This is a genomic window from Microbacterium jepli (genome assembly GCF_047237905.1).
GTDB lineage: Bacteria > Actinomycetota > Actinomycetes > Actinomycetales > Microbacteriaceae > Microbacterium.
The window spans coordinates 112,572-167,755 of the sequence record NZ_JBDFLW010000003.1; the positions used below are offsets into that span (position 1 = coordinate 112,572).

Sequence of the window (55,184 nt, forward strand, 5' to 3'; positions counted from 1 at the left end):
CCGGCCCCGACGGACGGTGGCGACTGCTCGGCGGAGTTGCGGCCTCGGCCCTGACGATGGACGGCGACACCGGCGCGGAGCTCGCGCGCTCGCACGACGGTCAGTTCCTGTACGCCGGCATCCGCGGATCCGACACCATCGCGACGCTGCGGGTGCGCGGCGAGGGCGACCGGCTCGAGGCCGTCGCTCTCGTCGACGCGGGCGTCACGTGGCCGCGTCATCACCTCGTGTCGCGCGACATCCTGCTCGTGGCCGGAGAGCGATCCGACGACGTGGTGTCGCTCACCCTCGACATCCGCACGGGCGTGCCCGGCCGGGTGCGCTCGCGCACCGAGGCCCCGTCGCCCACGCGCATCCTGCCCGCGCGGCGCTGAGCCGCGGCATCCGGGTCAGATCTTGGCGTCCTGCCGCGGCAGGAACACCTGCTTGATGATCAGCAGGATCGACGCCGTCACGGGGACGGCGATGAGGGCGCCGAGGAGTCCGAGCAGGGTGCCGCCGATGAGCGCGCCGATCACGACGAGCGAGCCGGGGATGGAGATCGCCTTCGACATCACCCTCGGCGTGAGGACGTAGGCCTCGACCTGGATGTAGACGAGGTACGCGATGCCGAAGATGAGCGCCGCGAGAGGGCTCGTGAACAGGGCGAGCCCGGTGCCGAGGATCCAGTAGAGCACCGGACCGACCAGCGGGATGATCGTGATCGCGAAGGCGATGACCCCCATCAGGAGCGGGAACGGCAGCCCCAGGAAGAGGTGCAGGAGGAAGGCCACCACGGAGTTGAAGAAGGCCAGGATGACCATGCCCATGAGGTAGCTGCCCACGGAGTCGGTGATCTGGGTGGTGAGGTCGCGCACCCGCGAACGGTTGCGGGCCGGGGCGAAGCGGGTGAGCGACTCCTTGATGCCGGGCAGGGAGGCCACGAAGTACAGGGTCAGCACGACCACGATGAGGGCGCCGGAGACGGCCTCGGCGATGTTCGCGCCCACCTTGAGGATGCCGCCGGAGATGGCGGCGATGTTCGCCGGGTTCGTGGCGAAGGTCTGCAGGTCGTTGACCAGCGATCCGAGGCCGTCGCCGAAGATGCCCTCGAGCCAGTGGAAGATGTCGGAGTCGCGGAAGTCGTTGATGGTGGCGGGGATGCTCTGGATGAAGCCGGTGACCTGAGCGATGAAGGTCGGCACGACCAGCCACAGCAGGCCGGCGATGAGACCGCCGAACACGGCGAAGACGATCGTGATGCCCCACGGACGGGCGATGCCGCGGCGGGCGAGGAACTTCACGATCGGATCGAGGCCCAGCGCGGCGAACATGGCCAGGGCGATGTAGATCAGCACCGTGGAGATGCTGCTGACCGCGAAGCCCAGGACGAGCGCGAGCAGGCCGCCGAGGGTGAGCAGGAATCCGGCGGCGAAAGGGCTGTCCAGGTGCGCCCAGAACGGCCGGCCGCCCCGGTCGGTCGCCGCCGTGGCGGCCGCCATGACCACCCCGGTGTCGGTGCTCACGCCGGACGAGTCGGCTCCGGGCGAGGGGGCGGGGGTGGCGTCGCTCATGGACACACTCTAGGTGCGCACCTCGGCGCGCTATCGTCGGGAGTCCGAGGAGGATGCCATGACCGACACCGCCGATCCGATGATCACCCTGCAGCGACTGCGCGCGAGCATCGACAACATCGACGCCGCCCTCATCTTCATGCTCGCCGAGCGCTTCCGCTGCACGCAGCAGGTCGGCGTGCTCAAGGCCGAGCACGGCATGCCCGCCTCCGACCCCGACCGCGAGCAGACCCAGATCGCGCGGCTGCGCAGTCTGGCCGAGGACGCCGACCTCGACCCCGAGTTCGCCCACAAGTGGTTCACGTTCGTCGTGTCGGAGGTCATCCGCCACCACCGGAGCGCGGCCGAAGGGGCGTGAGCCTGCGGACGGCGCGGACCAGTCAGAGCGTGATGATGCCGGTGTCCGCCCGCCGGTCCTCGGATTCGGTCACGCGCTGCGTGACGCCTTCGCGGGCCAGTGCGGCGCGGCGTCGGGTGATGCCGATCATCCACTCCGCGGGGGTGTGCCGCCGGGGACGCCCCGCGGCGGTCTCCCAGATCTCCACGAACACGTCGGCGAGCACAGCTGCCGCTACCCGCTCGTCCGGGATGAGGGCCAGGAGCAGCCCGTAGACCTTCGGCGACAGCGCGTCGTACAGGCGGGCGAGGCACTGCGCATCTGCGGCGGCGACGCCGTCCAGCAGCGCCCCCAGGCCGCCGTCTGCGGCGGAGTCGGTGGCGGCGAGGGGGTCCATTGAAGGATCGTGACATGTCGAGCTCGGGAAAGATGCCGCTTGCTTCACGACCCCCGCTCGGCTAGGCGCTCGTGTGAGAACGCAGCGGTCGTGCGCGGGTTCAGGGCACGGCGCGACGGAGGGTGAGGAACGAAGAGGCCGCGAGCGCCGCGTTCAGCACCAGGCCCCAGACGGCCAGCCCCAGCGCGCCCAGCGCGACGAATCCCTCGGCGACCGTCGCCCACGATCCGGTGGCGGTGATCAGCCAGGCCAGCGCCACCAGCACCGCGGCGGTTCCGATCAGCGTGGCCGTGGTGGCCAGCGGGCCGAAGCGCTTGTAGATGGTCGCCGCCCAGAAGCCGACGACGAAGAACAGCATCGCGATGGCGAAGAAGACGACGCCCGCACCGAGCGGTCCCGCCTCCCACACCCAGGGCAGGTAGAAGAAGTAGCCCTCGATGCCCCAGCCGCGGGTGGCCTGCTCCACGAGCCCGCCGAGCACGAAGATCACCGACAGGAGCACGGAGGTGATGCCGGCCGTCACGAGCGTGCCGACGTAGAACTCCCGGCGGGTGACGCTCATCGCCTGCGAGAACGGGAAGGTGAGGGTCAGCGCCTGCACGCCGACCACGCCGAAGTACCACAGCGGCGCCTGCGCCCCACCGCCGTACTTCGGGGTGGTCACGCCGACCGAGAAGAGCAGCGCGTACACGGCGAACGCGATGGCGAACGAGCCGAGCAGCACGATCACGGGCACCCAGATGTAGGTCTGGCGGTTGATCAGCTGCATGCGGACGACGTTGAGCGTGCGGGTCATCGTCCCGCTCCTTCCTGCGCGGAGGCGCGTGCGGGCGCCTCGTGGTCGGACGGGTCGGCGGAGTCGCCGGACGCGGAGTGCTGGGTGGTGCGGACGATCAGCTGCTGCAGCGACACCGGCGCGACGTCGAGCCCGGCCTCCGCCAGCCCGCGACGGTCCTCGGCGGTGAGGGCTCCGAGCACCGTGACCGACACGGTGCGGCCGAGGCTCTCGCGGTGCACGACCTCGCGCCCGGCGGTGAAGGCGTCGACGGCGGCCGCGTCGCCGACGATGTTCGCGGCGCGCTCGCGCACCGATTCGGTGTCGTCGTCCATGAGGATGCGGCCGCGGTCGATCACGAGCACGCGCTCCAGCAGGTTCGACACCTCGTCGATCAGGTGGCTGGAGAGGATCACCGTGCGCGGGTGCTCGGCGTAGTCCTCCAGGAGACGGTCGTAGAAGATCTGCCGGGCGACGGCGTCGAGTCCCAGGTAGGGCTCGTCGAAGAAGGTGATGTCGGCCCGCGCCGCCAAGCCGATCACGACGCCGACCGCCGAGAGCTGCCCGCGGGACAGCTTCTTGATGCGCGTCTTCGCCGGCAGCTGGAAGTCGTCCACCAGTCGGTCGGCGAGATCCTGGTCCCAGTGCGGGAAGAACAGCCGCGCCGTGTCGAAGGCGTGCTTCGGCAGGGCGTCGTCGGGGTAGCGCTGGCTCTCGCGCACGAAGCAGATCCGTCCGAGCACGTCGCTGTTCTCGTAGGGGTCCTGTCCGAAGACGCGGACCCGGCCCGACGTGGCGAAGTTCTGGGCCGTCAGGATGGACATCAGGGTGGTCTTGCCGGCCCCGTTGCGGCCGAGGAGCCCGGTGATGCTGTCCTTCTCGATCGAGAACGAGACCTCGTCCAGGGCGAGCGTGTCGCGATAGCGCTTGGTGAGGCCCTCGACCTCGATGACGGCGCTCATGAGGCGCTCCTTCCGGTGATGGCGGATGCTGCGGCGGCGCGATCGCGGATGAGTGCCGCGAGGTCGTCCGGGCCGAGCCCGAGCTTGCGCGCCTCGACCAGCAGCGGATCGACGAAGCGGTCGCCGAACGACGTGCGTCGCTCGGCCAGCAGCAATTCGCGCGCACCGGGTGCGACGAACATGCCGACGCCGCGTCGCTTGTAGAGCACGCCTTTGTCGACGAGCATGTTGACTCCCTTCCCGGCGGTCGCCGGATTGATGCGGTGGAACGCGGCGAGCTCGTTCGTCGACGGGGCCTGACCCTCCTCGGGCAGGCTGCCCTCGATGATCGCGTCTTCGACGCTCTCGCTGATCTGCAGGAAGAGCGGTCGGCCCTCGTCGATCACGTGCACCTCGTTCAGTGGTTCATTACTTGACTGACTAACCATGCAACGGGGATCGTGCCGCTGTCAAGGGCAGTCCTGCGGCAGCGGCCCTGAGCCCGTCCGTCGCCGAGAGAATGGGTCTATGGGTCGAGACCGCAGCACCACGGCGGCGCCGCCGTCGAAGGTCTGCGCCTCGTGCGGGCGCGAGATGCAGTGGCGCAAGAAGTGGGCGTCGAACTGGGACGAGGTGCGCTACTGCTCCGACGCCTGCCGCCGCCGCGGCGTGAGCAGCGTCGACGAACGCCTGACCGCGTCGATCCGCGAGCTTCTGGCGAAGCGCGCCCAGGATGCCACGATCTGCCCGTCGGAGGCGGCCCGCGCCGTCGGCGGCGAGGAGTGGCGCGACCTGATGGAACCCGCCCGTCGCGCCGCGCGCCGGCTGGTCGCGGAGGGTGAGGTCGAGATCACGCAGCGCGGCACGGTGGTCGACCCGTCGACCGCGAAGGGTCCGATACGCATCCGCCGCGCGCGCTGACGCGACTCGCGCCGGCGCTCAGCGAGAAGTCCGGCGCTCAGCGCGAGCCGGCGCTCCACGCGAGTCCGGCCGGCGCTCAGCGCCAGGTACGGCCATTCAGTGCGAGGGCTTGGGGTGGACGACGCGGCCGGGAGCCGTCACCGGCGCCGCAGACGGGCGGACGGATGCCGGTGGCACCGGCCGACGCTCGGTGTCGGCTGCCGTCGCTCCGGCGGCGGGGGTGGCCGCGGCATCCGTCGATGATGCGGCCTGCCGTGGGGGCGCGGCGTCCGTCGTCCCGGTGGTGAGCTCGAGCGCCACCTTCTTCTCCAGGACGTCGATCGCCTCGTCGGACACGGAGATCAGTCCGTCGAGCTCCTCGCGCACGCGCCGGTAGGCGAGCTGACGCTCGGCGGGCGTGGCCGCCTGGTCGATGGCGACGGTGAGCAGCTGCTTCGCGGTGTCGAGACGCTTGCGCTCGGCGTCGCTGAACGAGGAGTCGCGGATGCGCCGCGCGTCGCGCTCGGCGACGTCGAAGGCGACCTCGTAGTCGGTGACGGCGGCGCGGTACTCGGCCAGCTGGTCCTTCGCGATGCGGACGTCGACGGAGTCGGGCCGCAGGCCGTCGGCGATCTTCTTGGCGCGGAGGAAGGCCGCCGTCAGCGGCTGGCGGCCGTCGCTCATCGCGGGGAACGCGATGAGCTTCGCGACGTCGAGCTCGTAGTCGAGCCAGCGGTGCGTGACGTCATCGTGCGCAGCGAAGAGCTTCTGCAGCTGCTGGCGGTGCGGCGCCTCAGCCTCCGGCGCCGCGGCGGGTGCCGTCGCGATGGCGCCCGTGCGTGCGACGCGCAGCTCGGCCTTCGCCCGCATGACCTCGAGCCGGCGCTCGTGACGTGCGCGCGCTCCGCGCTCCCACGCCTTGGCGGCACCACCGGCGACCCCCATCAGGGGGAAGATGATCCACCAGAAATTCCACCACTCCACGGGGCCATGCTAGACCGCGCCGGAATGGGGGAGTCCGGATCAGGGACGCTTGTCAGGTCGCCGTCCGCCCCACGCGGCGGCGGCCCGTGCGACGGCCTCGGCGGTGCGTGACGCCCCGTCCCAGATGTCCTTGGCGACGTCGCCCCAGGCCTCGCCCCGGCCGTCCGCGCCGCCGCTGCCGGGGCCGGCCGGGCGCGTGCGGCCGCGGGCCTCCTGCTCGGCGGTGTCGAACGTCTGCCGCAGGCGACGGACCGCGTCGCGGTAGGCGGCATAGGCGGACGGCGTCGTGCGGGCGTCGGATGCCGACGGACGCAGCCACTGCGCCTGCGACTGGGCCTGCAGGAACGCCGACAGTGCGGGATTGCGCACGTCGCTCATCGACGGGTAGGCGATCGCCAGGGCGGGATCGGTCTCGTAGGCCATCCACCGCACGAGAACGGCGTCGTGCTCGCGCATGAGGCGGGTCAGGGGGTGGAACTCGCGGGCGGATCCCACCGGAGGCATGGTCGAGCGGGCAGCCTTGACGGCGGCCCGGCGCGCGCGGACGTCGGCCGCCGACGCCTTCACCTCGCGCTGCGCCACCTGCAGCCGGCGCTTGGCTCCGGCCAGCGCGGCGGGCACGACGGACTGCGCGCGGGTCTGGTCGGCCTGCAGCCGCAGGAGGTCGGCCTGCGCGGCCTGCACCTCCGCGCGGCCGCGGACCGCGGCATCCCGAGCCTCCTGGAGGTCGTGCAGCGCGGCATCCAGCTCCAGGCGACGTGCGGCGCCGCGGGGCATGGCGCGGTGCGGCTTCAGGCGGCGGTTCACACGCAGACCCACCAGGGTCGCGGCTCCACCGGCGACGGCGGTGGGGGCGACCCACCACCACTGAGCCAGAAGGAGCAGCGGTTCCATCTCCTCATGCTAACCGCCGCCCTTCGGGGCGGGGAGGGACGTCAGCCGAAGGGGAGGGCCGTCAGCCGAGGGGGAGGGACGTCAGCCGAAGAGGAGGGCGATGACGGTCGCGCCGCCGCCGACCAGGATGAGGGCGACGATCACCACCCACGCCACGATCTTGACGCGGCGCTGGCGTACGGCGTCGAAGCCGGCGTACTCGTCGTCATCGGACACGGGCGTCCCCTTCCACAGGCTCGGTCACCGTCGGGCCGAAGGCGGCCGGCAGCGTCGCGGTCGACAAGGCACGCAGCTCCGGCGTGGTGAGCGTGAAGACGTCCTGCACCTCGAGGGCCGAGGAGCCGTCCTCCGCCACGTCTGTCACGCCGATGCGCAGCACGGGGTAGCCGCGGCCGTCGCACAGCCCGCGGAACTTGACGTCGTCCTCTCGCGGCACCGACACGATGACGCGACCGGTGGACTCCGCGAAGAGGGCGGCTGCAGCATCCACCCCGTCGCGCTCCATGATCTCGCGCAGCCAGACGCGCGCTCCGACGCCGAAGCGCAGCACGGCCTCGGCGAGGGCCTGGGCGAGACCGCCCGACGACAGGTCGTGGGCGCTGGAGATCAGCGACTGCTGGGAGGCCGCGTGCAGCAGCTGCGCGAGGCGCTTCTCCTGCGCGAGGTCGACCGCGGGCGGCCGACCGCCGAGGTGGCCGTGGATGGTGCCGGCCCACTGCGATCCGCTGAGCTCGGTGGCGGTGACGCCGAGGAGGTAGATGTTCTCGCCGGCGTCCTGCCAGCCGCTCGGAACGCGGCGGGCGACGTCGTCGATGATGCCCAGCACGCCGACGACGGGGGTCGGGTGGATCGGCACGTCGCCGGTCTGGTTGTAGAAGGAGACGTTGCCGCCCGTGACGGGGATGCCGAGCTCGAGGCAGCCGTCGGAGAGTCCCTCGACGGCCTGGCTGAACTGCCACATGACCTCGGGGTTCTCCGGGCTGCCGAAGTTCAGGCAGTCGGTGACGGCCGTGGGGATCGCGCCGGTGACGGCGACGTTGCGGTACGCCTCGGCGAGGGCGAGCTTGGCGCCCTGGTAGGGGTCGAGCTGACAGTACCGGCCGTTGCAGTCGGTCGCGATCGCGAAGCCCAGGCCCGACTCCTCGTCGACGCGCACCATGCCGGCGTCGTCGGGGAAGCTCAGGGCGGTGTTGCCGAGCACGTAGTAGTCGTACTGGTTGGTGACCCACGAGGTGTCGGCGAGGTTGGGGCTGGTCAGCAGCTTCACGAACTCGTCGCGGAGCGTCTCGGGGTCGCTCGAGCGGGGGAGGGCGGCGGCGGAGTCCTCGCGCAGCGCGTCGATCCAGGTCGGGTAGGCGACGGGGCGCTCGTAGACCGGCCCGTCGACGGCGACGGTGGAGGGGTCGACGTCGACGATGCGCACGCCGTGCCAGTCGATGACGAGACGTCCGTCGCCGGTGACCTCGCCCAGCACGCTCGTCTCGACGTCCCACTTGCCGACGACGGCCAGGAACGCGTCGAGCTTCTCGGGCGCGACGATCGCCATCATGCGCTCCTGCGACTCCGACATGAGGATCTCCTCCGCCGTCAGCGAGGGATCGCGCAGCAGCACGTCGTCGAGCGAGACATGCATGCCGCTGTTGCCGTTGGCGGCCAGCTCGCTGGTCGCGCACGAGATGCCGGCGGCGCCGAGATCCTGAATCGCCTCGACGAGGTCGTCGCGGTAGAGCTCGAGGCAGCACTCGATGAGCACCTTCTCGGCGAACGGGTCGCCGACCTGCACCGCGGGGCGCTTGGTGGGGCCGCCCTCCGAGAAGGTGTCGGAGGCGAGGATGGATGCTCCGCCGATGCCGTCGCCGCCGGTGCGGGCGCCGAACAGCACGACCTTGTTGCCGGCGCCGGAGGCGTTGGCGAGCTTGATGTCCTCGTGGCGCATGACGCCCACGGCGAGGGCGTTGACGAGCGGGTTGGCCTGGTAGACCGAGTCGAAGACCGTCTCGCCGCCGATGTTCGGCAGTCCGAGGCAGTTGCCGTAGAACGAGATGCCCGACACGACGCCGTGCACGACGCGCGCGGTGTCGGGGTCGTCGATGGCGCCGAAGCGCAGCTGGTCCATGATCGCGACCGGGCGCGCACCCATCGAGATGATGTCGCGGACGATGCCGCCGACGCCCGTGGCCGCGCCCTGGAAGGGTTCGATGTAGCTCGGGTGGTTGTGCGACTCGACCTTGAAGGTGACCGCCCAGCCCTCGCCGACGTCGACGACGCCGGCGTTCTGGCCCATGCCCACCATGAGGCGGGTCTTCATCTCGTCCGAGACCTTCTGGCCGAACTGGCGGAGGTAGATCTTGCTCGACTTGTAGGAGCAGTGCTCCGACCACATGACGGAGTACATCGCCAGCTCGCCGCTGGTGGGGCGGCGGCCCAGGATCTCGCGGATCTTCGCGTACTCGTCGGGCTTGAGGCCCAGGGCCGCGTACGGCTGCTCCTTCTCCGGAGTGGCTGCGGCGTTGTCGACGGAGTCGATGACGGGAACGGATGCCGCGGCCGCGGCGGGTGCTGAGGGGCTGGTCACGCGGCTGAACTCCCGGATCGAAGGTTGCGCCCCCAGTCTAGGCGCGCGGCCCGGACTCGCATGCGAGCCGCGGCGGCCGCGGCATCCGGGTGTTGACGAAGCCTCCGTGCCGCGCTAACGTACAACCAAATGGTTGTAGAACACGAACTCAGCGACGCCGACGTGGACCGGATCTTCCGGGCCCTCGCCGACGCGACGCGGCGCGACATCCTGCGCCGCACCATCGACGGCGAGCAGTCGGTCTCCGCGCTCGCCGCCGACTACGAGATGAGCTTCGCCGCCGTGCAGAAGCACGTGGCGGTGCTCGAAGCCGCCCACCTCATCGTGAAGCGGGCCGAAGGAAGGGAGCGCCTCGTGCGCGCCGATCCGGACACCATCGCCCGAGCCCGATCGCTCCTGGCCGAGTACGAGCGTCTCTGGCGCTCGCGCATCGACCGCCTCGACTCCCTGCTCGCCGAAGAAGACTGACGACCGGATGCCGCGGCATCCACCACGCTCGAAGGAGAACGCCATGCCCGTCACATCCGTCACGACCGACCCCGAGGCCCTCACCCTCACCCTCGTCGCCGACTTCACCGCACCCCGCGAACGTCTCTGGAAGGCGTTCACCGACCCGCGCCAGCTCGAGCGCTTCTGGGGCCCTCCGGGATGGCCGGCCACGTTCACCGCGTTCGACCTCACACCCGGCGGCATCGCCCTCTACGCGATGACCGGACCGCACGGCGAAAGGGCGGGCGGGCGCTGGGAGTTCACGCGCATCGACGAACCGGCCGGTTTCGAGGTGATCGACACGTTCGCCGACGAGAACGGCGAGTCCAACCCCGACCTGCCCGCCTCGCGCGCGACCTTCTCGTTCGAGAGCACCGAGGCAGGGTCGCGGCTGCGCGCCGTCACGCACTTCCCGTCGGTCGAGGCTCTCGAGCAGCTGAAGGCGATGGGCATGATCGAGGGCACGACCCTCGCGCTCAATCAGCTCGACACCGTCCTGCAGGACCTCCGCGACTACGCGCAGGGCAAGGGCACCCGCACCGAGATCCTCAGCGATCAGCACGTGCGCATCACGCGGCTGATCGACGGCCCGCGCGAGCTCGTGTGGCGCGCGCACCACGACGCCGAGCTGATGAAGCAGTGGCTGCTGGGTCCCGACGGGTGGACCATGCCCGTCGCCGAAGTCGCGACCGAGGTCGGCGACTCGTACCGCTACGTGTGGGAGCCGGTCGGCGGCGGCGAGGGCTTCGGCTTCGAGGGCGAGCTCGTCCTCGTCGAACCCGGACGCCGCGCCGTGACCACCGAGCGGATGATCGGCATGGACGGCCCCGGCACCCTCAACGACCTGAGCCTCTACGAGGAGGACGGCGCGACGCTGCTGACGCTGCTGATCGAGTACCCGGATGCCGCGACCCGCGACATGGTCCTCGCGACCGGCATGACGGAGGGCATGGAGACGTCCTACGCGCGGCTGGAGTCGCTGGTCCTGGCGTGACCTTCGGCGCCGCGCGCATCAATGCAGCTTGGGGATGGGCCTGCGCTTGGCGGAGGGAATCAGAGCTGTCGGTGTCCGGATGGATCCGATATCTTGATCGCGCGGAGGGGGACGCCCGGGGGCGGATGTCTGCAGCTGCACGGCGAGGTGCTCGACCTCGCCGATGTCCGAGACCTGGGGGAATCCGATGATGTTCACACGTGCGCGCCGAGGGCTGATGCGTCTGGCGATGGCCTGTGCTGTGCTCGTGTGCGCGGTGGGAATAGCGGTGCCGACGGCGGCCCAGGCGTACTCGAACGTCGACGCGTCGATCGAGTTCCGTTGCGCACAGGGCGGGCTGGCTCCCTCCGCAGACGTCGCGCTGGACCTCTCTGCCGGCGAGGCGCAGCCTGCGATCTCCGGACGGCTCGACGCCTACGTCAACGACATCCACGTGGACCGGAAGGGCTTCTACGAGGACGGCGCGTGGCATGACTCCACCTTCGGAGCCTTCCCGCCGGACCTGTACTCCTACGTGGTCTCCATCAACGGCACCCCCGTCGCCGAGAAGCAGTTCCGGTTCCCCGAGGACTGCTCCGACTCGGGCGATGAGGAGCTGACAGCGACGGCGACCTGCGTCGGGCAGAGCGCGCGACTCACGGCGACTCTGGCATACAGTGCGCTCCCGGCAGGGACGACTCTGACCCTGGACCCGAGCGCGTCGAACATGTCGACGTACGACGAGGTCTCGATCGGTGACGCTGTGACGATGACCGGGCCGAAACCGAGCGGAGTGAGAACCTTCACGGGCACGGCCGGGCCGGGCGTGTACACCGTCAGTGTCGCTTACGGCGTTTCCCGCAGCAGCGGGGGCTACGGCGGTGCTTATGACCGGGTGATCCACATCCCGAACTGTGCCGCTGTCATTCGCCTGGCGGGCGTGGACCGGTATGCGACATCGGCTGCGATCACCGCGAATGCGGTTGGTGCGGGCGTTCCGGTGGTGTACATCGCGAAGGGGTCGAACTTCCCTGACGCGCTGTCGGGTGCCCCGGTGGCGGGTGTGCAGGGCGGTGCGGTGCTGCTGACCGATACGAACAGCATCCCGGCGCCGATCAAGGCGGAGTTGGTGCGATTGAAGCCGGCGAAGATCGTCGTGCTCGGAAGCACCGCATCGGTGAGTGCGGCGGTGTTCGACGAGTTGCCGAGATATACGGCGAGTGGTTCCGCGAAAGCGGTATCGCGTCTGGAAGGTGCGGATCGATATGCGACGTCGGCGGCCATCAGTGCGCGCACGTTCTCTCCTGGGGTGCCGGTCGCCTATCTGGCCAAGGGGACAAATTTCCCTGACGCGCTGTCTGCCGCCCCGGTGGCGGCGATGCAGGGCGCCCCTGTGCTTCTGACCGGGACGGATGCGGTGCCGGCGGTGATTGCGGACGAGCTGGCGCGGTTGAAGCCGAAGAAGATCGTCGTGCTGGGTAGCGCCGAGTCGATCAGTGAGGCAGTGTTCCGGTCGGTGGCGCAGTACTCCGCCAGTGGCTCGGTGTCGGCGGTGGAGCGCATCTCGGGCGTCGATCGCTACGCGACGTCGGCGGCTATCAGCCAGCGGGCATTCTCCCCCGGGGTGCCGGTCGTGTATCTGGCTCGGGGCACGAATTTCCCCGACGCCTTGTCGGGTGCGCCGATCGCGGGTATCCAGCGTGGACCGGTGCTGCTGACGGGGACGGATGCGGTGCCGGCGGTGATCGCTGCGGAACTGACGCGACTCAAGCCGCGCAAGATCGTGGTGCTCGGCAGTGACGCATCCGTCAGCGACGCGGTCTTCGATTCCCTCGACGGGTACCTCTCAGCCCCCTGAGTGGGCCTCGTGCGGGTGGCGCCGCCTCCGCGCGTATCTGACCCCTCGGCCCTATGTCCGCCACCGCGCCGCTGGCCGGCGCCGGTCAGCGCAGGCGGCGGCGGTGGATCGTCATCGCCGCGACGAACGCGACGATGAGGATGCCGAGGCACCACGCGAGCGCGACCCACAGGTCGTCGCCGACCGGGCGGCCGGCGAGCAGTGCCCGGATGCTGTCGACGATCGAGGTCACCGGCTGGTTCTCGGCGAACCAGCGCACCGGCCCCGGCATGGTGGCGGTCGGCACGAATGCGGAGCTCAGGAACGGCAGGAAGATGAGCGGGTACGAGAAGGCGCTCGCCCCGTCGACCGACGTCGCGGTGAGACCGGGGATGACGGCCAGCCAGGTGAGGGCGAGCGTGAAGAGGGCCAGGATGCCGACCACGGCCAGCCACCCGAGCACCCCCGCGGACGAGCGGAACCCGATCAGCAGCGCCACCCCCACCACGACGGCGAGCGAGACGAGGTTCGCCGCGAGCGACGTGAGCACATGCGCCCACAGGGTCGCCGATCGTGCGATCGGCATCGACTGGAACCGCTCGAGGATCCCGCCCTGAAGATCGAGGAACAGGCGGTACGCCGTGTACGAGATGCCCGAGGCGATCGTGATGAGAAGGATGCCCGGCAGCAGGTAGTCGACGTAGGAGCTTCCCGTGTCGGCGGCGATGGCTCCCCCGAAGACGAACACGAACAGCAGGAGCAGAGCGATGGGCATGATCGCGGTGGTGATGATCGTGTCGGGGCTGCGGAGGATGTGACGGAGCGACCGCCCGGTCAGCACGGCGGTGTCGCCGAAGAAACGCGTGCGCATGATGCTCCTCAGGATTCGTGGTGGGTGTCGTGGCCGATGAGCGCGAGGAAGATCTCCTCCAGGCTCGGCTGCTTCTCGACGTACTCGACGGTCGCCGCGGGCATGAGCGCCTTGAGCTCGGCCAGCGTTCCGTCGGCGATGATGCGGCCCTCGTGCAGCACCGCGATGCGGTCGGCGAGCTGCTCGGCCTCCTCGAGGTACTGGGTGGTGAGCAGGACGGTCGTACCGGATGCCGCCAGCTCCCGTACCGCCTTCCACACCTCGATGCGCGCCTCCGGGTCCAGTCCGGTCGTGGGCTCGTCGAGGAACACGACGGCGGGGTCGCCGATGAGGCTCATGGCGATGTCGAGCCGGCGCCGCATGCCGCCCGAGTACGTCGCGACACGACGGCCTGCGGCATCCGTCAGCCCGAAGCGGGAGAGGAGGCGCTCGGCGATGCCGCGGGGGTCGGCCTGGTGGCGGAGTCTCGCCACGAGCACGAGGTTCTCGCTACCCGTGAGCACCTCGTCGACGGCCGCGAACTGCCCGGTGAGGCTGATCGCCGCACGAACCTCGGCGGGTCGGGCCGCGACGTCGAGGTCGGCGACCATCGCCTCGCCGGCGTCGGCGCGAAGCAGGGTCGAGAGGATGCGGATGACGGTGGTCTTGCCGGCGCCGTTCGAGCCGAGCAGGGCGAAGACACTGCCGCGGGCGACGTCGAGGTCGACGCCTCGCAGCACGGGCACGTCCGTGTAGGCCTTCTCGAGGCCGCGGACGCGGATGGCGGTGGACATGGATCCTCCTCAGCCGATCTGCTCGGCCTCGGCCCCCGCGATGGCGTCGCGCAGGCGGGTCTGCTCGGAGCGGATCCAGCTGCCGCCGCCGTAGTTCTCCATGAACGTGTCGGCGAAGGCGACGGGGTCGTCTCCGACGACGTCGCGGATCGGGATGGCATCGGCCGCGCTCTGCTCGAGCAGGTCGCCGAGGTCGTCGAGCATGCGGATCAGGCTGGCGCCGTCGTTGCTCGGGCCGAGGTGCAGGAGATAGCGTTCGAGTCCCGCCGCGGCGGAGCGGTAGGGCGCGGGCAGCCTCTTCATGCGCGCCCTGTAGGCGAGATAGCGCTTCTTGTCGCCCAGGTCGCCGATGATCTTCTCGTACCAAGCCATGTCAGTTCCCTTCGATCCGCAGGTGCTCGAGCCGGTCGGCGAGTGAGCCCCAGGTGTTCCAGAAGTCGGCGAGCTGATCCCGCCCCGTGTCGTTGAGCGCGTAGACCTTGCGGGGCGGCCCCTTCTCCGAGGGGACTTTCTCCACGTCGACCATTCCGCGCTGCTCGATGCGCAGGAGGAGCGCATAGATCGTGCCCTCCGCGATGTCGGCGAACCCCCGCGCGCGCAGGTCGGCCGTGATCTCGTACCCGTAGGCCGGGCGCCGGGCCAGCACGGCCAGGACGATCCCTTCGAGGACGCCCTTGAGCATCTCCGTGTCCGGCTTGCCCATCGCGACCCTCCTCGCTACTCAGTGTTGCTGACTACCGCTAGATAGTAACGCTGAGTACCGGCACTCAGCAACACCGAATACCGGACCGTGTGGATTCCGTGAGGGCCGTGTGCACGGCCGTATGGATTCCGTGAGGACGCCGGGAGGCGGCATCCGACGGGTATTGCATCGAATCCGTGCCCCGCACCGGGCACCCGCGTGCCCTGCCGCGGTCGTCGTCTTCTCAGGAGTTCCCGTGCTCGATGTGGTCTTCATCGTCGCGACGCTGGCGCTGTTCGCGCTCGTCGCCCTGGTGGCGAAGGGGGTCGAACGACTGGGCCCACGGTCCGGAGTCTCGCCCCAGCGCGAAGCGATGCGGGGAGGGGACCGGGGATGATGGTCTTCGCCGTCATCGCCGCCGTCCTCGCCCTCGCCGCCGTCGTCTACCTCGTGGTGGCCCTCGTGCGGCCCGAGAGGTTCTGACGTGGACGCCGGTGTCATCTGGTCGATCGTCCTCACGAGCACGACCCTCATCCTCGCCCTGGGGCTGGCCTACCGCCCGCTCGGCGACTACATCGCCCACGTCTACACCTCCGCAAAGGACTCGCGGGCCGAGCGCGCCACCTACCGACTGATCGGCGTCGACGCGGCCGGCTCGCAGACGTGGCAGGCCTACGTCCGCTCCGTCCTGCTGTTCTCGGTCGTCGGCGTCGTGTTCGTCTACGCGATCATGCGGCTGCAGCAGTTCCTCCCCTACTCGCTGGGACTCGGGGCGCCGAGCGAGGCGCTGTCGTTCAACACCGCGATCTCGTTCGTCACCAACACGAACTGGCAGTCGTACTCCGGCGAGGCGACCCTCGGCTACACCGTGCAGTTCGCCGCGCTCGCGGTGCAGAACTTCGTCTCCGCCGCCGTCGGCATCGCGGTGGCCGTCGCGCTCGTCCGCGGCTTCGCCTATCGGCGCAGCGGCGTCATCGGCAACTTCTGGGTCGACCTCGTGCGCGGCACCTACCGGCTGCTGCTGCCGATGGCGGTCGTCGCCGCCGTGGTGCTGCTGGCCGGCGGCGTGATCCAGAACCTGTCGGGCACGACGGATGCCGCGACCCTCACCGGTGCCGCGCAGTCACTCCCCGGCGGCCCCGTCGCCTCGCAGGAGGCGATCAAGCTCCTCGGCACCAACGGCGGCGGATTCTTCAACGTCAACTCCGCGCACCCGTTCGAGAACCCGACGCCGTGGACGAACCTGTTCCAGATCTTCCTGATGCTGGTGATCCCGTTCTCGCTGCCGCGCGCCTTCGGCCGCATCGTCAGAGACGATCGCCAGGGCTACGCGATCCTCGGCGTCATGGCCGCGATCTTCGTGGCCTCGACGGCGATCCTCACCGCGCTCGAGGCCGGCGGTGCGGGCACGGCGCCGCAGCTGGCGGGCGGGGCGATGGAGGGCAAGGAGGTGCGGTTCGGCATCTTCGGCTCGACGCTGTTCGGCAGCACGAGCACGCTGACCTCCACCGGAGCGGTCGACTCGATGCACGACAGCTATACCGCGGTGGGCGGCATGATGCCGATGCTCAACATGATGCTCGGCGAGATCGCCCCCGGCGGTGTGGGCTCCGGACTGTACGGGATGCTGGTCCTCGCCGTGCTGGCGGTGTTCATCGGCGGACTGCTGATCGGCCGCACGCCGGAGTACCTGGGAAAAAAGATCGGGCCGCGCGAGATCAAGCTCGCGAGCCTCTACATCCTGGTCACGCCGACGCTCGTGCTGGCCGGCACCGCCCTGAGCTTCGCCATCCCCGCCGTCCGCGCGGACGTCGAGGCGACGTCGATCTGGAACCCCGGCGTCCACGGCCTGAGCGAGGTGCTCTACGCCTTCACGTCGGCCTCGAACAACAACGGCTCCGCGTTCGCGGGCCTCACCGCCAACACCCCGTGGTTCAACACCGCACTGGGCGTGGCGATGCTGCTCGGCCGCTTCCTGCCGATCGTGCTCGTGCTGGCGCTCGCCGGCTCGCTGGCGGCCCAGGACAAGGTGCCGGCCACCGCCGGGACGCTCCCCACCCACCGGCCGCAGTTCGCCGGTCTCCTCGCGGGCGTGGCGATCATCGTCACCGCCCTCACCTACTTCCCGGTCCTGACCCTGGGACCTCTCGCCGAAGGACTCTCCTGACATGTCCACCACCCTCACCCGCCCCGCGGCACCCGAACCCGTCGCCGACCCCGCGCCCCGGCGCGCGTTCAGCGCAGCGCAGATCGTGCAGGCCGTCCCCGGGGCGCTGCGCAAGCTCAACCCGGCGTCGCAGTGGCGCAACCCCGTCATGTTCCTCGTCTGGGTCGGCGCTGCGCTGACCACGCTGATCGCGATCGCCGAGCCGTTCCTGGGCGGCCCCGAGTCGTCCGGCGGCGCTCCGGTGCCGGCCGGCTTCACGTGGGGCATCGCCGTCTGGCTCTGGCTCACGGTGTTCTTCGCGAACATCGCCGAGGCGGTGGCGGAGGGCCGCGGCAAGGCGCAGGCCGCCACGCTGCGCAAGACGCGCACGAGCACCACCGCACGCCGCGTGATCGCCTACGACGCGACGGCGGATGCCGCGGCATCCGCTGCGACGGTCGAGGACGTGCCCTCGGGCGACCTCCGCCTCGGAGACGTGGTGCTCGTCACCGCGGGCGAGCTGATCCCCGGCGACGGCGACATCGTCAACGGCATCGCGACGGTCGACGAATCGGCCATCACCGGCGAGTCCGCGCCCGTCGTCCGCGAATCCGGCGGGGACCGCAGCGCCGTCACCGGCGGCACCCGCGTGCTGTCGGACCGGATCGTCGTGCAGATCACGTCGAGGCCCGGGGAGACCTTCGTCGACCGCATGATCGCGCTGGTCGAGGGCGCCTCGCGTCAGCGGACCCCGAACGAGATCGCGCTGAACATCCTGCTGGCGAGCCTGTCCATCGTCTTCGTCATCGTCGTGCTGGTGATGAACCCCATCGCCTCCTACGCCGCCTCGCCCGTCAGCATCCCCGTGCTGGTCGCCCTGCTGGTCTGCCTCATCCCCACGACCATCGGCGCCCTCCTGTCGGCGATCGGCATCGCCGGCATGGACCGGCTCGTGCAGCGCAACGTGCTCGCCATGTCGGGCCGCGCCGTCGAGGCCGCCGGTGACGTGACCACGCTCCTCCTGGACAAGACCGGCACCATCACCTACGGCAACCGCCGCGCGAGCGAATTCGTCGCGATGGCCGGAGTGGACGACCGCGAGATGGCGGAGGCGGCGGCGCTGTCGTCGCTGGCCGACCCCACCCCGGAGGGCACGTCGGTGGTCGAGCTCGCGGCCTCGCAGCGGATCGTCGCGACGATGCCGCAGGGCGCGGTCGCGGTCCCCTTCACCGCGCAGACGCGCATGTCGGGTCTCGACCTCGCCGACGGCACGCAGGTGCGCAAGGGTGCGGGGTCGGCGGTGCTCGCCTGGCTCGACGCCGAGGGCTCCCCGGTCGCCGGCGCGCTGCGCGCACAGGTGACGGCCGAGACCGACCGCATCGCGGGCTCGGGCGGCACGCCGCTCGTCGTGGCCACCCTCTCCGCGGCGGGCGCGGGACGCGTGCTCGGCGTCGTCCACCTCAAGGACGTCGTCAAGGACGGCCTCCGCGAGCGCTTCGAGGAGCTGCGCTCGATGGGCATCCGAACCGTCATGATCACGGGCGACAACCCGCTGACCGCCAAGGCCATCGCCGCCGAGGCGGGGGTCGACGACTACCTGGCCGAGGCCACCCCCGAAGACAAGCTGGCGCTCATCCGGCGCGAGCAGGAGGGCGGCAACCTCGTTGCGATGACGGGCGACGGCACGAACGACGCGCCGGCGCTCGCGCAGGCCGACGTGGGCGTCGCCATGAACACGGGTACGTCGGCGGCGAAGGAGGCCGGCAACATGGTCGACCTCGACTCCGACCCGACCAAGCTCATCGACATCGTCCGCATCGGCAAGCAGCTCCTCATCACGCGCGGCGCTCTGACGACGTTCTCGCTGGCCAACGACGTCGCGAAATACTTCGCGATCATCCCCGCCATGTTCATGGGCGTCTTCCCGGGGCTCGCCGCCCTGAACGTGATGCAGCTGTCGTCGCCCGCCTCGGCGGTGACCAGCGCGATCATCTTCAACGCGATCGTCATCGTGTTCCTCATCCCGCTGGCGCTCCGCGGTGTGAAGTACCGCGCCGCCGGCGCCTCCCAGATCCTCAGCCGCAACCTGCTCGTCTACGGGCTCGGCGGCGTGATCGTCCCCTTCATCGGCATCAAGCTCATCGACCTCGTCGTGAGCCTCATCCCCGGCTTCTGAAAGGCCTCGACATGCGCACCACCCTGCGTACCTCCGGCGTCGCCGTCCGCGCGATGCTCCTCTTCACCCTCATCCTCGGCATCGGCTACATGCTGGTCATCACCCTCATCGGCCAGGTCGCACTGCCCGCGCAGGCCAACGGCTCCCTCGTCCGCGACGCCGACGGCACCGTGATCGGCTCCCAGCTGATCGGGCAGTCGTGGACGGATGCCGACGGCGCAGCCCTCCCCGCCTGGTTCCAGTCGCGGCCCTCGGCCGCCGGCGACGGCTACGACGCCGCGGCCTCCAGCGGGTCGAACCTCGGTCCAGAGAACGCCGACCTCATCGCGGCGATCGAGGAGCGGAAGGCGGCGGTGACCGATCTCGACGGCGCCGGATCCATCCCCGCCGACGCCGTCACCGCCTCGGGCTCGGGGCTCGACCCCGACATCTCGGTCGCCTACGCGCGGTTGCAGGTCGATCGGGTCGCCGCGGCCCGCGGCATCCCGGCGTCCGATGTCGACGCGCTCGTCGACGCGCAGGTGCTGCCCCGCGACCTCGGCTTCCTCGGCGAGCCGCGCGTCAACGTGCTCGCCCTGAACCTCGCCCTGGACGCGCGCGCGCCCCTCGCGCGCTGAGAGAATCGCCCAATGCGTCCCCACCCGTGCGTCCGCGTCCCGCGGCAGCCGCGCAGCGCGGAGGTCTTCGGCTCCGGAGTCGTCTCGCGCTCGGGAGTCGTCACGCGCTCGGGAGTCGTCTCGCGCTCCGGAGTCGTCTCGCGCTCGGGAGTCGTCTCGCGCTCGGGAGTCGTCTCGCGCTCCGGAGTCGTCTCGCGCTCGGGAGTCGTCTCGCGATCGGGAGTCTTCTCGTGAAGCGCGGGATGCTGCGGGTGCTGCTGGGCGCCGCCCCCGGCGTCGGCAAGACGTACGAGATGCTCGAGGAAGGGCGGCGCCTCCTCGGCGAGGGCCGCGACGTCGTGATCGCGGTCGTCGAGACGCACGGCCGGGTGGCGACCGCGGCGCAGGCGGAGGGGCTTCCCGCGCTGCCGCGGCGGAGGGTCTCGCACCGCGGCGTCGACCTCGAGGAGATGGACCTCGAGGGTCTGCTCGAGCGGCGGCCGCAGCTCGCGCTCGTCGACGAGCTGGCGCACACGAACGCGCCGGGCTCTCGGCACCTCAAGCGGTGGCAGGACGTCGAGGAGATCCTCGACGCGGGCATCGACGTCATCACCACCGTCAACGTGCAGCACATCGAGTCGCTTGGCGGCGTCGTCGAGAAGATCACCGGCATCGCCCAGCGCGAGACCGTGCCCGACGCCGTCGTGCGCGGCGCCGACCAGATCGAGATCGTCGACCTCGCGCCGCAGTCGCTCCGCGACCGGCTCGCGGCCGGTTCGGTCTACCCGGCGGAGCGGATCGACGCGGCGCTGTCGAACTACTTCCGCCTCGGCAACCTCACCGCGCTGCGCGAGCTCGCCCTGCTGTGGCTGGCCGACGAGGTCGACAGCGCTCTGGAGTCCTACCGCACCGAGCACGGCATCGACGGCGCCTGGCAGGCGCGCGAGCGCGTGGTCGTCGCGCTGACGGGAGGCCCGGAGGGGGAGACCCTGCTCCGCCGCGGTGCCCGCATCGCCGCCCGCTCGTCGGGCGGCGAGCTGCTCGCGGTGCACGTGACCAGCCAGGACGGGCTGCGGGCCGAGGCCCCGGGCGCGCTGGCGGCGCAGCGGGCCCTCGTGGAGTCCCTCGGCGGCACGTACCACCAGGTCGTCGGCGGTGACGTCGCACGCGCCCTCGTCGCCTTCGCGCGGTCGGTCAACGCGACGCAGGTCGTCGTGGGGGTGAGCCGGCGCGGCCGCTTCTCCGCGGCGCTGACCGGACCCGGCATCGGCGCCACCGTGATCCGCGAGTCGGGCGACATCGACGTGCACATGGTGACCCACGCGGCCGCCGGCGGTCGCGCATCGCTCCCGCGCCTGAGCGGAGCCGCCCTCAGCGTGCGCCGCCGCATCCTGGGCTTCGTGGTCGCGCTGGCCGGCGGACCCCTGCTCTCATGGCTGCTGCTGGCCATCGGCGCCGAGGACTCGATCACCACCGATGTCCTGGCCTATCAGCTGCTCGTGGTCATCGTCGCGCTGGTGGGCGGGCTGTGGCCCGCCGTGTTCGCCGCGGTGCTGTCGGGCATCACCCTCGACTTCCTCTTCATCGCGCCGATCTACACCGTCACCATCGCCGACCCCGAGCACGCCCTCGCGCTGGTGCTTTACGTCGTGATCGCCCTGCTGGTGAGCCTGGTCGTCGACCAGGCGGCGCGCCGGGCCCGAGCCGCCCGCCGCGCGCTCGCCGAATCCGAGCTGCTGGCCACGATCGCCGGCAGCATCCTCCGCGGCGAGAGCGCGGTGCCCGCCCTCGTCAGCCGCACCCGCGAGGCCTTCGGGCTCGCCGGGGTGCGCTTGCTGGACGCCGAGGGCGCCGTCATCGCGACCGACGGCGAGCCCGTGCGCGGCGACGTCGACGGGGCGACGGCGGTGCGCCTCCCCGTGACCTCCGGATCCGGGCCCACCGCGATCCTCGAGCTGCACGGACGCGTGCTGGATGCTTCGGAACGGCGTCTGCTCGACGTCATCGTCGCGCAGCTCGCGTCCGCGCTCGAGCGCTCCACCCTCACCCGCACCGCGCGGGAGGCGAGTGCGCTCGCCGAGACCGACCAGGTGCGCTCGGCGCTCCTCTCCGCGGTGAGTCACGACCTGCGCCGGCCCCTCGCGGCGGCGGTCGCGGCGCTCGGCGGTCTGCGCGCCGCCGACGGGCACCTCTCCGACGAGGATCGCCGCGAGCTGCTGGCGACCGCGGACGAGAGCCTCGCCACCCTGACCACCCTCGTCACCGACCTGCTCGACGTGAGCCGCATCGAGGCGGGTGTGCTGGGCGTCTCGGTGCAGCCGACCGATCCCGCCGCGGTCATCCTCGGAGCGGTGGATGAGCTGCACCTCGGACCCGACGACGTCGAACTGGCGCTGGACCCCGACCTGCCGGCTCTCACCGCCGATCCGGTTCTGCTGCAGCGCGTGGTCGTCAACGTCCTCGCGAACGCCCACCGCTTCGCGCCCGATGGCACCCGGGTCCGCGTGACGACCAGCCGCCTCGGCTCGCGCGCCGAGATCCGTGTGGTCGACCATGGACCGGGGGTGGAGCCCGATCGCCGCGGCGAGATGTTCTCGCCGTTCCAGCGACACGGCGACACCGACAACACCACCGGCCTCGGCCTCGGGCTCGCCCTGTCGAAGGGCTTCGCCGAGGGGATGGGCGGCACGCTCACACCCGAGGGGACGCCGGGCGGTGGCCTCACGATGGTCATCGGCCTGCCGGCGGCGACCGCGCCGGAGGGCGCCGTGACGAGCGGAGGCCTGCGATGAAGATCCTCATCGCGGACGACGACCCGCAGCTCGTGCGGGCGCTCCGCATCACCCTGTCGGCCCACGGCTACGAGGTCGTGGCGGCCGCAGACGGCGAGGCGGCGGTGACGCTCGCCGCCCAGCACCATCCCGACGTGGTGCTGCTGGACCTCGGCATGCCGAAGCTCGACGGCGTGCGCGTGATCGAGGCGCTGCGCGGCTGGAGCGAGGCCCCGATCCTCGTCGTGTCAGGACGCACCGGCTCCGCCGACAAGGTCGAGGCGCTCGACGCCGGGGCCGACGACTACGTCACCAAGCCGTTCCAGATCGACGAGCTGCTCGCGCGGCTGCGCGCCCTCGGGCGACGGAGCGCCGCGGCATCCACCCCCTCCGAGCCCGTCGTCCGCTTCGGCGACGTCGTGGTGGACCTCGCCGCGAAGGCGGTGATGCGGGCCGATGTGCGCGTGCACCTGACGCCGACCGAGTGGCGGATGCTGGAGTTCCTCGCCCGCAACCCGGGCGTGCTCGTCACGCGCCAGACGCTGCTGAAGGAGATCTGGGGCAGCGAGCAGGTCGCTGATTCCGGCTACCTGCGGCTGTACATGTCGCAGCTGCGGAAGAAGCTCGAGCCGGATCCGGCCCGTCCCGTGCACCTCCTCACCGAGCAGGGGATGGGCTACCGCCTCGTTCCGTGAGCCGCCCGCGGCGACGTCGGGTGCGGCCTCCCCATCGCCGTGGCCGTCGCGTGGGGGAGGATGGGGCGATGAGCACCACACCGCAGCGGATCGTCGTGATGGGCGTCTCGGCGGCGGGCAAGAGCACCGTCGGGCTGGCGCTCGCCGCGGACCTCGGCTGCGCGTTCACCGACGCGGACGACCTCCACCCGGCGGCCAACCTCGCGAAGATGGCCGGGGGCACGCCGCTCACCGACGAAGACCGCTGGCCGTGGCTGGCGGCGGTCGGTCGAGCGCTGGCCGACGCGGACCGCATCGTCGTGGCGTGCTCGGCGCTGCGCCGGGTCTACCGCGATCGGATCCGGGATGCTGCGCCCGATGCGTTCTTCGTCCTCCTCGACGCCGATGCGGCCGTGCTGCACGCGCGCATCGCCGCTCGGACCGGTCACTTCATGCCGCCGGAGCTGCTCGATTCGCAGCTCGCCCTGCTCGAGCCGCTGCAGTCCGACGAGGCCGGCGCGCGCATCGACGTCGACGGCACCCCGCTCGAGGTGGAGGCCGCCGCGATCGCCGCGGTGCAGCATCCGCCCGCAGGCTGACCTTCTCGACCGACGGAACGAGCTGACCGCCTCGAAGCGCGGACTGACCTCCCCGGACCGACGGGCAGGCCGACCCTGCGGGCTGACCGCGGCGGCTCTACGGGCGGTTCGCCGCGTCGCCTCCGCCGTGCGCGGACGATCCGCTGTCGCTGAGAGCGTTGGCGGTGTCCGGCGGCCCGGCCGGACGCGAGGCGCGGAGGTGCGTCTGCTGCGGCACCTGGCTCGGACGTCCCCCGCGCTCCTGGCCGGGGAGCGGTCGTGAGCGGCGGCCGTAGATCAGCTCCGACGAGTCCAGCAGCCAGGGCACGAGCGTGATCGAGACGCCGTGCACCAGCATGAGCTGGTTGGCGATGCGGCGCGAGCGGCGGTTGTGCAGGATCGACTCCCACCAGTGCCCGACGATGTACTGCGGCAGGTAGACGGTGACCACCGCGCTGCCGTTCTTCTCGCGGTACTTGTCGATGAAGGTGGCGACGGGGCTCGCGAACATCCGGTACGGCGAGTCGATGACCAGCAGCTGCACGGGGATCCGGTGCTCCTGCCATTGCCGCTGCAGCTCGTCGGTCTCCTCCTTCGAGGTGGAGACGTGCACCGCGAAGGTCTTCTCGTGCTTGGCCGCGAGGGCGTAGTCGATGGCCTTGATGACCGGCTTCTGCAGCCGGTTGACGAGGATCATGGCGACGTCGCCCGACGAGCCGAAGTGGGTCGAGTCGTCGACGGCGATCTCGTGCTCGACGTCGCGGTAGTACCGGTTCACGCCGATCATCAGCGTCGCGAGGATCGGGATGGCGATGAAGACGAGGTAGGCGCCGTGGGTGAACTTCGTGATCGTGACGATCAGCAGCACGAAGACGGTGAGGGCGGCGCCGGCGGAGTTGATGATGAGTCCCGACCGGGCGCTGCGGCGCGTGTAGGCGGCGCTCTCCTGAGCGGCAGCCTCCGGGCTCAGCGCCTTCAGTTCGCGCATGACGCGGCGCCAGTGCCGCACCATGCCGATCTGGCCGAGCGAGAACGACACGAACACGCCGATGATGTAGAGCTGGATCAGCGTCGTGAGGTTCGCCTGGTAGACGACGAGCACCAGTACGGCGGCCAGCCCGAGGATGATCATGCCGTTGGAGTAGACCAGACGGTCGCCGCGGGTGTTGAGCGCCTTCGGGGCGTAGCCGTCGCGGGCGAGCACCGCTCCGAGCAGCGGGAAGCCATTGAAGGCCGTGTTGGCGGCGAGGAGGAGCACCAGGGCCGTCGCCGCCTGGATGACGTAGAACGGGATCGACCCCATCCCGAAAGTCGCGGACGCGACCTGCGCCATGAGGCTCGGCTGCGGCTGGGTGCAGTCGAAGCCGATGAGATGGCAGGGGTTCTCGGCGTAGTGCACGCCGGCCACGAGGGCGAGCAGCGTCAGTCCGGCGAACAGGATGATGGCGATCGTGCCCATCAGGGTCAGCGTCATCTGCGCGTTGCGGATCTTCGGCTTCCGGAAGGCCGGGACGCCGTTGCTGACCGCCTCCACACCGGTGAGGGCGGAGCATCCGCTCGAGAAGGCCCTCAGGATCAGCAGGACGATGGCGGCCTGACTGAGACTCTCGGCCTGCACGGTGTACCCCGCGCTGGAGGCGACGGGGGCGTCGCCGAGGAGCATCCGCCCGATGCCCACGACGATCATCAGGAAGACCGAGCCGATGAAGACGTAGGTGGGGATCGCGAACACGAGCGAGGCCTCGCGGACGCCGCGGAGGTTCACCACGATGATCACGATCACGAACAGCACGGCGAGCTCGACGCGGAAGGAGTTGAGGAACGGCAGCGCCGAGATGATGTTGTCCACGCCGGAGGCCACCGACACCGCGACCGTGAGCACGTAGTCGACCAGGAGAGCGGATGCCACGACCACGCCGGGCACCTCGCCGAGGTTCTTCGACGCGACCTCGTAGTCGCCGCCGCCCGAGGGGTAGGCCTTGATGAGCTGGCGGTAGCTGATGACGACCACGATGAGGAGCACGACGACGGCCGCCGCGACCCACGGGCTGAAGGCCAGGAAGCTCAGCCCGCCGATCAGCAGGATCATCAGCAGCTCCTGCGGCGCGTAGGCCACGGAGGAGAGTGCGTCGGAGGCGAAGATGGGCAGCGCCATCTTCTTGGGGAGGAGCTGCTCGTCGAGTTTCTCGCTCGTGAGGGGCTCGCCGATGAGGATCCGCTTCGCTATCGGCGTCTCCATGGCCGCGTCGCGGCTCTCGTTGGTCACGGCGGGACATTACGCCCCCGCGCGCGCGAATGGCAATCCGACGGGCGGCTCGTCACCCATTCGTCACTTCCATAGCGGGCGGGGGTAAGGTTCGCCCGATCCCGCGGGCGCCGCGGGACGTCTGCGCGGCATCCCTAGACTCGGTCCATGAGGGATCAGGTCGCGCTCGGGGCACTCGCCATCGTCGCCGGCGTCCTGGTCGGCATCGTGCTGTTCGTGCCGTTCGTCGCCGTGTCGTACCGGCGCCGCGGGGGGCTGACGTTCGGACGATTCGCGCTCTGGTTCTCGCTCCTGGTGTACTTCCTCGCCATCTGGACCTACACGCTCCTGCCGCTCCCCTCGCCGGAGTCGATCCGCTGCGCCGGGGTGAACCTCGATCCGCTCGACTTCGTCGGCGACATCCGGGGCGCGATCTCGCGCGGCAGCCCGCTGACCGACCCGGCGCTCCTGCAGCTCGTGCTCAACGTCATGCTCTTCCTGCCGCTGGGCTTCTTCGTGCGTGTGCTGTTCCGCCGCGGCATCCTGGTCGCCCTCCTCTGCGGCTTCGGGCTCTCGCTGTTCATCGAGTGCACGCAGCTGACGGGCGTCTGGGGGCTCTACCCCTGCGCCTACCGGGTCTTCGACGTCGTCGACCTGATGACGAACACCCTGGGCGCGGTGCTGGGTGTCACGCTCGCCCTCCTGCTCCCGCGCGCGATGCGCGTGCGCGACGGCGAGCGGATCGATGCCGATCGCCCGCGGCCGGTGACGTCGCTGCGCCGGTTGATCGGGATGCTGTGCGACCTGCTCGTCGTGGGGCTCGGCAGCATCGCCATCCTGCTCCCGTGGCAGATCGTCGATGTGCTGCTGCGGGGGAGTGAGGCCGCAGCCGACGACGACCCGACGGCGGAGCTCGTGGCGAACCTCGTGCTGATCGCGGTCACCCTGACGTGGACCCTCGTCACCGGACGCACCCCCGGCAACGCCGCCGTGCAGCTGCGGTACACCGGATCGCGGCTCCCGGCGGGGCTCGCGCGCATCGTGCGGTACCTCGGCGGCATCGGCGGATTCCAGCTGCTGAACCTGCTGCCGGGCGAGTACGGCAGCTGGCTCGTTCCGCTCTTCGCGCTGGTGTCGTTCATCCTCGTCTTCCCGACCCGCACCCACCGCGGGCTTCCCGGTCTCGTGTCGGGTCAGCGGCTCGTGGACTCCCGCGCCGCGGAGGAGCGGGATCCCGTGCCGGTGGACGCGTGATCTCCCAGCGTTCGCACCGGAAAAGCCCCCTGTGCAGGGTTCCGCTCAGGAGTACCGTGTGAGCATGGCGGCGCGCGTGACGCCCATCTCCCCGGAGCTCTTCGACGGATTCGCGAACAGCTCGGCCGTCCACGTGTTCACGGAGCTGCTCGGGCTGATCTTCGACGGCACGCTGCCGCCCGGCTCGGCGGTGAGCGAGAACGACGTCGCCCGCCGCGCGGGCGTCTCACGCACGCCGGCGCGCGAGGCGGTGCAGCGCCTGCGCGAACTCGGGATCGTGGAGACCTCGGTGGGCCGGTCGTCTCGGGTGGCGACCATCACCGAGACGCGGCTGCGGCAGACGCTCGTCGTGTGGGACGCGCTTTTCGCGGCTGTCCTCGAGGAGGTCGTGCCGATCATCGACGACGAGGACCTCGCCGCGATGGAGGAGGCGACACGGGTGTTCCGGATCGCCGCCGACCAGGGCAACGTCTCCGAAGCGGCCCAGGCGAACTTCGACCTCTACGCCGTCGTGGTCGGGCGCTCGGGCAACCCGCCGCTCATCCGCACGATCGCGTCGATCGTCTACATCGTCCGGCTCGGCGGACAGTCGCTGCCGCGATGGATCGACGCGGACGTGCTCGAGAAGGCGCAGCACGACCTCATCGACGCCCTCCGGCGGCGCGACCTGGCGGCGTCACGGGCCGCGGTGCGCTCCGCCGCGGGATTCCAGCTGCCGCCGGAGGACTGAGCCGGCCTCCGCGGCGCAACACTTCCACGGCGTCGGCTGGAGTTCTCCTGAACGAATCCACAGGACTGGCCGCGGGTGTCGTCGTCAGGGCGCACATGGCCGCATACTTGTGTACAGGCAGACGGGAGAGCGGCGAGATCGGAAGATCACCGACCTGTGGGGGGTCGGGAGCTGCTCGGGGGACCGGCTGAAGAACTCCGTCCTCACCGGCGTCGTCTCTGGGGGATGACGCCGGTGGGAGCACGGAGAACGGGTGACCGGGGGGTCGCCCGCAGATCGGCGGTGACCGGGGGGTCGCCGTTCGGGATGATCGGGGTATGCGGCGGTGTCTGGGGAGACCGTCCGCTGTGGCCGTGCCGGTGAACGTTCGGGGGGACGTCACCGGCGGGCCGGCCTCCGCGACAGCGGGCTGGGGAGCCGCCGTCCGCAGCTGCCGATCAGGCCGAGGCGTCCGCCAGGAACTCGCGCGCGGCGACGACGAGGTTCTCGACGCCGCGGTTCAGAGTGGGCTGCAGCACGGGGGCGAAGAACGGCGAGTGGTTCGTCGGGATGTCGCGCTCGATGGTGCCGGCGGCCGCGGCATCCGCGTACTTCTGCGGGTCGACGCCGCCCCAGAACCAGTACACGAGAGGTGCACCGGATTCGCGTGCGAACCAGGAGACGTCTTCGCTGCCCGTGAACATGCCGGGGTCGACGACCGCGCCCTCGCCGAACTCGCGGCGGAAGGCCGCGGTGATGCGGACCGTCGCGTCGACGTCGTTGATCGTGGGCGGGAGGGTGTGGTCGGTCACGATCGTGGGCTGCTCGACGGCGCCGGATGCTGCGGCCTCCGCTCGCACGATCCGTTCGACCTTCTCGAGCACGCGCTCGCGGGCCGTCTCGTCGGGATAGCGCAGGCTGAGTTCGAGCTTGGCCTCGGCCGGGATGATGTTGTTCTTGAGCCCGGCGTGGATGGAGCCGACGGTGACGACGGCCACGTCGCGCGGGTCGACCTCGCGGGAGACGACGGTCTGGAGGCGCATGATCGTGGCGGCGGCCATGACGATGGGGTCGATCGTCGAGTGCGGTCGTGAGCCGTGGCCGCCGCGGCCGAAGAGGGTGACGGTGAGGCCGTCGGATGCGGCCATCTGCGTGCCCGGACGGACGCCCACCGTTCCGGAGGGGAGCGGCGTCACGTGCTGCCCGAGCACGACGTCGGGCTTCGGGAAGCGGTCGAGCACGCCGTCGGCGATCATCGCCTGCGCGCCCGCGCCGTACTCCTCGGCGGGCTGGAACATGGTCACGATCGTGCCGGCCCACTCGTCCTTCGTCGCGACGAGGCGCTCGAGGGCGCCCAGCATCGCGGTGACGTGCATGTCGTGGCCGCACGCGTGCATCACGGGGACCTCGTTGCCTGCCGGATCCGTGCCGCGCGCGGTGCTCGCGTAGTCGAGTCCCGTCTGCTCGGGCACCGGCAGCGCGTCCATATCGGCGCGCAGCCAGACGACCGGCCCGTCGCCGTTGCGGATGATCGCAGCGATGCCGGTGCGGCCCACGCCCTCTTCGAACTCGATGCCGAGCTCTCCCAGCCGCTGCGCGATCACGCCCGCCGTGCGCGTCTCCTGGAACGAGAGTTCGGGGTGCCGGTGCAGGTCGACGTAGATCGCTTCGAGGTCCAGAGCCATGCGGTCGAGCCTACTCAGGGTCGCCGTCGCGCCGGCCGACGCCGTGGGACTGTGGGTTCTCGTCCATGCCGTGCCGTGCGGTGCTGGGCGCCGGCGGACACTCTCGTCAGTCGAGGGCGATCTGGTAGTGGATCATGCCGCTGCGTCGCGCGACTCGGTCGTACAGTGCGCGGGCGGTGGCGTTGTCCTCTGCGGTGAGCCAGTAAACCTTGGCCGATCCGTGCTGCTTCGCCCACGCCCTCACGTGCTCGATGAGTGCCGCGCCCGTTCCGCCGCCGCGGGCGTCCGGCGAGACGAAGAGGTCTTCCAGGTAGCAGTAGTCCGTTCTGGTCCACGTGGCGGCGTGGGTGAGCCAGTGCACGATACCGATCGCGCGTCCGTCATCGTCACGGGCGATCGCTCCGTGCAGGTTGCCGCGCTTGTCGACGATCCGCGCGAACGTGGAGTCGGTCGTCTCCTCGTCGATCGTGCTTTCGTAGAAGTCGAGGTACCCCTTCCACAGCAGCAGCCACTCGTCGCGGTCTCGGGCTTCGATCGGGGCGATGCGGACCATCCGCCGAGCCTAGCGATCTACTCCAAGGCCCTCGGCTCCCGCTCCTGAACCCCGCGTGTGACGGCAATCCCTGGCCGCACGTCATCCCGCCGCGGCACTCTTAGACTCCACCACCTGTTCAATCACGCCGCCTCGAATCTCCGCGGCGAGCGGGAGCGGAGGCGCTCGGGCGCGGGGATGACGCCCGTGGCGGGGTCCGCGGGCTCCTGCCACCAGTAGGTGTCGTCGCCGCTCTCCGGATCACGTCGTCGCACGATGCGCGCGCCGCGGTTGTGCAGGTCGAGGTGATGGAAGCGGCACAGGGGGACGCCGTCGTCGACGTCGGTGCGTCCGTGGTGTTCGTACCAATGGTCGATGTGATGCATCTCGCACCAGGAGGGCGGGGCGGAGCATCCGCGGCCGACGCATCCGCCGTCCCGCACGCTGATCGCGACGCGCTGCTTCGGGGTGAAGGTGCGGTGCTCTCGACCGACGTCCAGCGGCCTGCCGTGAACGTCGGTCGTGATGATGCGGGCTCCGGCGTCGCAGAGGTACTTCTCCGCGATCTGACGGGGAAGCGCATCCCCGCCGTCTTCGAGATGAGCGACGCCCTCGCCATCGCTCGCCACCACCGGGGACTCGACGATGACGCGCACCCCCGGCTGACGGTCGCCGAACGCCTGATTCGGGTCGACGGCTGCGCCCGCACGCAGCACGGCCATGACCAGGTCGTACTGCAGCTGCTCGTTGGTTCGCGGATCGTGAACCGCCGAAGCCGCCGGGTCTGGGGAGCCCGAACTCGCCATGGAGCCACCGGCGTCGACGAATCGGGGACCTCGCCGCGGGCGCAGAGCCGCGTTGCCGATCGCATCGATCCAGGCCGCGCTCTCGTCGTCGAGCACGAGGTGGGCGTGCTGCTGTCCGGCGGCGTCCGCCCATCTGCGGAAGGACCGCGCGGCGAACCGCTCAGCGAAGCGCCGTGCCACCCCGAGCGGGTCGAGGCGGTCGCGCGCGATGCGCGCCGCGTGGCGCAGGTCTTCGACGGAGAGCTCGCCGGCCTCCTCGAGAAGCGTCTCGGTGGATCGTGCCCATGCCGCCGTCAGGGCAGCCGGATCCGAGTCGGGAGAGCGATCGAGGGGCGGATCGCCCATCCCGACGCGAATCGCCTCGTGCTGGGCCGTCGTGATGCGTCCCTCGGTCAGAGCCGCCCGAAGAAGGGTGCGCCAGAGAGGAGTCGCATCGCCGGACGACCCATTCACGCCGATCGCCAAGCCCTGATCCTCTGCGCCGACGGCAGAGAGCCGGCCCTCTTCCGCGTGCCCGAGCAGGTCACGCCCTGTGCGGAGCGCGCGCGTGACATCGGATCGCGACTGCCCGGTCATGCTCTGCAGCAGCGACGTCGCGGATCGATGCCCGTTCTGCCGGGCGAGCCCGGCCACGCCGCGATCGCGGTCGGACCGCTGATCGACCACCGCCGCGGCGGCCGCCAGCACGAGATCGACGCTCTTCCGCACTTCTGCGGCGTCGGCGATCAGCGAGACGGTCGTCTGGTCGTCGAGCGCGTCCAGCGGTCCGCCTTCGACAGTGTGGTTCACCCGCGCCATCGCGCTCGCCATGCGAGCAACAATTGCGACGACGTCCTCCATAGAACAAATATACGAAGGACCTCCGACATCGAGTCGGCGACGTTGGGACCAGCGCTACGCTCCGAGGATGCATGCGATCGGGAACAGGGGGCCCATGCGCGTTCGTCCGGCATCCCCGGCCGACGCGGACGGCATCGCCGCCGTGCACACGACCTCATGGCGCGAGACATACGGGTACATGGTCGATGACGAGGATGCCGGTCCGTGGTTCGATCTCGGCCGCCGCACGGACATGTGGCGCACGAACTTCGCCGTCGGCGCCTTCACCTCACACGTGGCCATCGATGAGGGTGACATCGTGGGTTTCGGGTCAGCGCGGCCGGCTCCCGACTCGGATGCGGTGCGGCCGGAGGAGCTGACCATGCTCTACGTCCTCGCGCGGGCGCACGGCACGGGAGCGGGTCAGGCTCTTCTCGAGGCGGTGCTCGCCGACCGCCCGGCGTACCTCTGGGTCGCGGCCGACAACCCGCGCGCGCAGGCGTTCTACCGACGCAACGGATTCGAGTACGACGGCACAAAGTCGTCCTTCGGCCCCATCGGCGTGACGCACCGCTTCGTCCGCTGACCCGCGGCGCAACCCAGTGCCCGGGTCGCCGCCGGAGCCCCCGCCCTCACACCGCGCGCAGGGCCTCCCGCGGCTCCGCCGGCAGCTCGATCTGGATGGAGTCCCCGGGCCGGACGACTCCGCCTGTCAGCACGATCGCCATGACGCCGGTCTTCTGAATGAGGGTGCCCGCGGCATCCCGGAATATGAGCTGCTTCATCAAGCCGGCCTCGAGACGGTCGATCTTCGTGCACGGGTTGCGCAGACCGGTGACCTCGACGACCGCGTCATCGCCGAGCCGGAGACGGGCGCCGCGCGGCAGGCCGAGCAGATCTACGCCGGACGTCGTGACGTTCTCGCCCAGATCGCCGGGGGCGATGTCGGCCGTGACCTCCTCGAAGAGCTCCTCGTGGATCAGGTGAACCTGCCGCAGGTTGGGCCGGTGCGGCCCTCGCCGCTTGTCGAAGAGATGCTGCACGGTCGCGCCGAAGTGCGCGTCGCCTTCGACTCCGAGCCCTTCGACCAGCGTGATCTCCTCGCGGGACGGCTTGCTGAACCGGTGGCGCTCGTCACGGCTGACGGCGGTGACCCGGGCGTTAGACATGCCTCCAGTGTGCCCCGGCCGGCCGTCTCGGCGGACGGAACGCTCAGAGGGCGTCGATGTACCCGTCGTAGTCGAAGTCCGGAGCCTGGGCGAGGTCCTGCACGGTGTCGTCACCGGCGTCGTCGTCGCTCTTGCGGCCACCGTGGGGGTAGAGGTGGTGGGACTTGAGGCGGTCCGCGGCATCGGAGAAGTCCGGCGCCTCGCCCTCCCACGTCGCGGGCGCGGACAGCACGTCATTGCCGACGCCGATCACGAGATCCGCCTCCCCGAGGGCACCCGAGCCTTCGACCACGATCGGTATCCGCACCGCTTCGGCGGCCCCTGTCTGCGCGACCGCAGCGGTCAGTGTGACCAGAGCCTCGGCGACATCGTCAGTGGTCATCACGGTCTCACCGGCATATGTCACGCAACGCATGCATCCACTCTCCGACACGCTCATCCGCCGCAGGGCCGCCTTGCGAAACCGGGAAGCGTCGGCTACAGAGGGCCGAAGAGCGCAGAGGACACGCGGATGCTGCAGCTCGCCCGCAACGACGGCGACCTGCTCAGCGCGGCGCCGGTCCCGTCGATCCGCGCTCCACGAGCCGGAAGGGCAGGGGCGCCGGCGCGAGCGTGCCCGTGCCGCGTCGACGTCGGGTGACGTCGGCACGGGCGTCGCCGCCAGCTGCAGGGCGCCGCGGGTCGAGGAGGCCCAGCATCGCGCTCGCCGCGCGCTCGCCCTGCTGCCGCGGACCCTGGTCGATCGTGGTCAGGCCGAAGAACTCGCCGAGCTCGTGGCCGTCCACGCCGAGGATCGACACGTCCTCCGGCACGCGCAGTCCCAGGTCTCGCGCGGCCAGCAGCGCACCGATCGCCATCTCGTCGGATGCCGCCAGAATCGCGGTCGGCGCCCCCGATCCGGCATCGCCGCGCGTCCCGCTCCGCCCCGACAGCCGCCCGGCCTCCGACAGCCGTCCCGTCCCGACCGCCCCCAGCAGCCGCGTCGCCGCGCGGTGTCCGCCGGCGACGGTGAAGTCGGCGGGCTCGAACAGATCCGCGCGGGCCGGGACACCCGCATCCTGCAGCGCCTGCTCGAAGCCGCGCCGCCGCTGCGCGGGCACGTGGAAGTCGAGGTCGAACTCCGGTCGGGCGCCGATGTGCGCGATGCGCCGGTGACCGAGCGAGAGCAGGTGCTCGGCGGCGAGACGTCCGATGGCGACGTCGTCGACCATCAGCGTCGTCATGCCGGAGTGCGGGCCGCCGAGGGCGACGAGGGGCAGGCCGAGCTCGGCGAGCCGCCGCGTCTCCTCCTCCTCCAGGGCGATCGACACGCAGATGACGCCGTCCACGCGCTGGCGGCGCACGAACGTCTCGAAGACGCGCCGCCGCTCGTCCGGGTCGTCCGTCACGCTGTACAGCGTGATGTCGTACCCGCCGCGCATGAGCTCCGCGGCGATTCCCGACAGCACGGTGCTGAAGAACCAGCGGTCGACGTACGGCAGCAGCACGCCGATGTTGCGCGCGCGTCCCGACGCGAGACTCGACGCCGACGCCGAGACGACGTAGCCGAGCACCTCGGCCGCCGCCCGCACCCGCGCGCGGGTGACGGGCGAGACGTGCCCCCGGCCGCTCAGCGCCCGGGAGACGGTCGCCGTCGACACCCCGGCGGCACGGGCGACGTCGTCTATGCTCACCATGGCATATGCCCCGGATGCCGCGCCCGACCGCCTAGCTCTGCTCGAGCCACACGGTGGTGTCGGTGGGGATCGACCCCGCCCCGAGCGGCCCGCTCGACAGGATGACGCGTCCCTCCGGAAGCGGCACGGCCGCGTCGCCGAGGTTGGCGATGACCGTGACGCCGCTGTTGGTGAACGCGAGCACCTCGGGACCGAGGTCGTCGATCCAGGTGAGCGCACCCGCGCCGAGGGAGCGCGCGCGGCGTTCGGCGAGCAGGTCGCGGTAGAGCGACAGCGTCGAGTCGGGCTGGTCCTGCTGCACGTCGCGTGCGAGCGACGCCCACTCGGCGGGCTGCGGCAGCCAGCTCTCGCCATCGGGGCTGAAGCCGTACGCGGGGGCCGCGGCCGTCCACGGGATCGGTACGCGGCAGCCGTCGCGCCCGTAGCGCTCGCCCTTCGTGCGGAACCAGGTGGGGTCCTGACGCGCCTCGTCCGGCAGGTCGATGACCTCCGGGAGACCGAGCTCCTCGCCCTGGTAGAGGTAGGCGGAGCCCGGGAGGGCGAGCATGACCGACGTCGCCGCGCGAGCACGGCGCAGTCCGACCTCGGGGATCGGCTGGCCCTCCGACTTCGGTCCGATACCGGCACCCTGCGGGTTCTCGGCCGTCAAGGCGAGCCGGGAGGCGTGCCGCACGACGTCGTGGTTCGACAGCACCCAGGTGCTGGGGGCGCCGACGGCGGGGTAGGCGCGCAGCGACTCGGTCACGACGGCGCGGAGGGCCGCGGCATCCCATGCGGTCTCGAGGTACTCGAAGTTGAAGGCCTGGTGCATCTCGTCGCGGCGCACCCACAGCGCGGTCTTGGCGATGGTGGGCAGCCACGCCTCGGCGCAGAGCGCGCGGTCGCCGTCGTACTCGGCCAGCACCTCGTGCCAGTCGCGGTAGATCTCGTGCACGCCCGGCTGACCCCAGTAGGGCACCGACGCCTCGTCGCCACCCATGGAGCCGGCGTCGGGATTCGGCGTATAGTCGGGCAGGCCCGCCTCCTTGACGAGGCCGTGGGCGACGTCGACGCGGAAGCCGTCGGCGCCGCGGTCCAGCCAGAAGCGCAGCACGCGGCGGAACTCCTCGCGGACCTCCTCGTTCGACCAGTCGAAGTCGGGCTGCGACGTGTCGAACAGGTGCAGGTACCACTGACCGGGCGTGCCGTCGGGGTCGGTCGTCCGCGTCCACGCGGGACCGCCGAACACCGATTCCCAGTTGTTCGGCGGGAGCTCGCCGTTCGCGCCGGTGCCGTCGCGGAACATGTAGCGCGCGCGCTCGCGGCTCCCCGGCGCGGCGGCCAGCGCCTCCTGGAACCACTCGTGCTGGTCGGAGGAGTGGTTCGGGACGAGGTCGACGATGATGCGGATGCCGCGGGCATGACTGGCCGCGAGCATCGCGTCGAAGTCGGCGAGCGTGCCGAAGAGCGGGTCGACGTCGCAGTAGTCCGACACGTCGTAGCCCGCGTCCTTCTGCGGCGACCGCTGGAAGGGGCTCAGCCAGATCGCGTCGACGCCGAGCTCCTGGAGGTCGTCGAGGTGCGCGGTCACGCCGGCGAGGTCGCCGATGCCGTCGCCGTTCGTGTCGGCGAAGGACCGCGGGTAGATCTGGTAGATGACGGCGGTGCGCCACCACTCCGATCCGGGGGTCTCATCCTGGGAGGGCGCGGCGACGGTCAGCTCGGGCGTGCTCATCCCCCCACGCTAGTGGAAGCGCTTGCACACGCAGGCCATCGCGGCCCGGATCGGCGGAAACGGGTCGCGCGCGTAGGCTGGCGCGGTGCCGACCACCGAAGCCCTCGACCGCGCCGAAGCCCTGATCACGTCGATCCCCGACTATCCGCGGGAGGGCGTGCTCTTTCGCGACATCACGCCGCTGCTCGCCGATCCGCGAGCCCTGGCCGACGTGATCGCCGCACTGACGGAGCCGTTCGACGGACGGTTCGACGTCGTCGCCGGCATCGAGGCGCGGGGGTTCATCCTGGCGGGCGCGGTGGCGATCGCCGCAGGCGTGGGTCTGGTGCCGATCCGCAAGGCGGGGAAGCTGCCCCGGCCCGCGGCATCCGTCGCCTTCTCGCTCGAATACGGCGAGGCGGTCATCGAGATCCACGACGACATCGCCCCGGGCACGCGCGTGCTGCTGGTCGACGACGTGCTGGCGACGGGCGGAACGCTCTGCGCCGCGCACGAGCTGGTCGCCGCCGTCGGGGGAGAGGTCGTGGGCACGGCGGTGCTGATGGAGCTCGAGGCTCTCGGCGGCCGAGCGATCGTCGGCGACGTGCACACGGTGTTCACCGCCTGACCCGGAGACGCTCAACCGGACAGCGCGAGACGTCGGTCCGAAGCCGACGCCCGCCCGCGGCTCAGCGCTTGTCGATGACGACGTTGAGCGGCTCCTCGCCCGCGGCCATGCGCTCGATCTGGCGCTTCACGAGTCGCGCGATCCGGGGGCGCATCGCGCTGGACGCACCGCCGACGTGCGGCGCGATGAGGACGCCCGGCAGCGTCCACAGCGGGTGGTCCTGCGGCAGCGGTTCGGGGTCGGTGACATCCAGCGCGGCGCGGATGCGTCCGCGGCCGACGTGCGCGACGAGCGCATCGGTGTCGATGAGCGGTCCGCGGCCGACGTTGACCACGAGCGCACCGTCGGGGAGGGCGGAGAGCGCGGCGTCGTCGACGAGATGGCGGGTCTCCTCGCCGCCGGGGAGGCTGGCGATGAGGATGTCGGCGGTGGCGAGCAGCTCCGGCAGCTCGTCCATCGCGTGCACCGCGACGCCGTCCTCGTCGCGGGGGGTGCGGGCGACGGCGACGACCTCGACCTCGAACGGCGCGAGCCGTGCCGCGATGGCCTTACCGACGCCGCCGTAGCCGAGCAGGAGCACCCGGCGATCGGCCAGGCTCGCGGTGGTCTCCTGCGCCCACCGGCCCTCGGGCTGGGCACGGACGAACTCCGGGATGTGCCGCTGCGCGGCCAGCGTCAGGGCGAGCGCGAGCTCCGCGGTCGAGGTCTCGTGGACGCTCGAGGCATTGGCGAAGACGTAGCCGTCGGGCAACAGGTCCTCGACGCCCTCGTAGCCGATCGACTGGCCCTGGACGAGTTCGGTGGTCACGCCGTCGAGCGCCGAGAGCACGTTCTGCATCGACATGTACGGCGCCACGACCAGATCGATGCGGTCGCGCGGGGCGGGCTGCGTCATCGGCCAGACGATCAGCTCGACGCCGTCGGGAAGCGGCCGCAGATCGCCCGCGAGCTCGTCGGACGGCACGGACACGGACAGGGAGCGGATGCCGGGGGTCATCCGTCCACGCTAGCCGCCGGTGCTACCGCCAGGTCACGGCCGGCGTCGACTGCGTCAGGTCGACCGTCGCGCCGGTGAGCGCGGGAGCGTCGACGATGTCGCACTCGCCGTTCGCCTGACCTTGCGTGCAGTTCGCCGCCGCCGCGACCGCGCCGATCATCCCGCTCTCAGCGAGGGCGGACTGCGTCGGGTCGAGCTCCGGCACGACGGCGGCCAGTCCCGCCTGCGCTTCGGGGGTCAGCGTGCGGAACACGGTGCCGTCGTACAGCGTCGTGCCGTCCGAGAGGGTGGGCGGGAGGTCGAGCCCGCACCCGGAGGCGAGCGCCCGGGACGCCAGGCAGGTGTTCACCGCGGACGCCACCGCGGTCCGGTACGCCTGCACGCCGGCATCCGTCAGCGAGGGGACGACGTCCGGCCCGACGGTGGCCTCCTGCGGACCGGTCACCGTCACGGTGGCATCCGCCGCGACCGTGTAGACGTCGCCGCCCATGGTTGCCGGATATGTGCCCGGGAACGCGTCGATGGTCCCGTTCGTGAACGGGACGCCGGCCAGCAGCACGGGCAGCCCCGCGAGCCGCGAGCCGAGCTGCACCTCGGGAACGTCGGCGATCGTCCACACGGCGTCTCCGTCGATGTCGGTCACGTCGTACGCGGCCGTGACCGGCCTGCCGCCGAGCACGTAGCTGACGCGGACCTGACCGCTGTCGCCCCAGATGGGGTCGGACGTCGCGCTGATCCCGGTGAGCGGGGCGAGGGCCGCCGACGCCGCGAGCGCGTCGTCGGTGAGCAGTCCGCCGGTGGGCGCGCCGTCGACGAAAGTGAGCGCGGTGGCGGCGTCGCCTGAGGCGATGGCGGTGAAGTAGTCCTCAACGGATGCTGCGGCCGCCGCTCCGCTCGCCTCCGCTGCGGCGCGGGCGTTCTGGTACAGCAGGAACGCCACGACCCCGGCGGCCACCAGCAGCACCGCGGCGATGACGATGCCCCAGATGAGGCCGCGCCGTCGGCGTCGCTTCGGGGGAGGAGCCCACAGCACCTGCGGGCTCAGCTCCGCCGTCGACGGCTCGGCGTTCAGCGCGCGACCTGCGGCGCGCTGGGCGGCGCGTGTCGCCGGCTCCCGGGGCGGCGCCGGCATCGGAGGCGAGGTCGGCGCCCAGGTCGGCGCCGAGGTCGGCGCCGAGGTGGAGGTGGCACCGCGGCCCGTCGTGTCGACGAGCGGCGATCCGGTGGACGTGGAACCGTATGCCGCGGCCCGCGGAGTCTGCTCGACGAAAGGGGTGCCCGTGGCATCCGTTGATCGCTCGCGAAGGGCGTCATCATCCGCGCTCGGAACCACGTGTCAACCCCCTTCCGCGATCACCTTAGCGTCAGGAGCGATGTCCGCCCCGACAGCGGTGACGCCGGCGGGGCGGAGGGTGAGGGTCAGGCGGCGGCGGTGACGACGGCGGAGATCGCCGACTCGAAGAACGTGCGGCCGTCTTCGCCGGAGCGCATGGCCGAGCGGGTGTCGGGACCGAACCCGGCCTCGACGGCGTGCTCGGGGTGCGGCATGAGTCCCACGACGTTGCCGCGCTCGTTGGTGAGGCCGGCGATGTCGTCGAGCGAGCCGTTGGGGTTCACGCCGAGGTAGCGGAACGCGACGAGTCCTTCGCCTTCGACGCGGGCGAGCGTCTCCGCGTCGGCGATGTAACCGCCGTCGGCGTTCTTCAGCGGGATGACGATCTCCTGTCCGGCCTCGAACCCGCTGGTCCACGCGGTGTCCGCGTTCTCCACGCGCAGCCGCTGGTCGCGGCGGATGAACTGCTGGTTCGCGTTGCGGATCAGTGCGCCCGGCAGCAGACGCGCCTCGACGAGCATCTGGAAGCCGTTGCAGATGCCGAGGATGGGCATGCCGCGACCCGCGGCGTCCTTCACCTCGCTCATGATCGGCGCGAGCGCGGCGATCGCCCCCGCGCGCAGGTAGTCGCCGTAGCTGAAGCCACCCGGCAGCACCAGGGCGTCGACGCCGTCGAGGTCGTGCGACCCGTGCCACAGCGCGACCGCCTCGGCGCCCGCGAGGCGCACGGCGCGCTGGGCGTCGCGGTCGTCCAGCGAGCCGGGGAAGGTGATGACCCCGACGCGGACGGTCACTCCACGACCTCGATGCCCACGACGTCCTCGATGACGGAGTTCGACAGGATGTCCTCGGCGATCCGGCGGGCCTTGGCCAGGACGTCCTCGCCGACCTCGCCCTCGACGGTCAGCTCGAAGCGCTTGCCGATGCGGACGCCCGCGAACTCGTCCATCCCGAGGCGGCTGAGCGCCCCGGAGACGGCCTTCCCCTGGGGGTCCAGAAGCTCGGCCTTGGGCATGACGTCGACGACGATGGTGGGCATGGGCCAGCTCCGGATGTCGCGGGAAGGGGTCGCCGCCAGTCTACGGGCGTGACGCGCCCGGCGAGGAAACGCGCGCGCGACGGACCCCACCACCGAGCCCGCCCCACCGTGACACAACTGTGACCTGATCATGGGAGCGCTCTCTTGACCCGCGTGGGAGCGATCCCATAGCGTGAGGCCTCACATCGTGAGAGCGCTCCCATGACGGGATCGCGGGCACCGTGAGCAAGACCCACCTGACAACACAAAGGAGTGACAGTGAACACCTCTGCCTTCCGGAGGACGGCCCTCGCGCTGGCCGCCGCATCCACCACCGCCCTCGTCCTGGCCGGCTGCTCGGCGGGCTCGACGCCCGGCGCGTCCGGCGGATCCGGCGATGAGAAGATCACGCTGACGATCGCGACGTTCAACAACTTCGGCTACACCGACGAGTTCCTCAAGAAGTACACGGACGAGCACCCGAACGTGACGATCGTGCACAACAAGGCCGCCGAGTCCGGCGACGCCCGCAAGAACTACTTCCAGAAGCTCGGCAAGGAGGGGCTCGCCGACATCGAGGCCGTGGAGGTCGACTGGCTCTCCGAGGCCATGCAGTACTCCGACCTGCTGGCGCCGGTCCCCGACGACCTCAAGGGTCGCTGGCTGGACTGGAAGGAAGCCGCCGCGACCGACCCCGAGGGCAACCTCATCGGGTACGGCACCGACATCGGGCCGCAGGCGATCTGCTATCGCTCCGACCTGTTCGCCGCCGCGGGTCTGCCGACGGAGCCCGCCGACGTCGAGGCGCTGTTCGACGGCGACTGGAACACCTACTTCGACGTCGCCGACCAGTACAAGGCGGCCACCGGCAAGGCCATGATCGACTCGGCCAACTCGGTGCTGCAGGGCATCGTCAACCAGATGGAGTACACCTACGACAAGCCGGACGGCGAGGTGATCGCCACGACGAACCCCGAGATCGAGGACACGTACGAGACCGTCATCGACCGCGCCGTCCCCAACGCGGCCTACTCCAAGCAGTGGGGCGACGACTGGATCGCAGCCTTCCAGGAGGACGAGTTCGCCACCGTGCTGTGCCCCGGCTGGATGCAGGGCATCATCGCCGGCTACGCCCCCGAGGTCTCCGACTGGAAGATCGCGAACACGTTCCCCAACGGCGGCGGCAACTGGGGCGGTTCTTACCTGACCATCCCGGCGAACGGCAAGAACGTCGCTGCAGCACAGGAGCTGGCCGCCTGGCTGTCCGCCCCCGAGCAGCAGGTCGAGGCGTTCGTCAACGTCGGCGCCTTCCCGAGCCAGACCGAGGCCTACTCGATCGACAAGCTCACGGGCTACACCAACCCCTACTTCGGCGACGCCAAGACCGGTGAGATCGGCGCCGACCGGGCCAAGGCCGTGACCGTGCGCCCCTACAAGAGCGCGAACTACTACAAGTACCACGACGCCCTGCAGAACGCGATCAACCGCGTGTTCGACGGCACGGAGGACAAGACCACGTCGTGGAACACCTACGTCGCCGAGGTCGAGGCCTTCTGACGAATCGATGCTGCGGGTCGCGCCGCACGGCGCGGCCCGCAGCATCCGCCCCTCCGGGGGTGCTCGCAGACCGCCAGAGACACACGACAGGGAGACCCACGTGACCGTGACCGAAACCCGCGCGAGGACGGCACCGGAGCCGCGCACACCCGCTCAGCGGGAACCCCAGACCAAGAGCGTCCTCACGTTCCGCAACCGGCTCAGCCGGTGGGACTTCCGCTACTCGCCCTACGTCTACATCGCCCCGTTCTTCATCCTCTTCGCCATCATCGGGCTCTTCCCGATCGTCTTCACCGCCGTCATCTCGTTCCAGGAGTGGGATCTGGTGCGCAATTCGGGCACCTTCGTCGGCTTCGAGCAGTACCAGTGGATCCTCAACGACCCCAAGTTCTGGACGGCCCTGCGCAACACCTTCAGCATCTTCCTGCTGTCCACGATCCCCCAGCTCGTCCTCGCGATCGTGATCGCGGCGATGCTGGACCGCAACATCCGCGCCAAGACGTTCTGGCGCATGAGCGTGCTGCTGCCCTACGTCATGGCGCCGGTCGCCGTCGCCCTGATCTTCAGCAACATGTTCGGCGACAACCACGGTCTCGTGAACGACGTCCTCACCGACCTGGGCATGACGGCGATCCCCTGGCACACCGACCCGTTCTGGAGTCACATCGCCATCTCCACGATGGTGAACTTCCGCTGGACCGGCTACAACGCGCTCATCCTCCTGGCCGCGATGCAGGCGGTGCCGCGCGAGTACTACGAGGCGGCGACCGTGGACGGTGCCAACGCGCTCCGCCAGTTCGTGAGCATCACGCTGCCCTCGCTGCGACCGACGCTGATCTTCGTCGTCATCACCTCGACCATCGGCGGACTGCAGATCTTCGACGAGCCCCGCATGTTCGACAACACGGGGGAGGGTGGGGCGGCTCAGCAGTGGCTGACGATCACCCTGTACCTCTACAACATCGGCTGGGGACAGTTCAACTTCGGCCGCGCCGCCGCCCTGGCGTGGATCCTCTTCATCATCATCCTGGCCATCGGCCTCATCAATCTGGTCATCACGCGACGGCTCGTCCGCGATGACGGCGGCCGGGGCGTCGTGCGCCCCCGGCGTCGGAAGGGAGTCCGGTCGTGAGTGCCGTCAGCACCCCGCCTCTGGCGGTCATCGAGGAGAACCTGCCCAACGCGGGCCGGCGTCGCGCCGAGCGCACCACCCGCATCCGCGGGATCCGCGCGGGCAAGACCGTGTACATCGGTCTGGGCGTGGTCGTCCTGTCGGCCGTCTTCCCCTACTACTGGTCGTTCCTGATCGGCTCGGGGACGCCGTCGACGATCAACGACCCGAACATGTCGTGGCTGCCGGGCGGCAACTTCATCTCGAACGCCCTGTCGGTGGTCAACGACCCGGCTGTGAACTTCTGGCTCGCGCTGTGGAACTCGATCTTCAGCTCCACCCTCATCGCGGCCTCCGTGGTGATCTTCTCGACGCTCGCCGGCTGGGCGTTCGCGAAGCTGCGGTTCAGGGGCGGCAAGTGGCTGCTCGCGTTCGTGGTGGCCACCATGGCCGTGCCGATGCAGCTGGGCGTGGTGCCGCTGTACATCCTGTTCTCCGACCTCGGCTGGACCGGGCAGATCGGCGCGATCATCGTGCCGGCGCTGACCAGCGCCTTCGGGGTCTTCTGGATGACGCAGTACCTCAGCCAGACGGTGCCCGACGAGCTCATCGAGGCGGCACGCGTGGACGGGGCATCCATGATCCGCACCTTCTGGACGGTCGGCGCGGTCGCCGCCCGACCGGCCGCGGCCATGCTGTTCCTGTTCACCTTCGTCGGCGCGTGGAATCAGTTCTTCTGGCCGTTCATCGTGCTCGATCGGCAGAGCCCCACCCTCCCGGTGGCGCTGTCGCTCCTCCAGGGCAACTACTTCGTGGACTATTCGATCGTGCTGGCGGGCGTGCTGCTGTCGACGATCCCGCTGCTGATCCTCTTCGTGTTCGCCGGCAAGCAGCTGGTGAGCGGCATCATGGCGGGGGCGGTGAAGGGATGACGATTTCCCTCGATACGCTCGTCGCACGTCGCTCTCCTGAAAGGACCACGGTCCCGATGCCCTCCCTCGCACGCCCGTTCCCCGAGTCGTTCCTCTTCGGAGCCGCGACCGCCGCCTTCCAGGTCGAGGGGGCCGCTCACGAGGACGGTCGTCGCGACTCGATCTGGGATGCCTTCTGCCGCGTCCCCGGTGCCGTGATCAACGGCGACGACGGCGAGGTGGCTTGCGACCAGTACCACCTGTATCGCGACGACGTCGCCCTCATGAAGCGGATGGGCCTCCAGACGTACCGCTTCTCGACGTCGTGGTCGCGCGTGCGCCCCGACGGCGGTGCGATCAACCCCGCGGGCGTGGACTACTACTCCCGCCTGGTCGACGAACTGCTCGGCGCCGGCATCCTGCCCTGGCTCACGCTCTACCACTGGGACCTCCCGCAGGCCCTGCAGGACGGGGGCGGCTGGACCGTCCGCGACACCGCGGAGCGCTTCACCGAGTACGCCCTCGACATGCACGAGGCGCTCGGCGACCGCGTGAAGGTGTGGACGACGCTGAACGAGCCGTGGTGCTCGTCGTTCCTCAGCTACACCGCCGGCATCCACGCTCCCGGGCACACCAGCGTCGCGGAGGGCATGCTCGCGTCCCATCACCTGCTGCTCGGCCACGGTCAGGCCGTGCGCGAGCTGCGGGCGCGCGACTCCTCCCTCGAGCTGGGCATCACGCTCAATCTCACGGTCGCCGACGCGGTGGATCCGACGGACGAGGCGGATGCTGCGGCCGCCGCCAAGATCGACGGCCGCTTCAACCGGTGGTTCCTGGATCCGGTGTTTCGCGGCTTCTACCCCGCGGACGTAATGGCCGACATCCGCGCCGCCGACCCCGCCGCGGCCGACGCGTTCGACGCGGCCGTGCAGCCCGGCGACCTCGACGTGATCTCGACGCGGCTGGACGCCCTCGGCGTGAACTACTACCACGGCGAACTCGTCGGCGCGCAGCCTCCGGCCCAGCCCGCCCGCAGCGGCGACGCCCCGACCGACCGGGAGGTCGCCTCCCCGTTCCCCGCGGCGGACGGCGTCTACTGGCACGACCGCGGCCTCCCGCAGACGTCGATGTTCTGGGACGTGCAGCCCGAGGGGCTCACCCGCCTGCTGAACCGGGTGTGGGACGAGTACGCCCAGCCCGCCGGCACCGTGCTCTACGTCACCGAGAACGGCGCCGCCTACGACGACGAGCCGACGACCGAGGACGGTGACGTGCGCGTGCACGACGCGGAGCGCGTCGACTTCGTGCGCGCGCACCTCGGCGCGGTGCTCGACGCCGTCGAGGACGGCGTCGACGTGCGCGGCTACTTCTACTGGTCGCTGCTGGACAACTTCGAGTGGGCCTGGGGCTACGAGAAGCGCTTCGGGATCGTCCGGGTCGACTACGACACCCAGGAACGTGCCGTGAAGGACAGCGGACGCGAGTACGGTCGGATCATCGCCGCACGGACGTTGGACGCCCACCCGGCGCCGTAGCCGGGGAGGGCAGGATGAGCACCACCGCGATCAAGGGGTCGGTGACGATCGAAGAGGTGGCCGCCACCGCCGGCGTGTCCCGCTCGACCGTGTCGCGGGTCGTGAACGGCTCGACCGCCGTGAGTCCCTCTGCGCTCGAGTCGGTGCGGCGGGCGATCGCCGAGCTCAACTACGTGCCGAACCGCGCGGCGAGGTCGCTCGCGAGTCGTCAGACGCACGCGATCGCCCTCGTGGTGCCCGAGGACATCACGCGGTTCTTCGGCGACCCGTTCTTCGCGTCGGTGGTGGCCGGCATCAACGCGCGCCTGAGTCGCTCCGACTACGTGCTCAACCTCTTCATCGCCAGCGACGACCCGGGCGACAAGACCACCGCCTACGTCCGCAGCGGCAGCATCGACGGGGCGATCATCGTGTCGCACCACACGAGCGACACGTTCATCGACCGGATCGCCTCTTCCGTGCCGGTCGTCTACGGCGGACGCCCCGTCCGTGAGCGCGCCGACGCGTTCTACGTCGACGTCGACAACGTGCAGGGCGGCCGGGAGGCGACCGAGTTCCTGATCGCGAACGGGCGCCGTCGCATCGCGACGATCACCGGACCCGCCGACATGCCCGCCGGCGTCGACCGCCTCCAGGGGTGGCGCGATGCGCTCGCGGCCGCGAACCTGCCCGAGGGTCCGATCGAGGACGGCAACTTCACCGCCGACGGGGGAGCGCACGCGATGCGCCGCATCCTCGAACTCCCCGGCGACCGCCCCGACGCGGTCTTCGTCGCGAGCGACCTGATGGCCCGCGGAGTGCTGGCCGTCCTGGCCGCCGAGGGCGTGGGCGTGCCGTCCGACATGGCGGTGATGGGATTCGACGATTCGCCCGTCGCGACGTCGGTGACCCCCGCGCTCACGACCATGCGCCAGCCCTCGCGCGAGCAGGGCGAGCACATGGCGAGCGTGCTGCTGGACATCCTCGCCGGTCGCGAGCCCGAGCGCGTGACGATCCTCGAGACCGAGCTGGTCGTGCGCGACTCGGTCTGATCTCGCAGCCCGACCCCCTGCTGTTTCGCACCCGCCCCCTTCTGTTCTTGCCCTTTCGCTTCGCGCATGCGCAACAGGAGGAGACGTGTCGATCCGGAGGACGGATGCCGCGGCATCCTCCTCCCGTTCCCCACATCTCCTCACGATCAGCGCTGCGCCCGCGGCGCCGCATGTTCTCGCACGGCCGTTGCACTTCACGCTCACACAGCCATGAGGCTCCACGGACGGACGGACGGACAGACGGACAGACGGACGGTCGGATGGGGGGCAGGTGATGCGTGCGAGCGAGCGAGGAAACACCGCGCCACCGGTCTGTGTGAGCGTGAAGTTCAACGGCTTCTGGAGAATGTGCCGCGAGCTGGTGACCCGGGGAGAGCGGCCAGGCGGTCGCAGCAGAGCAGCCGAAAGCAGAGCAGCCGCGCGGCAGAGCAGCCGAGCCGCCGCGCAGCCGACCTACTGCGGATCGCCGCCGAGCTGACCGACCGCGGGGATCGGGCCGCCGTCGTCGGCGCCCGTGCGGCGCCAGCGGGCGATCGCGTTGCCCAGGTGGTAGATGAGGAGCGCGGCGGCGGCGCCGATCACGATCGCGCCGAGCTGGAAGTCGCCCCACTGCATCGTGAAGCCGGCGATGGCGATGACCAGGGCGACGGCTCCCGTGTACTGGTTGACGGGGCGGGAGAAGTCCACGCGGTTGTCGACCCAGATCTTGATACCGATGATGCCGATCAGGCCGTAGAGCGCGGTGGTCACGCCGCCGAGCACGCCGGCGGGGATCGTGTTGAAGACGGCGCCGACCTTGGGGGAGAGGCTCAGCACGATCGCAGCCGTGCCGGCCACCCAGTACGCGGCGGTGGAGTAGACGCGGGTCGCGGCCATGACGCCGATGTTCTCGCCGTAGGTGGTCGTTCCCGAGCCGCCGAAGAATCCGGCCACGGTCGTCGCCGCGCCGTCGGCGATGAGGGCGCGGCCGGTCTGCTTGTTGACCTCCGCCCCGGTCATGGTCGCGACGCCGCGCACGTGCCCGACGTTCTCGGCGATCAGCACCAGCACCACCGGGAGGAACATCGCGATGACCGACCATGTGCCCGGGTTGCCGAAGTCGGCGATCTGGAAGGTGGGCAGGCCGATCCATGCGGCATCCGCCACCGCGCCGAAGTCGATCAGCTGCTCGCCGGTGCTCAGCTGGATGAGCACTGTCGCGAGGTAGCCGACGATGACGCCCAGGAAGATCGAGACCCGGCCGAGGAAGCCACGGAACAGCACGCTGAACAGGATGACGGCGACGAGGGTGATGGTGCCGGGCAGCGGCTGCAGCTTGAAGTTCGACCAGGCCACGGGGGCGAGGTTGAAGCCGATCAGCGCGACGATCGCGCCCGCGACGACCGGGGGCATGAGGCGGTCCACCCACCCGAGTCCGGCGATCTGCACGATCGCGCCCACGGCGGCGAGCAGGAGGCCGACGGCCACGATGCCCGCCAGCGCCGAGCCCATCCCCTGCGAGGCGGTCGCCGCGGTGACCGGAGCGATGAACGCGAACGACGACCCGAGGTAGCTCGGCAGCTTGTTGCGCGTGATGAGCAGGAACAGCAGCGTCCCGATGCCGGAGAACAGCAACGTCGTCGAGACCGGGAATCCGGTCAGCACCGGCACGAGGAACGTCGCGCCGAACATGGCGATCACGTGCTGGACACCGACGGCGATCGTCGCGGGCCAGTTCAGGCGCTCGTCGGGGCGGACGACGGCCCCCGGCTCGACCGTCCGGCCGTTCCCGTGCAGCTTCCAGATGGGCATCGCGGATCCTTCTCTCCCGGGCGGAGGTCGGGCCGCCTCGCTCACGATAGCGACCGATCGAAACGATCCGGCGCAGGATGCCGCGACGCATTTGCGCGTCGGCGGCCGCGTCCGAGAGGGTGGTGCCGTGACCGATATCCCGCCGCAGGACCAGCTCCTCGCCCCCGCCACGTCCGGTCCGGCCGGCGACGCCGCCGTCGAGCTCGTCGGGCTCGTCAAGCGGTTCGGCGAGAAGGTCGCCGTCGACGGCGTGACCCTCACCGTGCCGACCGGCTCGTTCTACGGCCTCGTCGGCCCGAACGGCGCGGGCAAGACCACCAGCCTGTCGATGGCGACCGGCCTCCTCGTCCCCGATGCGGGGCAGGCGTTCATCCACGGCGTCGACGTGTGGCGCGAGCCCGTGATGGCGAAGGGGATGCTGGGCAACCTCGCCGACGGCGTGAAGCTGTTCGACCGCCTCACCGGAGAGCAGCTCGTCACCTACAACGGCCTGCTGTTCGGCATCCCGCAGGACGAGATCGCGCGGCGCACCGCCGACCTGCTGGCGCTCATGGACATGACGGATGCCGGCGGCACCCTCGTCGTGGACTACTCCGCGGGCATGACGAAGAAGATCGCCCTCGCGTGCGCCCTGGTCCACGCGCCCCGCGTGCTCGTGCTCGACGAGCCCTTCGAGTCCGTCGATCCGGTCTCGGCGGCCAACATCCAGGACATCCTGACCGGCTACGTCCGCGGCGGCGGCACCGTGATCGTGTCGAGTCACTCCATGGACCTCGTGCAGCGTCTCTGCGACCACGTCGCCGTCATCGCGGCAGGACGGCTGCTGGTCGCCGGCACCGTCGACGAGGTGCGCGCCGGCCAGTCGCTGCAGGACCGCTTCGTCGACCTCGTCGGCGGCCGCCGTCACACGGAGGGGCCGGAATGGTTGCGACGCTCCTGAAGCTGCGGTTCCGCGTGCTGGCCAACCAGCTGTCGCGGAGCCCCTGGCAGCTCGTCGGCTTCATCTTCGGCGCCCTCTACGGACTCGGGGTGCTCGGCGGCGCGATCGTCGGGCTCGTCTTCCTCGGCTTCGCGCCGCAGGAGGTGGCGGCGAACGTCATCGTCGGCGTGGGCACGCTGGTGACGGTCGGCTGGATCCTCGGCCCCCTCCTGGTGTTCGGCGCCGACAACACGCTCGATCCGCAGCGGCTCGTCGTCTTCCCGATGTCGCTCCGGCGGATGATGGTCGCCCTCACGCTCGCGGGCGTGGTCGGCATCCCCGGCATCGTCACGTCCGTCGCGGCGCTCGGCACGATCGCCACCTGGGTGCACTGGCCGGCGGCGGTCGCGGCATCCGTGCTCTCGCTCCCGCTCGCGATCCTCACCGCCGTCGTCGCCTCACGCGCCGTGTCGTCGCTGACGTCGGGGCTCGGAGGCCGGCGGAGGTTCCGCGAGGCGTCGGGCATCTTCGTGATGATCCCGCTGATCCTCGCGGGCCCGATCATCGCGGGGGTCGCGACGGGGTTCGCCCTCAACATCGACACGCTCGCCGTCGTCGTCCGCGTGCTCGGGTGGACGCCGCTGGGGGCCGCGTGGGCGGTGCCGGCGGATGCCGCCGCCGGCGACTGGATCGCGGCCGCCCTCAAGCTGGTCATCGCCGCGGCCACCCTCGTGCTCCTGTGGCTGCTGTGGGGCTGGTCGCTGCGCAACACCCTCGCACACCCCGGGCAGTCGTCGGCCGAGGCCGTGCGCCCCGGCAGGATCGGCTGGTTCGGACGCGTGCCGGCCACCGCGACCGGTGCCGTGTTCGCCCGGTCGCTCACGTACTGGCTGCGCGATCCGCGCTACCTGCGTCAGCTGATCGGCGTGCCGCTCGTGCCCGTGCTGCTGTGGTTCTACCTGCGCGACGGCGACGTGGCCGCCGGTCTCAGCTTCGCCGCCCCGCTCATCGCCGTCATCGTGGGGATCGCGCTGTACGCCGACATCTCCTTCGACGGCACCGCCTACGGGACGGAGCTCGCCACCGGAGCGCCGGGACGCGCGGACCGCGCCGGCCGCACGCTCGCCGCCGCCGCTATCGCGGTGCCGATCATCCTCATCGCGGCCATCGTGCCGTTCGTCTTCTCGGGCCTGTGGGGGCAGTTCCCCGGCATCCTCGGAATGGCACTGGGCATCCTCCTGACGTCCTACGGCGTCTGCGCCGTGACCTCCGCGCAGTTCGTGGTTCCCGTCGCCTCCTCCGGGGACAGTCCCTTCACGCGCGTGCCGGGGACGACCTTCCTGCAGGGGATGGCGGCCATGCTCATCTGGCTGATCGCCATCGGGCTGTCGACGCCGACGATCGTGATCGGCCTCATCGCGTTCTTCACCGGGAACGCGGTGCTCAGCGTGATCGGCGGCCTCGTCGGCGTGGTGATGGGCGTGATCCTGGTGATCGTCGGGATCCGGCTCGGCGGGCGCGCCCTGGACCGCAACGGACCGGTGCTGCTGTCACGGCTCAAGGCGATGAAGAACGCCTGACGTGCAGCGGGTCAGTCGCCGGTGAGGCGCTCCAGCAGCTCCCGGTAGCGGTCGGCCGTGCGCTCGATGATCTCGGCGGGGAGCTCGGGCGGCGTGCCCGTCTTGTCCCAGTGCGCGGCCAGCCAGTCGCGGACGATCTGCTTGTCGAAGCTCGCCATCCGCTCGGCCGGCGTCGTGCCGGAGCGCCAGGCCGCGGCATCCCAGTACCGCGACGAATCGCTGGTCAGCACCTCGTCGGCCAGCGTCAGCACGCCGTGCGCGTCGGTGCCGAATTCGAACTTCGTGTCGGCGAGGATCAGCCCGCGCGCCTCGGCGACGGCGGCGGCGCGGCGGTAGATCTCCAGCGAGGTGTCGCGCAGCGCCGCGGCGACCTCGGCTCCGACCAGCTCGACCGTGCGCTCGAACGAGATGTTCTCGTCGTGCTCGCCCATCGGCGCCTTGTAGGCGGGTGTGAAGAGGGGCTCCGGCAGGCGGTCGCCGTCGGAGAGACCCTCGGGGAGCGGGATGCCGCACACCGTCCCCTCCGCGCGGTACTCCGCCCAGCCGCTGCCGGTGAGATAGCCGCGCACGACGCACTCGACGGGGTGCATGTCCAGCGCGCGGACGAGCATCGCACGACCGCGCACGGCGGCCGGGATGAGCTCGACCGGCTCGTCATCGTCGCCCAGGACGTGGTCGGCGACGAGGTGATTCGGGATGCTGCGGCCACCGTCGCCGCCGGAGAGCTGGTCGAACCACCACAGGCTGAGGGTCGTCAGCAGCTCGCCCTTGTCCGGGATGCCCGGCTCGAGCACGTGATCGAACGCGCTGACGCGGTCGCTCGCCACCACGAGCAGACGGTCGGCTGCGGCATCCGTCTCCGCCTCCACGGGGAGGTAGAGGTCCCGGACCTTTCCCGAGTAGACGTGCCGCCAGCCGGGGATGTCGAGGGATGCGCTCACCCCGCCATTATCGCGGAGCCGGTCGCCCCGGCTGGCGGATGACCGCGGTATAGTCCATGTGGGCTAATCCGTCTGGAGTGAGGACATCGTGAAGAGCGCCGTCGACCGTCTGACCCCGCTGGGCACCATGGTGCTCGCGCTGCTCGTCGAGGGCGACATGCACCCGTACGAGATGATGCGGCTGATGCGCGGCCGTCGCGAGGATCGCCTGGTGTCCATCACCAACGGCACGCTGTACCACACGGTCGGGCGCCTCGAGCGGGCGGGTCTCGTGGCGCAGGTGCGCGTCGACCGTGACGGCAACCGCCCCGAGCGCACCACGTACACCCTGACCGACGAGGGCGCGGAGGCGGTCAGGGAATGGGTGCGCCGTGAGCTCCCGCGCACCGATCACCCCGCCGAGTTCCGCATCGCGCTGGCGGAGGCGCACAACCTCGACCGCGCCGAGGTCGTCGACCTGCTGCGTGCCCGTCGCGCGGGCCTCGAGGGCCAGTACGCCCTGCACCGCGACGGGCGCGAGGACGCGCTCGAGCGGGCCGTGCCCGAGGTCTACCTCCTCGAGGTCGAGCGCGAGGCCGTGCTGCTCGAGACCGAGCTGCGCTGGCTCGACGGGCTCCTCGACCGGCTCGACGACCAGAGCTTCCCGTGGGGAGCCGACGAGCTCGGCCCCTCCACCGACACCTATCTCTCCGAACGAAAGGCCGCACGGCTATGACCGAGCAGAACACCCGAGCCGCGGCATCCGACCGCGCAGGATCCAGCTCCGCACGATCCGGGCCCTCAGCCCCCGCCTCCGTCACCGAGCGCAATCCATGGCCCGCCCTCTGGGCCCTGGTCATCGGTTTCTTCATGATCCTGGTCGACACGACGATCGTCTCGGTGGCGAACCCCGCCATCAAGGCGGCGCTCGACTCGGACACCAACAACCTCGACAACGTGGTGTGGGTGACGTCGGCCTACCTCCTCGCCTACGCCGTGCCGCTGCTGATCACGGGACGCCTGGGCGACCGCTTCGGGCCGAAGAACATTTATCTCATCGGACTCGTGGTCTTCACGCTCGCCTCGCTCGGGTGCGGACTGTCGGGCTCGCTCGGCATGCTCGTCGCCATGCGCGCGGTGCAGGGCATCGGCGCCGCGCTGCTGACGCCGCAGACGATGGCGATCATCACGCGCACCTTCCCGCCGAACCGCCGCGGCGCGGCGATGGGCCTGTGGGGCGCGACCTCCGGTGTCGCCATGCTCGTCGGCCCGCTGGCCGGCGGCCTCCTGGTGGACGGCCTCGGCTGGGAGTGGATCTTCTTCATCAACATCCCGGTGGGCATCATCGGCTTCGTGCTCGCGTGGATCCTCGTGCCGAAGCTCGAGACCAACCCGCACCGCTTCGACGTGCTCGGCGTCGTGCTGAGCGCCGTCGCGCTCTTCCTCCTCGTCTTCGGCCTGCAGGAGGGCGAGACCTACGACTGGGGCGTCATCTGGGGCCCGATCTCGGTGTGGTCCATGATCATCGCCGGCGTGGTCGTGCTGGGAATCTTCCTCTGGCAGCAGGCCAAGACCAGGAGCGAGGCCCTCGTGCCGCTCGGGCTGTTCCGCGACCGCAACTTCGGCGTCGCCAACCTCGGCATCGCCGCGGTCGGATTCACGGTGACCAGCATGTCGCTGCCGATGATGTTCTACTACCAGCTCGCCCGAGGGCTGACCCCGACCGAGGCCGCGCTGCTGCTCGTGCCCATGGCGATCGCCGCCGGGGTGCTCTCGCCGTTCGCCGGGCGCCTGCTCGACCGCATCGACCCGCGCTTCCTCCTCGTGCCCGGGCTGCTGCTCGTCGCGGCGGCGCTGGTCGTCTACGCCGCGCTGATGACCCCCGACACCCCGATCTGGCTGTTCCTCATCCCGTCGCTGCTCATGGGCTTCGGCAACGCGGGCATGTGGGGGCCGCTGGCCACCACGGCCACCCGCAACCTGCCGATGCATCAGGCCGGCGCGGGCGCCGGCATCTACAACACGACGCGCGTCATCGGCTCGGTGCTCGGTTCGGCGGCCATCGCCGCGTTCATGCAGGCGCGCCTGGAGGCGAACCTGCCCGGCGCCTCGGAGTCGGCCGGATTCGGCACGGGTCAGCTGCCCGACATGGTCGTCGGAGGGTTCTCCACGGCGATGGCGCAGTCGATCCTGCTCCCCGCCGGGGCGATCCTCGTCGGCGTCGTGGCGGTGCTGTTCCTCCGTCGCCCGAAGGCCTCGAGCACCGCGCAGTGGCACGCCGCGCAGCAGCCGGAGGCGGCTCCCGCCTCGACGCGCGACTGATCTCCACCAGCCTGGCAAAGGCGTGGGAATGCCGTCCGCCGGCGCCCACGCCGTGCCAGCGTGGAGTGATGACCGGACTGCAGCGCACCCGTGCCCGCGTGACCGGTGGGGCCCTGGTGGCCCTTCCTCTCGCTCTCGTGATGGGGGCATGCTCCGCCCCCGGAGAGGCGGAGGTCGCGCCGACCGCCGTCCCGACGGCGTCACCGACCGCGGTCGCCGAGGTGACGCCGCCGCCGACGACGGCGGACGAACTGGCCAGGGCGGAGTTCGTCGACGCGGGACCGAGCGGCGTCCCCTCCGGCGCGAACGTCGTCTCCGGCGCGATCGGCGACACCCCGCTGCGGCTGGAGGGGGCGTGCACCGGAGACCGCGTCTCCTACGCGCTGTTCACCGCCTCGACAGATGGGCCCCGCACGGAGCTCGCCCGCGGGTGGATGGCCTGCGACGAGCCGTTCTCCGAGTCGGTCTCGATCGGCGACCACCGCGGCGTCGTGCAGCTCAGCTTCACGGACGCCGACGCGATCTCCTCCGGCTGGATCCGGCTGCTGGCCGGCCCGACCTGAGCCGAGGGTCTCAGCGCTCGCTGATGCCCGCCGCGATGTCGGAGCGCGCCTGACCGCCCTCCAGCTGGATGTCGCCCAGGGCGGCGTACGCGCGCTCCCGGGCCTCGGCGAACGTCGTGCCGAGCGCGACGACGCTGAGGACGCGGCCGCCGGTCGCGACCAGGCCGTCGGCCGTGCGGGCGGTGGCCGCGTGCGCGATGTGCACGCCGTCGCGGGCGGCCGCGGCATCCACTCCCTCGAGGATCCGGCCGGTCACCGGCTTCTCGGGATAGCCCTCGCTCGCGAGCACCACGGTCACGGCCGCCGCGTCGGCGAAGGCCGGTGCGGGGCGGTCCTCGAGGGTGCCGGATGCCGCGGCCAGCAGCAGCTCGGAGAGGGGATCGAGCAGCCGCGGCAGCACGACCTGCGTCTCGGGGTCGCCGAAGCGGGCGTTGAACTCGATGACCTTGACGCCGTCG

General features: G+C 70.8%; 57 protein-coding genes (2 of these 57 cut by a window edge). 29 read left to right on the top strand and 28 right to left on the bottom strand.

Translation table 11 applies throughout. The features are described 5' to 3' along the window. Positions 1-374: the final stretch of a lactonase family protein gene (locus ABC304_RS01180; RefSeq protein ID WP_412928496.1), read on the top strand. The gene continues 916 nt to the left of window position 1, outside the view; only the last 374 of its 1,290 coding nucleotides appear in the window; the start codon falls outside the window, past its left edge; its stop codon occupies positions 372-374. 15 nt (positions 375-389) lie between these two features. Here ABC304_RS01180 and ABC304_RS01185 read toward each other — a convergent pair whose 3' ends face one another. Then, positions 390-1,553, bottom strand: coding sequence for an AI-2E family transporter (locus ABC304_RS01185; protein ID WP_412928497.1), 1,164 nt, complete (start codon positions 1,551-1,553; stop codon positions 390-392). Between the two features lie 58 nt (positions 1,554-1,611). On the opposite strand from ABC304_RS01185, the gene ABC304_RS01190 reads away from it, so the two are divergent. Beyond that, complete coding sequence (locus tag ABC304_RS01190) at positions 1,612-1,911, top strand: chorismate mutase (protein ID WP_315268049.1); 300 nt, start codon at positions 1,612-1,614, stop codon at positions 1,909-1,911. Positions 1,912-1,933: 22 nt separating this feature from the next. Here the strand turns inward: ABC304_RS01190 and ABC304_RS01195 are convergent, their stop codons facing one another. From ABC304_RS01195 to ABC304_RS01210, 4 genes are all read right to left on the bottom strand, one after another. Then, positions 1,934-2,287 (bottom strand): sigma-70 family RNA polymerase sigma factor, encoded by a 354-nt coding sequence (locus tag ABC304_RS01195; RefSeq protein ID WP_412928498.1) that lies wholly within the window; start codon positions 2,285-2,287, stop codon positions 1,934-1,936. A gap of 100 nt (positions 2,288-2,387) precedes the next feature. After that, positions 2,388-3,083, bottom strand: a complete 696-nt coding sequence (locus ABC304_RS01200) for a hypothetical protein (RefSeq protein WP_412928499.1) — start codon at positions 3,081-3,083, stop codon at positions 2,388-2,390. Beyond that, entirely contained in the window at positions 3,080-4,024 is a 945-nt protein-coding gene (locus ABC304_RS01205; RefSeq protein WP_412928500.1) for an ABC transporter ATP-binding protein, read from the bottom strand. The genes ABC304_RS01200 and ABC304_RS01205 overlap by 4 nt, the downstream gene beginning before the upstream one ends. Further along, a complete protein-coding gene (locus ABC304_RS01210; RefSeq protein WP_412928501.1) occupies positions 4,021-4,410 on the bottom strand; it encodes a GntR family transcriptional regulator in 390 nt (129 codons plus the stop codon). Before ABC304_RS01210 ends, ABC304_RS01205 begins: the two co-directional genes overlap by 4 nt. A 121-nt stretch (positions 4,411-4,531) precedes the next feature. Here ABC304_RS01210 and ABC304_RS01215 point away from each other — a divergent pair, with 121 nt between their 5' ends. Then, positions 4,532-4,924: a DUF3253 domain-containing protein gene (locus ABC304_RS01215; protein ID WP_412928502.1), complete on the top strand. Its 393-nt coding sequence runs from the start codon at positions 4,532-4,534 to the stop codon at positions 4,922-4,924. Between the two features lie 96 nt (positions 4,925-5,020). Here ABC304_RS01215 and ABC304_RS01220 read toward each other — a convergent pair whose 3' ends face one another. The 4 genes from ABC304_RS01220 to purL all read right to left on the bottom strand — a co-directional run bounded on the left by ABC304_RS01220 (position 5,021) and on the right by purL (position 9,356). Further along, positions 5,021-5,887 carry a hypothetical protein gene (locus tag ABC304_RS01220; protein WP_412928503.1) on the bottom strand — a complete coding sequence of 289 codons (867 nt, stop codon included), beginning with the start codon at positions 5,885-5,887 and terminating at the stop codon, positions 5,021-5,023. Positions 5,888-5,926: 39 nt separating this feature from the next. Further along, complete coding sequence (locus ABC304_RS01225; RefSeq protein ID WP_412928504.1) at positions 5,927-6,781, bottom strand: hypothetical protein; 855 nt, start codon at positions 6,779-6,781, stop codon at positions 5,927-5,929. A gap of 81 nt (positions 6,782-6,862) precedes the next feature. Continuing rightward, entirely contained in the window at positions 6,863-6,997 is a 135-nt protein-coding gene (locus ABC304_RS01230; protein WP_277600948.1) for a hypothetical protein, read from the bottom strand. Then, positions 6,987-9,356 (bottom strand): phosphoribosylformylglycinamidine synthase subunit PurL, encoded by a 2,370-nt coding sequence (gene purL, locus ABC304_RS01235; RefSeq protein WP_412928505.1) that lies wholly within the window; start codon positions 9,354-9,356, stop codon positions 6,987-6,989. The genes ABC304_RS01230 and purL overlap by 11 nt, the downstream gene beginning before the upstream one ends. A 129-nt stretch (positions 9,357-9,485) precedes the next feature. On the opposite strand from purL, the gene ABC304_RS01240 reads away from it, so the two are divergent. The 3 genes from ABC304_RS01240 to ABC304_RS01250 all read left to right on the top strand — a co-directional run bounded on the left by ABC304_RS01240 (position 9,486) and on the right by ABC304_RS01250 (position 12,676). After that, entirely contained in the window at positions 9,486-9,824 is a 339-nt protein-coding gene (locus ABC304_RS01240) for an ArsR/SmtB family transcription factor (RefSeq protein ID WP_412928506.1), read from the top strand. Positions 9,825-9,867: 43 nt separating this feature from the next. Then, positions 9,868-10,839 (top strand): SRPBCC family protein, encoded by a 972-nt coding sequence (locus tag ABC304_RS01245; protein WP_412928507.1) that lies wholly within the window; start codon positions 9,868-9,870, stop codon positions 10,837-10,839. Between the two features lie 163 nt (positions 10,840-11,002). Further along, the gene (locus ABC304_RS01250) at positions 11,003-12,676 is read left to right on the top strand and encodes a cell wall-binding repeat-containing protein (protein ID WP_412928508.1); all 1,674 of its coding nucleotides are present in this window, start codon (positions 11,003-11,005) and stop codon (positions 12,674-12,676) included. An 85-nt stretch (positions 12,677-12,761) separates the two neighbouring features. On the opposite strand, the gene ABC304_RS01255 is transcribed toward ABC304_RS01250, so the two are convergent. The 4 genes from ABC304_RS01255 to ABC304_RS01270 are packed head-to-tail and all read right to left on the bottom strand — an operon-like array spanning position 12,762 to position 15,002. Next, positions 12,762-13,526 (bottom strand): ABC transporter permease, encoded by a 765-nt coding sequence (locus tag ABC304_RS01255; RefSeq protein WP_412928509.1) that lies wholly within the window; start codon positions 13,524-13,526, stop codon positions 12,762-12,764. An 8-nt stretch (positions 13,527-13,534) separates the two neighbouring features. Next, positions 13,535-14,299 (bottom strand): ABC transporter ATP-binding protein, encoded by a 765-nt coding sequence (locus tag ABC304_RS01260; RefSeq protein ID WP_412928510.1) that lies wholly within the window; start codon positions 14,297-14,299, stop codon positions 13,535-13,537. A 9-nt stretch (positions 14,300-14,308) separates the two neighbouring features. Further along, complete coding sequence (locus ABC304_RS01265; RefSeq protein WP_412928511.1) at positions 14,309-14,671, bottom strand: DUF1048 domain-containing protein; 363 nt, start codon at positions 14,669-14,671, stop codon at positions 14,309-14,311. A gap of 1 nt (position 14,672) precedes the next feature. Beyond that, positions 14,673-15,002, bottom strand: a complete 330-nt coding sequence (locus ABC304_RS01270; protein WP_412928512.1) for a PadR family transcriptional regulator — start codon at positions 15,000-15,002, stop codon at positions 14,673-14,675. 235 nt (positions 15,003-15,237) lie between these two features. Between ABC304_RS01270 and ABC304_RS01275 the strand changes: the two genes are divergently transcribed. The 9 genes from ABC304_RS01275 (at position 15,238) to ABC304_RS01315 (ending at position 23,943) form a co-directional block, all read left to right on the top strand. Then, entirely contained in the window at positions 15,238-15,378 is a 141-nt protein-coding gene (locus tag ABC304_RS01275; protein WP_412928513.1) for a hypothetical protein, read from the top strand. Continuing rightward, a complete protein-coding gene (kdpF, locus tag ABC304_RS01280) occupies positions 15,375-15,464 on the top strand; it encodes a K(+)-transporting ATPase subunit F (protein ID WP_412928514.1) in 90 nt (29 codons plus the stop codon). Before ABC304_RS01275 ends, kdpF begins: the two co-directional genes overlap by 4 nt. Position 15,465: 1 nt before the next feature. Beyond that, entirely contained in the window at positions 15,466-17,148 is a 1,683-nt protein-coding gene (gene kdpA / locus ABC304_RS01285) for a potassium-transporting ATPase subunit KdpA (protein ID WP_412928515.1), read from the top strand. Position 17,149: 1 nt separating this feature from the next. After that, the gene (gene kdpB, locus ABC304_RS01290) at positions 17,150-19,303 is read left to right on the top strand and encodes a potassium-transporting ATPase subunit KdpB (RefSeq protein ID WP_412928516.1); all 2,154 of its coding nucleotides are present in this window, start codon (positions 17,150-17,152) and stop codon (positions 19,301-19,303) included. Between the two features lie 11 nt (positions 19,304-19,314). Then, positions 19,315-19,920 (top strand): potassium-transporting ATPase subunit KdpC, encoded by a 606-nt coding sequence (gene kdpC / locus ABC304_RS01295; protein ID WP_412928517.1) that lies wholly within the window; start codon positions 19,315-19,317, stop codon positions 19,918-19,920. A gap of 12 nt (positions 19,921-19,932) precedes the next feature. Then, positions 19,933-20,154 carry a hypothetical protein gene (locus ABC304_RS01300; RefSeq protein ID WP_412928518.1) on the top strand — a complete coding sequence of 74 codons (222 nt, stop codon included), beginning with the start codon at positions 19,933-19,935 and terminating at the stop codon, positions 20,152-20,154. After that, entirely contained in the window at positions 20,151-22,691 is a 2,541-nt protein-coding gene (locus tag ABC304_RS01305) for a DUF4118 domain-containing protein (RefSeq protein ID WP_412928519.1), read from the top strand. The genes ABC304_RS01300 and ABC304_RS01305 overlap by 4 nt, the downstream gene beginning before the upstream one ends. Beyond that, entirely contained in the window at positions 22,688-23,365 is a 678-nt protein-coding gene (locus tag ABC304_RS01310) for a response regulator (RefSeq protein WP_412928520.1), read from the top strand. Before ABC304_RS01305 ends, ABC304_RS01310 begins: the two co-directional genes overlap by 4 nt. Positions 23,366-23,433: 68 nt before the next feature. Further along, entirely contained in the window at positions 23,434-23,943 is a 510-nt protein-coding gene (locus ABC304_RS01315) for a gluconokinase (protein WP_412928521.1), read from the top strand. Between the two features lie 97 nt (positions 23,944-24,040). On the opposite strand, the gene ABC304_RS01320 is transcribed toward ABC304_RS01315, so the two are convergent. After that, positions 24,041-26,161 (bottom strand): APC family permease, encoded by a 2,121-nt coding sequence (locus ABC304_RS01320; RefSeq protein ID WP_412929033.1) that lies wholly within the window; start codon positions 26,159-26,161, stop codon positions 24,041-24,043. A gap of 174 nt (positions 26,162-26,335) precedes the next feature. Between ABC304_RS01320 and ABC304_RS01325 the strand changes: the two genes are divergently transcribed. Both ABC304_RS01325 and ABC304_RS01330 read left to right on the top strand, forming a co-directional pair. Then, positions 26,336-27,421 carry a VanZ family protein gene (locus ABC304_RS01325; RefSeq protein ID WP_412928522.1) on the top strand — a complete coding sequence of 362 codons (1,086 nt, stop codon included), beginning with the start codon at positions 26,336-26,338 and terminating at the stop codon, positions 27,419-27,421. Positions 27,422-27,485: 64 nt separating this feature from the next. Next, the gene (locus tag ABC304_RS01330; RefSeq protein ID WP_412928523.1) at positions 27,486-28,151 is read left to right on the top strand and encodes a GntR family transcriptional regulator; all 666 of its coding nucleotides are present in this window, start codon (positions 27,486-27,488) and stop codon (positions 28,149-28,151) included. Between the two features lie 437 nt (positions 28,152-28,588). Here the strand turns inward: ABC304_RS01330 and ABC304_RS01335 are convergent, their stop codons facing one another. From ABC304_RS01335 to ABC304_RS01345, 3 genes are all read right to left on the bottom strand, one after another. Beyond that, complete coding sequence (locus ABC304_RS01335; protein WP_412928524.1) at positions 28,589-29,815, bottom strand: amidohydrolase; 1,227 nt, start codon at positions 29,813-29,815, stop codon at positions 28,589-28,591. A 106-nt stretch (positions 29,816-29,921) separates the two neighbouring features. Then, positions 29,922-30,368: a GNAT family N-acetyltransferase gene (locus ABC304_RS01340; RefSeq protein ID WP_412928525.1), complete on the bottom strand. Its 447-nt coding sequence runs from the start codon at positions 30,366-30,368 to the stop codon at positions 29,922-29,924. Positions 30,369-30,490: 122 nt separating this feature from the next. Then, positions 30,491-31,993, bottom strand: coding sequence for an HNH endonuclease signature motif containing protein (locus ABC304_RS01345; protein WP_412928526.1), 1,503 nt, complete (start codon positions 31,991-31,993; stop codon positions 30,491-30,493). A gap of 94 nt (positions 31,994-32,087) precedes the next feature. Here ABC304_RS01345 and ABC304_RS01350 point away from each other — a divergent pair, with 94 nt between their 5' ends. After that, complete coding sequence (locus ABC304_RS01350; RefSeq protein ID WP_412928527.1) at positions 32,088-32,558, top strand: GNAT family N-acetyltransferase; 471 nt, start codon at positions 32,088-32,090, stop codon at positions 32,556-32,558. A gap of 46 nt (positions 32,559-32,604) precedes the next feature. Here ABC304_RS01350 and ABC304_RS01355 read toward each other — a convergent pair whose 3' ends face one another. The 4 genes from ABC304_RS01355 to ABC304_RS01370 form a co-directional block, all read right to left on the bottom strand. Continuing rightward, complete coding sequence (locus ABC304_RS01355; protein WP_412928528.1) at positions 32,605-33,141, bottom strand: MOSC domain-containing protein; 537 nt, start codon at positions 33,139-33,141, stop codon at positions 32,605-32,607. Positions 33,142-33,184: 43 nt separating this feature from the next. Continuing rightward, positions 33,185-33,523, bottom strand: a complete 339-nt coding sequence (locus ABC304_RS01360) for a hypothetical protein (RefSeq protein ID WP_412928529.1) — start codon at positions 33,521-33,523, stop codon at positions 33,185-33,187. Between the two features lie 163 nt (positions 33,524-33,686). Next, positions 33,687-34,817, bottom strand: a complete 1,131-nt coding sequence (locus tag ABC304_RS01365) for a LacI family DNA-binding transcriptional regulator (protein ID WP_412928530.1) — start codon at positions 34,815-34,817, stop codon at positions 33,687-33,689. A 31-nt stretch (positions 34,818-34,848) separates the two neighbouring features. Beyond that, complete coding sequence (locus ABC304_RS01370; protein ID WP_412928531.1) at positions 34,849-36,531, bottom strand: glycoside hydrolase family 13 protein; 1,683 nt, start codon at positions 36,529-36,531, stop codon at positions 34,849-34,851. Positions 36,532-36,616: 85 nt separating this feature from the next. Here ABC304_RS01370 and ABC304_RS01375 point away from each other — a divergent pair, with 85 nt between their 5' ends. Further along, positions 36,617-37,138 carry an adenine phosphoribosyltransferase gene (locus tag ABC304_RS01375; RefSeq protein WP_412928532.1) on the top strand — a complete coding sequence of 174 codons (522 nt, stop codon included), beginning with the start codon at positions 36,617-36,619 and terminating at the stop codon, positions 37,136-37,138. A 61-nt stretch (positions 37,139-37,199) separates the two neighbouring features. Here ABC304_RS01375 and ABC304_RS01380 read toward each other — a convergent pair whose 3' ends face one another. The 4 genes from ABC304_RS01380 to purS form a co-directional block, all read right to left on the bottom strand. After that, a complete protein-coding gene (locus ABC304_RS01380) occupies positions 37,200-38,135 on the bottom strand; it encodes a 2-hydroxyacid dehydrogenase (protein WP_412928533.1) in 936 nt (311 codons plus the stop codon). A gap of 22 nt (positions 38,136-38,157) precedes the next feature. Beyond that, a complete protein-coding gene (locus ABC304_RS01385) occupies positions 38,158-39,468 on the bottom strand; it encodes a hypothetical protein (RefSeq protein WP_412928534.1) in 1,311 nt (436 codons plus the stop codon). A gap of 86 nt (positions 39,469-39,554) precedes the next feature. Then, positions 39,555-40,262: a phosphoribosylformylglycinamidine synthase subunit PurQ gene (gene purQ, locus ABC304_RS01390; protein WP_412928535.1), complete on the bottom strand. Its 708-nt coding sequence runs from the start codon at positions 40,260-40,262 to the stop codon at positions 39,555-39,557. Continuing rightward, complete coding sequence (gene purS, locus ABC304_RS01395) at positions 40,259-40,507, bottom strand: phosphoribosylformylglycinamidine synthase subunit PurS (RefSeq protein WP_127094336.1); 249 nt, start codon at positions 40,505-40,507, stop codon at positions 40,259-40,261. Before purS ends, purQ begins: the two co-directional genes overlap by 4 nt. A 258-nt stretch (positions 40,508-40,765) precedes the next feature. Here purS and ABC304_RS01400 point away from each other — a divergent pair, with 258 nt between their 5' ends. The 5 genes from ABC304_RS01400 to ABC304_RS01420 all read left to right on the top strand — a co-directional run bounded on the left by ABC304_RS01400 (position 40,766) and on the right by ABC304_RS01420 (position 46,631). Continuing rightward, a complete protein-coding gene (locus ABC304_RS01400) occupies positions 40,766-42,043 on the top strand; it encodes an ABC transporter substrate-binding protein (protein ID WP_412928536.1) in 1,278 nt (425 codons plus the stop codon). 100 nt (positions 42,044-42,143) lie between these two features. Further along, positions 42,144-43,175 carry a carbohydrate ABC transporter permease gene (locus ABC304_RS01405; protein ID WP_412928537.1) on the top strand — a complete coding sequence of 344 codons (1,032 nt, stop codon included), beginning with the start codon at positions 42,144-42,146 and terminating at the stop codon, positions 43,173-43,175. Beyond that, entirely contained in the window at positions 43,172-44,086 is a 915-nt protein-coding gene (locus ABC304_RS01410; RefSeq protein ID WP_412928538.1) for a carbohydrate ABC transporter permease, read from the top strand. The genes ABC304_RS01405 and ABC304_RS01410 overlap by 4 nt, the downstream gene beginning before the upstream one ends. A 56-nt stretch (positions 44,087-44,142) precedes the next feature. After that, positions 44,143-45,600 (top strand): GH1 family beta-glucosidase, encoded by a 1,458-nt coding sequence (locus ABC304_RS01415; protein ID WP_412928539.1) that lies wholly within the window; start codon positions 44,143-44,145, stop codon positions 45,598-45,600. Between the two features lie 14 nt (positions 45,601-45,614). Beyond that, positions 45,615-46,631: a LacI family DNA-binding transcriptional regulator gene (locus ABC304_RS01420; RefSeq protein WP_412928540.1), complete on the top strand. Its 1,017-nt coding sequence runs from the start codon at positions 45,615-45,617 to the stop codon at positions 46,629-46,631. A 453-nt stretch (positions 46,632-47,084) separates the two neighbouring features. Here ABC304_RS01420 and ABC304_RS01425 read toward each other — a convergent pair whose 3' ends face one another. After that, the gene (locus tag ABC304_RS01425) at positions 47,085-48,422 is read right to left on the bottom strand and encodes a uracil-xanthine permease family protein (RefSeq protein WP_412928541.1); all 1,338 of its coding nucleotides are present in this window, start codon (positions 48,420-48,422) and stop codon (positions 47,085-47,087) included. 127 nt (positions 48,423-48,549) lie between these two features. On the opposite strand from ABC304_RS01425, the gene ABC304_RS01430 reads away from it, so the two are divergent. Beyond that, entirely contained in the window at positions 48,550-49,362 is an 813-nt protein-coding gene (locus tag ABC304_RS01430; RefSeq protein ID WP_412928542.1) for an ABC transporter ATP-binding protein, read from the top strand. Continuing rightward, the gene (locus ABC304_RS01435; RefSeq protein WP_412928543.1) at positions 49,344-50,921 is read left to right on the top strand and encodes a hypothetical protein; all 1,578 of its coding nucleotides are present in this window, start codon (positions 49,344-49,346) and stop codon (positions 50,919-50,921) included. Before ABC304_RS01430 ends, ABC304_RS01435 begins: the two co-directional genes overlap by 19 nt. Before the next feature lie 11 nt (positions 50,922-50,932). Here the strand turns inward: ABC304_RS01435 and ABC304_RS01440 are convergent, their stop codons facing one another. Continuing rightward, a complete protein-coding gene (locus tag ABC304_RS01440; protein WP_412928544.1) occupies positions 50,933-51,862 on the bottom strand; it encodes a phosphoribosylaminoimidazolesuccinocarboxamide synthase in 930 nt (309 codons plus the stop codon). A gap of 88 nt (positions 51,863-51,950) precedes the next feature. Between ABC304_RS01440 and ABC304_RS01445 the strand changes: the two genes are divergently transcribed. The 3 genes from ABC304_RS01445 (at position 51,951) to ABC304_RS01455 (ending at position 54,726) form a co-directional block, all read left to right on the top strand. Next, complete coding sequence (locus ABC304_RS01445) at positions 51,951-52,577, top strand: PadR family transcriptional regulator (protein ID WP_412928545.1); 627 nt, start codon at positions 51,951-51,953, stop codon at positions 52,575-52,577. Further along, the gene (locus tag ABC304_RS01450; protein WP_412928546.1) at positions 52,574-54,163 is read left to right on the top strand and encodes an MDR family MFS transporter; all 1,590 of its coding nucleotides are present in this window, start codon (positions 52,574-52,576) and stop codon (positions 54,161-54,163) included. The genes ABC304_RS01445 and ABC304_RS01450 overlap by 4 nt, the downstream gene beginning before the upstream one ends. Before the next feature lie 68 nt (positions 54,164-54,231). Next, complete coding sequence (locus ABC304_RS01455; RefSeq protein ID WP_412928547.1) at positions 54,232-54,726, top strand: hypothetical protein; 495 nt, start codon at positions 54,232-54,234, stop codon at positions 54,724-54,726. A 10-nt stretch (positions 54,727-54,736) separates the two neighbouring features. On the opposite strand, the gene purD is transcribed toward ABC304_RS01455, so the two are convergent. Further along, positions 54,737-55,184, bottom strand: partial view of a phosphoribosylamine--glycine ligase gene (gene purD / locus ABC304_RS01460; protein ID WP_412928548.1) — the 3' portion only. It continues 824 nt past the right edge of the window; the window shows 448 of its 1,272 coding nt (coding positions 825-1,272); its start codon lies off the right edge, out of view; it ends in the stop codon at positions 54,737-54,739.

Excerpts from the sequence above, each read along its gene's own strand:
- kdpF (WP_412928514.1), top strand. The coding sequence starts at position 15,375 with ATGATGGTCTTCGCCGTCATCGCCGCCGTCCTCGCCCTCGCCGCCGTC.
- ABC304_RS01320 (WP_412929033.1), bottom strand. The coding sequence starts at position 26,161 with ATGGAGACGCCGATAGCGAAGCGGATCCTCATCGGCGAGCCCCTCACG.
- ABC304_RS01265 (WP_412928511.1), bottom strand. The coding sequence starts at position 14,671 with ATGGCTTGGTACGAGAAGATCATCGGCGACCTGGGCGACAAGAAGCGC.
- ABC304_RS01450 (WP_412928546.1), top strand. The coding sequence starts at position 52,574 with ATGACCGAGCAGAACACCCGAGCCGCGGCATCCGACCGCGCAGGATCC.
- ABC304_RS01380 (WP_412928533.1), bottom strand. The coding sequence starts at position 38,135 with ATGACCCCCGGCATCCGCTCCCTGTCCGTGTCCGTGCCGTCCGACGAG.
- ABC304_RS01455 (WP_412928547.1), top strand. The coding sequence starts at position 54,232 with ATGACCGGACTGCAGCGCACCCGTGCCCGCGTGACCGGTGGGGCCCTG.
- kdpC (WP_412928517.1), top strand. The coding sequence starts at position 19,315 with ATGCGCACCACCCTGCGTACCTCCGGCGTCGCCGTCCGCGCGATGCTC.
- ABC304_RS01185 (WP_412928497.1), bottom strand. The coding sequence starts at position 1,553 with ATGAGCGACGCCACCCCCGCCCCCTCGCCCGGAGCCGACTCGTCCGGC.
- ABC304_RS01315 (WP_412928521.1), top strand. The coding sequence starts at position 23,434 with ATGAGCACCACACCGCAGCGGATCGTCGTGATGGGCGTCTCGGCGGCG.
- ABC304_RS01325 (WP_412928522.1), top strand. The coding sequence starts at position 26,336 with ATGAGGGATCAGGTCGCGCTCGGGGCACTCGCCATCGTCGCCGGCGTC.
- ABC304_RS01365 (WP_412928530.1), bottom strand. The coding sequence starts at position 34,817 with ATGGTGAGCATAGACGACGTCGCCCGTGCCGCCGGGGTGTCGACGGCG.
- ABC304_RS01260 (WP_412928510.1), bottom strand. The coding sequence starts at position 14,299 with ATGTCCACCGCCATCCGCGTCCGCGGCCTCGAGAAGGCCTACACGGAC.
- ABC304_RS01300 (WP_412928518.1), top strand. The coding sequence starts at position 19,933 with ATGCGTCCCCACCCGTGCGTCCGCGTCCCGCGGCAGCCGCGCAGCGCG.
- ABC304_RS01310 (WP_412928520.1), top strand. The coding sequence starts at position 22,688 with ATGAAGATCCTCATCGCGGACGACGACCCGCAGCTCGTGCGGGCGCTC.
- ABC304_RS01415 (WP_412928539.1), top strand. The coding sequence starts at position 44,143 with ATGCCCTCCCTCGCACGCCCGTTCCCCGAGTCGTTCCTCTTCGGAGCC.
- ABC304_RS01335 (WP_412928524.1), bottom strand. The coding sequence starts at position 29,815 with ATGGCTCTGGACCTCGAAGCGATCTACGTCGACCTGCACCGGCACCCC.
- ABC304_RS01345 (WP_412928526.1), bottom strand. The coding sequence starts at position 31,993 with ATGGAGGACGTCGTCGCAATTGTTGCTCGCATGGCGAGCGCGATGGCG.
- purS (WP_127094336.1), bottom strand. The coding sequence starts at position 40,507 with ATGCCCACCATCGTCGTCGACGTCATGCCCAAGGCCGAGCTTCTGGAC.
- ABC304_RS01420 (WP_412928540.1), top strand. The coding sequence starts at position 45,615 with ATGAGCACCACCGCGATCAAGGGGTCGGTGACGATCGAAGAGGTGGCC.
- ABC304_RS01425 (WP_412928541.1), bottom strand. The coding sequence starts at position 48,422 with ATGCCCATCTGGAAGCTGCACGGGAACGGCCGGACGGTCGAGCCGGGG.
- ABC304_RS01190 (WP_315268049.1), top strand. The coding sequence starts at position 1,612 with ATGACCGACACCGCCGATCCGATGATCACCCTGCAGCGACTGCGCGCG.
- ABC304_RS01340 (WP_412928525.1), bottom strand. The coding sequence starts at position 30,368 with ATGGTCCGCATCGCCCCGATCGAAGCCCGAGACCGCGACGAGTGGCTG.
- ABC304_RS01240 (WP_412928506.1), top strand. The coding sequence starts at position 9,486 with ATGGTTGTAGAACACGAACTCAGCGACGCCGACGTGGACCGGATCTTC.
- ABC304_RS01225 (WP_412928504.1), bottom strand. The coding sequence starts at position 6,781 with ATGGAACCGCTGCTCCTTCTGGCTCAGTGGTGGTGGGTCGCCCCCACC.
- ABC304_RS01270 (WP_412928512.1), bottom strand. The coding sequence starts at position 15,002 with ATGGGCAAGCCGGACACGGAGATGCTCAAGGGCGTCCTCGAAGGGATC.
- ABC304_RS01360 (WP_412928529.1), bottom strand. The coding sequence starts at position 33,523 with ATGACCACTGACGATGTCGCCGAGGCTCTGGTCACACTGACCGCTGCG.
- ABC304_RS01195 (WP_412928498.1), bottom strand. The coding sequence starts at position 2,287 with ATGGACCCCCTCGCCGCCACCGACTCCGCCGCAGACGGCGGCCTGGGG.
- ABC304_RS01205 (WP_412928500.1), bottom strand. The coding sequence starts at position 4,024 with ATGAGCGCCGTCATCGAGGTCGAGGGCCTCACCAAGCGCTATCGCGAC.
- ABC304_RS01255 (WP_412928509.1), bottom strand. The coding sequence starts at position 13,526 with ATGCGCACGCGTTTCTTCGGCGACACCGCCGTGCTGACCGGGCGGTCG.
- ABC304_RS01200 (WP_412928499.1), bottom strand. The coding sequence starts at position 3,083 with ATGACCCGCACGCTCAACGTCGTCCGCATGCAGCTGATCAACCGCCAG.
- ABC304_RS01250 (WP_412928508.1), top strand. The coding sequence starts at position 11,003 with ATGTCCGAGACCTGGGGGAATCCGATGATGTTCACACGTGCGCGCCGA.
- ABC304_RS01330 (WP_412928523.1), top strand. The coding sequence starts at position 27,486 with ATGGCGGCGCGCGTGACGCCCATCTCCCCGGAGCTCTTCGACGGATTC.
- ABC304_RS01350 (WP_412928527.1), top strand. The coding sequence starts at position 32,088 with ATGCGCGTTCGTCCGGCATCCCCGGCCGACGCGGACGGCATCGCCGCC.
- ABC304_RS01435 (WP_412928543.1), top strand. The coding sequence starts at position 49,344 with ATGGTTGCGACGCTCCTGAAGCTGCGGTTCCGCGTGCTGGCCAACCAG.
- ABC304_RS01215 (WP_412928502.1), top strand. The coding sequence starts at position 4,532 with ATGGGTCGAGACCGCAGCACCACGGCGGCGCCGCCGTCGAAGGTCTGC.
- kdpB (WP_412928516.1), top strand. The coding sequence starts at position 17,150 with ATGTCCACCACCCTCACCCGCCCCGCGGCACCCGAACCCGTCGCCGAC.
- ABC304_RS01370 (WP_412928531.1), bottom strand. The coding sequence starts at position 36,531 with ATGAGCACGCCCGAGCTGACCGTCGCCGCGCCCTCCCAGGATGAGACC.
- ABC304_RS01355 (WP_412928528.1), bottom strand. The coding sequence starts at position 33,141 with ATGTCTAACGCCCGGGTCACCGCCGTCAGCCGTGACGAGCGCCACCGG.
- ABC304_RS01245 (WP_412928507.1), top strand. The coding sequence starts at position 9,868 with ATGCCCGTCACATCCGTCACGACCGACCCCGAGGCCCTCACCCTCACC.